Source organism: Paenibacillus sp. FSL L8-0641 (assembly GCF_038006265.1).
In the GTDB taxonomy this organism is placed as follows: domain Bacteria; phylum Bacillota; class Bacilli; order Paenibacillales; family Paenibacillaceae; genus Paenibacillus; species Paenibacillus polymyxa_D.
In genome coordinates this window covers 2,627,472-2,685,142 of the sequence record NZ_JBBOUW010000001.1, presented here as the reverse complement: position 1 = coordinate 2,685,142, position 57,671 = coordinate 2,627,472, and the positions used below count along the sequence as shown (strand labels likewise).

The 57,671-nt window shown below is 41.8% G+C and carries 15 protein-coding genes and 7 pseudogenes (2 of these 22 cut by a window edge); 1 reads left to right on the top strand and 21 read right to left on the bottom strand.

What is annotated here, in order from left to right; translation table 11 throughout:
- The 14 genes and pseudogenes from MKY16_RS11880 to MKY16_RS11815 form a co-directional block, all read right to left on the bottom strand.
- A pseudogene (locus tag MKY16_RS11880) lies at positions 1-601 on the bottom strand (DNA topoisomerase 3) (it extends 1,563 nt beyond the left edge of the window).
- Between the two features lie 378 nt (positions 602-979).
- Positions 980-1,207, bottom strand: a pseudogene (locus MKY16_RS26120) (transposase domain-containing protein); the annotation flags it as partial.
- On the bottom strand, positions 1,117-1,323 hold the full coding sequence (locus MKY16_RS11870; RefSeq protein WP_080771912.1) for a hypothetical protein: 207 nt from the start codon (positions 1,321-1,323) through the stop codon (positions 1,117-1,119). The gene MKY16_RS11870 and the pseudogene MKY16_RS26120, both read right to left, overlap by 91 nt.
- A 222-nt stretch (positions 1,324-1,545) precedes the next feature.
- Positions 1,546-3,014: pseudogene (locus MKY16_RS11865) on the bottom strand (IS5 family transposase).
- A 288-nt stretch (positions 3,015-3,302) separates the two neighbouring features.
- Positions 3,303-3,689 (bottom strand): annotated as a pseudogene (locus MKY16_RS11860) (SDR family NAD(P)-dependent oxidoreductase); the annotation flags it as partial.
- 130 nt (positions 3,690-3,819) lie between these two features.
- Positions 3,820-4,554 (bottom strand): annotated as a pseudogene (locus MKY16_RS11855) (IS5 family transposase); the annotation flags it as partial.
- Between the two features lie 143 nt (positions 4,555-4,697).
- Complete coding sequence (locus MKY16_RS11850; protein ID WP_069011899.1) at positions 4,698-5,450, bottom strand: carbohydrate-binding protein; 753 nt, start codon at positions 5,448-5,450, stop codon at positions 4,698-4,700.
- A gap of 305 nt (positions 5,451-5,755) precedes the next feature.
- On the bottom strand, positions 5,756-6,478 hold the full coding sequence (locus MKY16_RS11845) for a thioesterase II family protein (RefSeq protein ID WP_025721395.1): 723 nt from the start codon (positions 6,476-6,478) through the stop codon (positions 5,756-5,758).
- A gap of 23 nt (positions 6,479-6,501) precedes the next feature.
- Positions 6,502-16,611, bottom strand: coding sequence for a non-ribosomal peptide synthetase (locus tag MKY16_RS11840; protein ID WP_340955422.1), 10,110 nt, complete (start codon positions 16,609-16,611; stop codon positions 6,502-6,504).
- A gap of 29 nt (positions 16,612-16,640) precedes the next feature.
- A complete protein-coding gene (locus tag MKY16_RS11835) occupies positions 16,641-33,959 on the bottom strand; it encodes a non-ribosomal peptide synthase/polyketide synthase (protein ID WP_340955420.1) in 17,319 nt (5,772 codons plus the stop codon).
- A 42-nt stretch (positions 33,960-34,001) separates the two neighbouring features.
- On the bottom strand, positions 34,002-42,641 hold the full coding sequence (locus MKY16_RS11830) for a non-ribosomal peptide synthetase/type I polyketide synthase (RefSeq protein ID WP_340955418.1): 8,640 nt from the start codon (positions 42,639-42,641) through the stop codon (positions 34,002-34,004).
- Positions 42,634-43,542: pseudogene (locus MKY16_RS11825) on the bottom strand (aminotransferase class III-fold pyridoxal phosphate-dependent enzyme); the annotation flags it as partial. The pseudogene MKY16_RS11825 and the gene MKY16_RS11830, both read right to left, overlap by 8 nt.
- A 491-nt stretch (positions 43,543-44,033) precedes the next feature.
- Positions 44,034-44,342 carry a hypothetical protein gene (locus MKY16_RS11820; RefSeq protein ID WP_185156378.1) on the bottom strand — a complete coding sequence of 103 codons (309 nt, stop codon included), beginning with the start codon at positions 44,340-44,342 and terminating at the stop codon, positions 44,034-44,036.
- A gap of 543 nt (positions 44,343-44,885) precedes the next feature.
- Complete coding sequence (locus MKY16_RS11815; protein WP_029515261.1) at positions 44,886-45,356, bottom strand: Wadjet anti-phage system protein JetD domain-containing protein; 471 nt, start codon at positions 45,354-45,356, stop codon at positions 44,886-44,888.
- Positions 45,357-45,495: 139 nt separating this feature from the next.
- On the opposite strand from MKY16_RS11815, the pseudogene MKY16_RS11810 reads away from it, so the two are divergent.
- A pseudogene (locus MKY16_RS11810) lies at positions 45,496-45,829 on the top strand (transposase); the annotation flags it as partial.
- On the opposite strand, the gene MKY16_RS11805 reads toward MKY16_RS11810, so the two are convergent.
- The 7 genes from MKY16_RS11805 to MKY16_RS11775 all read right to left on the bottom strand — a co-directional run.
- On the bottom strand, positions 45,829-46,293 hold the full coding sequence (locus MKY16_RS11805; RefSeq protein WP_029515263.1) for a hypothetical protein: 465 nt from the start codon (positions 46,291-46,293) through the stop codon (positions 45,829-45,831). The pseudogene MKY16_RS11810 and the gene MKY16_RS11805 overlap by 1 nt on opposite strands.
- Before the next feature lies 1 nt (position 46,294).
- Positions 46,295-48,670 carry a site-specific integrase gene (locus tag MKY16_RS11800; RefSeq protein ID WP_340955416.1) on the bottom strand — a complete coding sequence of 792 codons (2,376 nt, stop codon included), beginning with the start codon at positions 48,668-48,670 and terminating at the stop codon, positions 46,295-46,297.
- Positions 48,671-48,695: 25 nt separating this feature from the next.
- On the bottom strand, positions 48,696-50,744 hold the full coding sequence (locus tag MKY16_RS11795; protein WP_340955415.1) for a hypothetical protein: 2,049 nt from the start codon (positions 50,742-50,744) through the stop codon (positions 48,696-48,698).
- Between the two features lie 113 nt (positions 50,745-50,857).
- On the bottom strand, positions 50,858-51,925 hold the full coding sequence (locus MKY16_RS11790) for a tyrosine-type recombinase/integrase (RefSeq protein WP_340955414.1): 1,068 nt from the start codon (positions 51,923-51,925) through the stop codon (positions 50,858-50,860).
- Between the two features lie 100 nt (positions 51,926-52,025).
- Positions 52,026-52,373, bottom strand: coding sequence for a hypothetical protein (locus MKY16_RS11785; protein WP_340955412.1), 348 nt, complete (start codon positions 52,371-52,373; stop codon positions 52,026-52,028).
- A 318-nt stretch (positions 52,374-52,691) separates the two neighbouring features.
- On the bottom strand, positions 52,692-56,693 hold the full coding sequence (locus tag MKY16_RS11780) for a GH32 C-terminal domain-containing protein (RefSeq protein WP_340955410.1): 4,002 nt from the start codon (positions 56,691-56,693) through the stop codon (positions 52,692-52,694).
- A gap of 189 nt (positions 56,694-56,882) precedes the next feature.
- A protein-coding gene (locus MKY16_RS11775) for a GH32 C-terminal domain-containing protein (protein WP_241113510.1) crosses the window boundary here: on the bottom strand, positions 56,883-57,671 show its 3' portion. 1,485 nt of this gene lie beyond the right edge of the window; the window shows 789 of its 2,274 coding nt (coding positions 1,486-2,274); its start codon lies beyond the right edge, outside the window; the stop codon is at positions 56,883-56,885.

Below are 57,671 nucleotides of genomic sequence, written 5' to 3'. Positions count from 1 at the left end.
TACACGCCCAGTTGAGAATACTTCTCTAATTCCTCTACGCTGGAACAGAAGTGAATATACCCGTGAACCATTCATTCCTACGAGCCAATCAGCGCAAGAACGGCTAACGGCTTCATAATATAAGGACCGGGTATCCTCTTCACCTTTCAAATTCATAAAACCTTGTTCGACGGCTTTGGGTGTTAACGATGATATCCATAGCCGTTTCATAGGTTTGTTCACTCCAACAAGCTGAACCGCTATGCGGACTATGTACTCTCCTTCCCTCCCGGCATCCCCGGCATGGACGATTTCTTTGATATCTGGACGCATTAAAAGGGATTTAATCACTTGAAATTGCTTGGCTTTAGAAGGAGAAACGCGATGTCTAAATTATTCGGGTAATATCGGCAAAGTGTCTAGACTCCACTTCTTAAGACTAGGATCGTATTCCTCTGGAGGCACCAATTCGCAAACATGACCAACAGCCCAAGTCACTAGGGCTCCTTTTGGAAATGTATCGTTCGGTGAGATTTCAATATACCCTTGTTGTTTTTTTATGTTTAAAAGGTGAAGCCAACTTCGCCCCTTGATCCGGTTTTTCCGCAATAATAAGTTTCAATATGTCACGGACCTTTCTGAGAGAACTATAAATTGATTATATCAGCAAATCGGTTCAATTTCATGACTTAGAATTATATACAGCAAAATGATAATAAGTGGTATGAAATAGTTGCTGGGCTTCACTCCCTCTTTTTTTATATCCATTCTTAGGTAAATTCAATTTTCTTTTCAGACATCACATTGAATCTTGATAATTAGGGCTTTCTTAGCGGATCATGTTTTACGATGTTACGAGCAAATGAACGGCGAGCCTTGACAAAAACCATTGCAAAAGAGGCAAAAAGAGACCCCGAAGTCTCTTTTCAGGTTCATCACCAGCAGTTGTGTAAGCGCAAAATAGCCCCCACCTTGTTCCCAAGATGAGGGCCTGTTAGTCTTAGTTTGATTGAAATAGGCGGCACGTCAGTGGGAGCGAAGGCGACCATGGCAACAATTCGTCTAGCTCAACCGGATCTTTCGGATTCGCAAGCTGCGGAAGCTGTTCGAGCAGGTCCGTCAAATACTTGAAAGGATTTAGCCCGTTTTTCTTCGCTGTTTCAATGACACTGTAGATCGTTGCACTGGCTTTTGCTCCGTGTGGCGCATTGGAAAAAAACCATTTTTTTCAATGATAACGAGCGAATACCAGCCGCTTCCGTCCGGTGAAGAATAGACGGTCGAGTACGCAAACCACATCGCCCCGGCATCGTGTCCGCTGTCGATATGCAATTTCACCTTCAATTTGTCATTAGTCCTATTGGCGATCCGCCAACATTTTAACTTTATCTTGACTAGCTTAAACCATGCTATTAATAGTAAACAAAGTAACGAATTTCACCGATAATGTTACTTTGTTTACGGGATATCTTAACTCTGTAAACAACGTATTCAGCGTAGTGGTGCCTTTACAATGAGAGGCATCGGATAACCTTGCTAGGTAGGGCTTGCTGAACGGGTCACATTTTACAGTGGAACGAGCAAGCGGACCGCGAGTCTCAACCACAGCCATTGCAAAATAGACAAAAAGAGAACCCGAAGTCTCTTTTCGAGGTTCATCACCAGCAGTTGCAGCCCGATCACGGTCTCGCTCGTCGTCTGAAGGTGTGCTCGAATACGGCCAAACCCATAACTGCGCTTGCCTTCGCCGAACTTGCCTTCCACCGCATTGCGTGCGGCTGCATCCGTCTTGGCGATTTTCTTTTTCTCCTGCTGATCGGCTGACGGACGACCCAACTGCGGTCCGCTTAAGCGAATTCCCTCTTTGCAGAAGCGCAAGTTGTCGCGGGTTCGATAGATCTGGTCGGCCAGCACCGCTTTGGGATAATAACCAAATCTGGCGCGGTAACGCTCTACGGCGTCCTGCAATGTCTGCCCTTCGTTGTAGCTATCCCACGACAGATGCTCGCGGAAAGCGTAGCCGTTCACCACGCTAATCGCCAGCTTCTCTCCGAACTCGACGTTTGCCCTGGCTTTGCCGCGCACGATCGGTCTGACATGTGGCTGTGCGATACTGACAATCCGATCCGATATGCTGTGTGTCCGCTTGTCATACATCGTTTGCTGCTGACGATAAAGCTCTTGAATGGCCAGCAGTTCCTTGTACAAACGCCGCGGCAGGCCGCTCGTCATATCGGCGAGTTCGGCGATCATGCGCAGATCACGGGAAACGAACCTGAGCTGCTTGCCGATCGCTTTTCGCATCGCGCGCGGCTTCACGCGCCGCTGCTTGGCAACCGCCAGATAGGCTTTGCGGGCACGCTCTCGGTATGTTCTGGGCTTGCGGGTCTTTCCACGTTCCGGTTCGTGCAGGATGTCGATGATCTTCTCCAGCTTTTCTCTGGCCTGATTCAGTAACGACAAATCCGTCGGGTAGGCGATATCCGCCGGCGCGCAGGTAGCGTCCGGCAGCAGTTCGCCCTCGTTCGTCAGTTCCATCTGCTGTAGCTGCGTTTCTGAAGGCTTACCGGACGCTGCGTCAGTTCCGCTGCCAGGTTCATCGTCGTCCGATGAATCATCCGACACTTGCGCGCTTCTTCCAGAGCGATCCATTCATTCACTTCATCCAGAATTTCGCCACCCAATCGCTTGCGGAAATGCGTCATGAGAGAATGATGAAACGGACGGCGGTACCGATATTCCGGCAGACCGAGGAAGTACTGCAGATACGGGTTCTCCAGAATCTGACGAAGTGTCTCCCGATCATCGGTGCCAAGCCGCTCCTGGATGATGAGTGCGCCGAGCGCGATACGGATCGAAACGGCTTTTTGGCCCTTGAGGCTTTTCTTGAAGTTTTTCGCATACTTCTCTTCGAGCATCCACCACGGAATCATCTGGGCCAGCAGCACCCAGCGGTTATCTTCTGCGAGCTTTCCGCCGAACGGCAGAAAAAAGTCGACGGGCAGGTTCATCTGGTTCTCGGTTCGCTGATACAATCCTGACGCCTCCAAGTGCACGGTTTTTCACGGGGCTGCCCCGTTTTCCTTCGACATAAGAGGCCCTAAACCCTTGTGCCTGTTGGAGTTTTGATTCGTTCAGCAAGCCCTAGGTAAACCGTGTCCTATGGGCATCGGCGCACGTGTTTAGACTCCGATGCCGCGAGGCTCATTGTCAAGGCGAATACGTTGTTTACATGTCTTCGATGTACACGCCCTTGATAATCAAGGATTTTCTAAAAGCGAGTTGAGATAATTAACGAAAATATACGCTAAGTATTAAACGGATTAATGACCCTTTGGCGGCTCAAACATCATATTGTTTAACTGGTTCACAAAAATACCTTCGTTCGGGCCCGGGTTGTTTCGAAATACTTTCACTTCTTCCACTAGAACCTCGTCCGCATCCGTACCAAGTACCTTCATCGTTTCATCAATGAATGATGCTAGTAGCATAGAGCTCGGATCGTTATTGAAATACGTTTGAACCCCTGGCGGCGCAATTTCCAGGATTTTCACCGATGTGTCTTTAAGCATGTACCGTTGGGATAGCGTATAGGAATGGAGCGCTGCTTTCGTCGCACTATAAACAGCAGCACCCGCCAGTGGCACGAATCCAAGTGACGAAGTCGTGTTGATAATAACCGCTTCTTCTTTGGACTTCAAATGCTCGAGTATCTACATAACTTTTCACAAATAGTATATTGTACATATTTTTTAGAGAGAATGCCTGTTTTAGAACCTTCTCTTTGTTCTTATTCAAAAATTTAATTGTACAATTCTCTAGGGCCTGTACGCAAACCTATTTGAGCCATAAACGAATTGAAAGCAGCGTCAAAAAAGCCATGAACATGTTCGCTGTTTTTTCATAGCGAGTGGCCAAGCGTCGATAGTTTTTTACTTTGTTGAAAAAGCATTCAATTAAGTGTCGCTCTTTATACGTTTCAGAATCTAACGGGCGCTTTACCCGCCGATTGCGTTTGCTTGGGATAACCGGAGTGATCGCTCGGCTTTGCAAAAGCTCCAGAATGGCATTGGTATCGTAGGCGCGATCAGCCAACACTTCGCCCGGGCAGAAGTCCAGTTCATGAAGAAGGCGATAGCCGGTGACAGAATCGTGGTCTTGTCCTGGCGTCAATTCGAAACGCAGCGGATAGCCGAGCGCATCCACCATCGCATGAATTTTGGTAGTTAATCCTCCGCGCGAACGTCCGATTGCTTGCCGGTCCTGCCCCCTTTGCGCCCGCTCCATGTTGATGGACGCGGACGATGGTGGCATCGACCATGACCTGCTCCCAATCCGGCTCGATGGCGACATGCTTCAGTATTTCACCCCAAATATTCGCTTTTTGTAGCCGCCAGAAAAAGCTGTAGGCTGAAAACCAAGGGCCATAGTAACTCGGTAAATCCCGCCATGGCGCGCCCGTTCGAGCAACCCAAAGCACGGCATTGAGCATCTGGCGCCGATCCTTGGGCGGACGTCCTCCCTGTTTTTTTCGGGCTGGGGGCAACAGGGGGTCAACTATATTCCATTCTTCATCCGTTAACTCGTATCTTCGTCTCATGTGCCTTATTTTACTAGATTTCTACGAGTTGTACAGTTTGCGTACAGGCCCTAAAAAAATCGGGCTGAAAAAACGCATTTTTCAGCCCGATTTTGCTTATCTTTTTTTAAAATCCACCTTAGTTCTTACCGCCATAGCCCTTATAAGTAGAGTAAACTGCATCTGCATATTGATTGGCCAGAATAGGACGGCCATAAGAATCTGTAGCTCCCGGATACCAGTAATCTCCTCCGTTATAGTGTAATAAGCCGTTATATATATTGCCGAATTTAATAATCTTTTCATTTAAAATCAGGGCGCCCAAGTATACCTGATCTTGTTCACTGCCGTGATTATAAGCAGGGACAAATTTTGAACTGAATTGAGATAAATAAGCATTACGTGTGTTTGGTTCTACCTGCATCAATCCGTCGCCGGCTGATGGACTGCCTGGTAAGCCTGCTCCAAAGCTGCTTTCCTTTTTGATCACAGCACTCAGCAATAAAGCAAAATCTCCGCCTTTACCGAATTTATCGCCCGCATTCATTGTGTATGTCCATATGTGGCTTGGAACTTCGGAAGGCTTTGTTACTGAAGGACCTGTTGGTGGCGTTGTTGGCGGTGTTGTAGGTGGCGTAGTTCCGCTGCCGCCTTTCTCCCATAAAGCAGGAACAATAGGTGGTTCCCAACCTACGAGGGAAGTATGTGCCTGACGACAGGTATAAGTACTTCCACTATATGTTACTGTCTCATTTACTGCATAGGCAGTATTTGGTGCCCATGCTCCCCTAGCGGCTGCGCTCACCGGCAAGACTGCGCAAAAGGTGGATAAGAATACTGCTAAAACTACCAAAAGTGATGTGGCTTTAAAAGAAAACTTTTTGCTAGTCATTTTCAAACCTCCTTGTATTTTTCTTCTGATATTTTCCTGTGTTGCTCATTTTCAACATTTATCAGCACTATTTCCCCCCCTTTGTTTTCACAAATACTTCAAGTTCATTCCATAATTAAAGCGCTTAAACAAATGATTACAATTCTGGTAATAAAGAAACATGGAAATAATTCCAATAGGACGTAGGTTCTACTTTCTTGAAATTTTTGATTAGACTGGAAAGAGGCTAAGTCTACAGGTCATTAAAGTCAACCTAAAAACTTAGCCTCTTGATTTCATATTAAATTTTAAATAAACTTCAGTCTTCACATACCATTGTCTGCAAAGTCGATGAGACTACTATTTATTATTGCTGCTACATCCTTTTTGTAATCGTGTATAAAAAAATGGTCCCCGTCAAACATATGAATTTTACAACTTTTGGACGTATAATCATGCCATTTTGCAACGTCAAAAATAGTGGCTCCCTTTTCTCTTTTTCCCCACAATACACTTATATCGCAGTCAAGCTTAGCGTTTTTTTCAATGTGCCTGTATGTGTCAGTAATTCTAAAATCCGCTCTGAGTATCGGTAAAAACAACTCCATTAATTCATTGCTTTTCAGAACCTCTTTGGGCGTGCCTCCCAGCTTAAATACCTCATCCACAAACTCCTTATCCGGCAAATCATAGAGTACCTTCTTCTTACTTACAAAACCCGGAGGATATCTGCCGGAAATAAACATATGGACAGGATATGGATGTCCGAGCTCCTTTATTCTATAGGCAAGTTCATATACAAGTACACTGCCCATACTGTGGCCAAACAACGCATAAGGTTGTTCTTCAAGGTTGCTTATGATAATACGGTGTATATCTTCAAGCGCTTCCTCAACACTTCCGTAAAACGGTTCACCAATCCTGCTGCCTCTTCCCGCAAGCTCAATCGGGAAAAGCTCAATCCTATCATGCAAGTATTGTTCCCAATATTTATATACTGCTGCAGAACCTCCTGCATACGGCAGACAAAACAATTTAATCTTATCCATTATATCTACCCCTTATATCTGAACTATTGGTTGATCTCTTCCAATATTTCTTTAATAATAGCCGCATTTTTATCTATATATCCTGTACTTAACATATCAAAATGACTGCCAAATCCGTTATATACTTTGAACTCTCCCGTTGTTGCCTCTCTCCATCCTTCACATAAATCAGCTTCACCTTCATTGTCTTGCTGCTGTGATATAATAAGATGGATATTGGAGTTTATCTGTCCCGAGTTTATAACACTTCTAGTGTATTTATGATAATTTCTCATTCTTTCAATGGCCTTTTCAATAACTGCTTGGTTATCTCCAAACATGCCTTTTATAAGTTTCTCATTTTCTTCTATAAATTCTTTATCCTGTTGCTCAGCAAGTTTCTTAGCATCTTCGCTTTCTTCCTCAATAAGGACAAATGATTTAGCCGAATCCAGAAAGATTATATCGGATACATGATGTCCAGTTTCAATTAATACTTTAGCAACTTCAAATGCCAGATTACCTCCTGCCGAGTAACCAAATAGAATATATGGGCCCTCGGGTTTGACAGAAGTAATTGCCTTCACATACTCCTCCATCCTGCTCTCATTTTCTATAAAGTCAAAGGAATATATGGAATAAGCATTCATTTGTTTTGATAAACTACCATAAGCTATTCCATTTCCTCCTCCTGGAGGGAATGCAAACATAAGACTCTCCATTGCTGAATTAAAATGAATTGCCGGACTTGGTGTAATATAATCATTGGCGTACGTATTGTGTATAAAACGGGCAATTTCCTTTATGGTTGGGGCCATATAAAAGTCTTTTAGTGGTACCTCAACATTTAACTGTTCATAAATTCTGCTTATAAGGGATATTGCCTTCAGTGAGTATCCTCCCAGTTCAAAGAAGTTATCATTCACACCAATTTTTTGTACTCCAAGGGCATCATGCCACAGCAGTGCAAGCTTCTCCTCAACTTCACCGCAAGGCTCTACATACTCTACTGATGTAGCTAAAGTACCGTCATTTTGGGGTAAATTATTCCGATCTATTTTGCCATTGGCTGTCAAAGGCAGCTTTTCCAGCTGAACAAAGTATTGTGGTATCATGTAATCGGGAAGTTCTTTTAAGAGAAGCGCCCTTAAATCTGATATTGTAGATTCACTTTCCCCTGCTATATAAGCACACAAATACTTGTTGCCCTCCTGGTCTGTCTTTGCAATTACCGCAGCTTCTTTTATTGAAGGATGCTTTAATAGCTGCACTTCTATTTCCCCAAGCTCTATCCTAAAGCCCCTAATCTTTACCTGATGGTCTACTCTGCCTATAAATTCGATGTTTCCGTCAGGAAGCCACCTTCCAAGATCACCGGTACGATACATTCTTTCTCCAGAGCTGAAAGGATTAGCTACAAATTTTTCCGTAGTCAATTCAAGTTTGTTCAAATAGCCTTTTGCCAGCCCATCTCCAGATATATATATTTCACCAGTTGTATTAACCGGTAAGATATTCATGTCTTCATTAAGTATATATATCTTATAATTCTGCAATGGCATACCTATAGGTATACTTGTTAGATTTCTCACCTTCTCACGGCTTAAATGGTAATAAGTTGAATCTACGCAGCATTCTGTTGGACCATAAACGTTTGTTATAGTAGGGTTATTATCTTTAAACCGATCATAGAAACCTTGTATACCTTTACATGAAAGTTCTTCCCCTCCGATAATAAACTGCATAACTGAAAGACTTTCGCCAGGCCTGGCAGTATCTGTTAAAAGCTTTATATGTGCTGGTGTTCCGTCTGAAACAGCAATTGAATTCCTGTTATAGTACTTTAGAAGGCCCTCACCATCTAGCCTTGTATCCTCAGGAACTATAAACAGCGTATGGCCAAGGAGAGAAGCCGCAAATATTTGTTTTACAGATGCGTCAAAAAAGTAAGGGGACACAAGGGCAACATTTAAATAATTATCATAATTTTCATAGACAAGCTTTCTTAGTCCATAAACCAAGTTAACTACACTTTGATGCTCTATCATTGAACCCTTCGGAACTCCAGTAGATCCCGATGTATAAATGATATAAGCTAAGTCCTCTGGTTTATTTATTTTATCAAGGTTTTCAGCACTTCCAATGTATATTTCAGGGGAATCAAGCAGTAATATATTACCGTAAAACTCTGCTTTATCCGCTAAATGTGATTGCGTCAACAGCATAGTTGCATTACTATCTTCCAGTAATTTTTTTATTCTTAATTCAGGAAGTTTGGTTGAAATTGGTAAATAGACACCTCCTGCTTTTAAAATTCCCAGTATTCCAACCTGCATATCTACGGATCTTTCTACCATTATTCCAACTATGCTGTTTTGCTTTACACCATTACTTCTTAGTGCTCTGGCAAGCTGATTTGCCTTTTCATTGAGCTGCCTGTAGGTTAATTGCTTGTCCTCAAACACTACAGCTACATTATCAGGTGTCCTTTCCACTTGGTCTTGGAACAGCTCATGTAGAGTCTTATCCCTAGGGTATTCTGCCTTTGTATCATTAAAACTATTTAGTATTTGCTGTTTTTCATCCTGAGATAGTATATTTATTTCGGACAGCATCTTTTCGGGGTAAGCTGTGATCTCTTCCAGTACATTGATGAAATGGACCCCAAGTTTTTCTATTGTCTCTTTCTTAAACAGACGAGTAGCATACTTTAACCCAAATACAATATTATTCTGGGTCTCTTGGGCGTTTAGGGTCAAATCAAATTTGGACGCCCTGAACTCATTATCATAGGGCATGAACCTTAGCCCATTCATCTTAAATTCTGATGCCTCTTTATTTTGCAAGACAAACATAGTATCAAACAGCGGATTTCTGCTCAAATCCCGCTTAATGCTAAGCTTCTCCACAAGTTCCTCAAATGGGTAATCCTGGTTTTCATAAGCCCTTAGAGCGTTTTCTTTTACTACCATCAAAAACTCGCTGAAATTCTTTTTACCTTGAGGGTAATTCCTCATAGCTAGGGTATTGACAAACATGCCTATGATGTCCTGCAAATCTGTATGTGGCCTTCCTGCTATAGGGCTTCCAATTACGACATCTTCCTGTCCGGTGTATTTGAAAAGAAGCACATTGTATGAAGCTAGAAGCACCATATACAGTGTTGCTCCATGATCCACGGCAAGCTTGTTCAGTTTATGTGCAAGTTCCCGGCCTGTTTCAAAACTGACCATATCGCCTTCAAAACTCTGTATAGCCGGCCTTGGGTAGTCTACCGGCATATCAAGTACTGGTATTTCTCCCCTAAATGCCTGGAGCCAGTATTCTTCTTGTTTACTGATTGTGCCGTCAGCAAACAATTTATTCTGCCATACGGAATAGTCCTTGTACTGAATCTGAAGTGCTGGAAGATTCATTCCTTCATACAAGCTTATGAATTCTCTTACCAGTATTTCATCCGACACCCCGTCAGATATGATATGGTGTTTATCAAGCATCATGACATGCCTGTCTTCTCTAATTTTTACGAGTCCTGCTCTTAGTAAAGGAGCCTTGCCAAGGTCAAATGGCCTTATGAATTCATTTGCTGCTTCTGAGGCTTTTTCTTCGCCGGTTTCCATGTACATGATACTAAATTCCACCTCATCATGGACCTTCTGCACCGGTTCACCATCTACCATATGGAAGGAGGTCCGGAAAGCCTCATGCCTTTTTACCAGCTGATCTAAGGCTTTCTCAAAACGTTCTATATCAATACTGCCTTCTAACAACATAAACTCTGGCATATTGTATGCCACCCTTGCTCCTTCAAGCTGATTTAATATATACAGCCTTCTTTGGGAAGACGACATAGGATAGTATTCCATTTCTCCAGTGGGCTGGATAGATTGATAAATACTCTCTTGGGCTTCCTGGATGTACTTGGCAATTTCTGCAATTGTCGGCAGCTTGAATATCTCCTTAAGAGATATATTTACATTGAACTCTTTGTGAATTTTGGCTGCAAAGTTTATTGCTTTTAATGAGTGCCCCCCAAGCACAAAGAAATTATCATTTCTCCCTATTTTCTCAACCCCCAGGATATCCTGCCACAATTGTACAAGCTTCTCTTCCACTTCACCTGAAGGTGCTTCATACTCTACTCCAGTATTTAAATGAGCAGCAGGGTGGGGCAAGTTCTTCCGGTCTATCTTACCATTGGCTGTCAAAGGCATTTCATCCAGCTGCATGAAGTATGCCGGGATCATATACTCGGGCAATTCTTTTGAAAGGCATTCCCTTAGTTCAGTTATTGTCAGTTCATTTTCCCCAACGAAATATGCACACAGATCCTTGTTCTTCTGTTGGTCTTCCTTTACAATAACCACAGCTTCTTTTATTGAAGCATGTCTTAATAGCTGAGCCTCTATTTCTCCAAGTTCTATTCTAAATCCCCTTATCTTTACCTGGTGGTCCATCCTGCCTAAAAATTCTATATTCCCGTCAGGCAGCCATCTTGCCAAGTCCCCAGTACGATACATTCTTTCTCCCTTTATAAACGGGTTAGATACAAATCTTTCTGCAGTAAGCCCCGTCTTGTTTAAATAGCCTTTGGCAAGACCATCCCCAGATATATATAATTCCCCAGCGATACCTATAGGATTTACTTCTAATTTCTTACCAAGTATGAATGCTCTGGTGTTTGGCAAAGGACGGCCTATGGGGATATTATCCAATCTACTAAGCCCCGCCGCAGTAATCAAATATTCCGTAGAATCCACACAGCATTCGGTAGGACCATAAACATTTGTGATGCAAGGTTGCACATCCTCAAATCTGCTTAGGAAGTCTTTTACTGCATCAAATGGAAGAACATCTCCGCCTATAATAAAATGTCTCACTTTTAGGTTATTATCTATAGGAGGAGAATTTAACATCATATTTACGTGTATGGGCGTTCCATCCGAAATATCAATCCTATTTTCACTATAGAAGTCCAGCAGCTTTTTACCGTCTTTCCTTGCTTCCTCCGGTACAATGTACAATGCATGCCCCATTAGCAGTGCTGCGAAAATCTGCTGCACCGAAGCATCAAAAACATAAGGGGCAATGAGGCAAACATTCAACGGTGATTCATATTTGCTATATATTCTCTGGAACAGACCCTCTACCAGGTTTAATACACTCTTATTATCAATGCAAACACCTTTAGGGTTTCCCGTTGAGCCAGAGGTATAGATGATGTACGCTGTATCACCAGGCTTATTTATACATTTTATATTCACATCGTTTATAAAATTATAATCATAATCAGATAAATCAATAATCTCACCATCGAAATCATCACGATCCATAAGATGATTTTGGGTGAGTAAAATTTTGGCCTTGCTGTCCTCCATCATATACCTTTTTCTTTCCAATGGATAATTAGGATCTACAGGAAGGTACGCCCCCCCAGCCTTGATTACTGACATTATACCTATAACCATTTCAGGCGAGCGGTCCACCATTATGCCTACAATATCATCAGGCTTTACTCCCTTTTCTCTTAATGCCCTGGCCAATTGGTTTGCCTTTTGATTCAGTTCTCGGTAGGTTAATTGTTTACCTTCAAAAACCACTGCAATATGATCAGGAGTCTTTTTCACTTGCTCCTCAAACATTTGGTGTATGGTTTTATCCAGGGGATATTCGAGAGCAGTATCGTTAAAGCTGTATAATACTTGCTGTTTTTCTTCCTGTGATAACATTTCGATTTCATAAAGCCTTTTTTCGGGGTATGCTGCAATTTCTTCCAGCAAATTGATGTAATGAGCCCCAAGTCTTTCAACTGTTTCTTTCTTAAACAGTCTTGTACAGTATTCGAGTTCAAAGGCTATACCATCCTCAGTCTCAAATGCATTTAAGGTGATGTCAAATTTTGATATTCTGCCTTCTATCCCTTTGTTGTACGGCTTGAAGCTTAGATCAGACGTTATGAGCTCTGCTTTTCCAACATTGTATATGGCAAACATGGTATCAAAGAGGGGATTCCTGCTCATATCCCTCCTTATGTCCAGCTTATCCACTAATTCTTCAAACTGATAGTCCTGATTGTCGTATGCTTTCAAAGCATTTTCTTTAACTTCTTTCAAGAATTCAATAAAAGTCTTTTCTCCTTGCGGGTGATTTCTCATGGCCAGAGTGTTTACAAACATACCTATGATGTCTTGAAGGTCAGCATGAGGCCTTCCAGCTATAGGACTTCCCACAATAATATCTTCCTGTCCAGTGTATCTAGATAACAGCACATTGTATGCAGCAAGAAGCGTCATATATAATGTAGCTCCATTGTCTGATCCAAGCTTGTTAAGTCTAACCGCAAGCTCGCTATCAGCTTCAAAGCTGATGTAGTCTCCTTCAAAGCTTTGTACTGCGGGTCTTGGGTAGTCGGTGGATAAATCCAGCACAGGGATCTCTCCCTGAAAGGTCTGGAGCCAGAATTCCTCCTGCTTACTTATGGCAGCTCCTGCAAACAATTCCCTCTGCCAAACTGAGTAGTCCTTGTACTGTATACGCAGTGGAGGAAGTATTTTCCCTTCATATAAGCTTATAAACTCTCTTACCAGTATGTCGTTGGACACTCCATCCGATATGATATGATGCATGTCAAACACCATAATATGTCTGGCTTCTCCAATCTTTACAAGTCCAACTCTTAATAGTGGAGCCTTTCCAAGGTCAAAGGGCCTTATGAATTTCTCCACTATTTCGGGAACCTTCTCTTCACTGGTTTCCAGGTACATGATACTTAGGTCCGCCTTGTCATGGACTTTCTGAGACAGCTCTTCCTCGATCATATGGAAGGAGGTTCGAAAGCTCTCATGCCTTTCTATCAGACTATGAAAAGCCTGCTCAAAACGTGCTTTATCAACAGTACCTTCCAGCAATATTATGCCAGGTATATTGTAGGCGATTCCAGCTCCTTCAAGCTGGTTTAATATATATAGTCTTTTCTGGGCGGATGACATGGGATAATATTCCATATCCCCAGCACGTTGAATGGACTGATATAGGCTCTCCTTTGAGTCTTCAATGTAGCTGGCAATTTCTAAGATGGTTGGTGTCTTGAATATTTCCTTAAGAGGTATGTCTACATTGAACTCTTTGTGAATTCTTGCTACAAGGCTTGTTGCCTTTAACGAGTGTCCTCCGAGCATAAAGAAGTTATCATTTCTTCCTACCTTCTCTATTCCAAGGATGTCCTGCCACAGCAGCGCAAGCCTTTCCTCCACTTCACCTGAAGGCGCTGCATACTCTGTTCCTGTATTTATTCTTCCATCAGGCAGCGGCAGCGCCTTTCTGTCCAATTTTCCATTTATGGTTAACGGTACTTTTGCTATCCTCATAAAATAGGATGGAATCATATAATCGGGCAGCTCTTTAGATATAAGCTCCCTTATTTCGGTCACTGTCACTTCTCGGTCAGACACTATATAAGCGCAAAGATACCTGCCTACACTTGAATCCTCCCGGTCAATGACCACCGCCTCATTTATATCAGCATGCTTCAAAAGGGCTGCTTCTATTTCCTCAAGCTCGATTCTATACCCTCTTATTTTAACCTGGTGGTCTTTTCTGCCGGCAAATGCAATATTCCCGTCAGGAAGCCACTTTGCAAGATCTCCTGTTTTATACATCAGTTCTCCAGGCATAAATGGGTTCGGTACAAACTTTTCCCTGGTAAGTTCCGGTTTTTTCAAGTATCCTCTCGCCAATCCTGCCCCGGAAACACAGAGTTCACCCTCAACACCTATGGGCTTAAGATTATTGTTTTCATCAACTATAAACACCCGGGTATTGGTAATAGGTTTACCAATAGGTACCGACTTATCGGCCGTCTCACAATCATCTGCTTTCCATACCGTTGCACATACGGTTGTCTCAGTAGGTCCATAAGCATTTATATATGAAATCCTGTTGCTCCATTTCTTTAAAAGTTCGGGAGTGGAAGCCGAACCTGCTGCAATTACCTTCTTTAAGGAAGTTACTTTTTCCGGGTCCAGATTTGCCAGATACGGAGGTGGTAAAGTAGCAATAGTTATCTCATTTTCATTTAGGTATTCTTCAAATCTTCGATAGTCATTGATAATATCGCTTGAAGATATATATAGTGTTGCTCCTGCCAATAGTCCCATAAATATTTCCCAAACTGCAGCGTCGAATGAAATTGATGCAAATTGAATAATCCTATCGCTTTCACTTACATTTAAGCGGGTCTTGAAAAACGCCTCCAGATTTGCTACCCCTTTATGTTCTACCATAACCCCTTTAGGTTTTCCTGTAGACCCAGATGTATAAATGATATATGCCAAATTTTGCGGTGAACATACCACTTCCAGGTTCATAGGGTTTCCGGCATAAAGGCTTTCATCTTCTATGTCTATATACTTCCCGTAAAACTCCACTTTCTCCAGGAATTGCTTTTGGGAAATCAGCACCCCTATCTCGCTGTCCTCGAGTAAATATTCGATTCTTGCCTTAGGGTAGTCAGGATCTATAGGCATATATGCCCCTCCGGCTTTAAGTATGCCAAATATACCTATGACCATCTCCAGTGAGCGTTCTACCATAATACCCACTATGCTGTCTGGTTTAACTCCCTTATCCCTCAACACTCTTGCAAGCTGATTTGACTTCTCATTGAGTTCCCTATAGGTTAGCTGCTTACCCTCAAACACCACTGCCGCATTGTCAGGTGTCTTCACCGCTTGTTCCTCAAATAGTTGGTGAATGGTCTTTTCCCTGTGGTATTCCTCCGTTGTATTATTGAAGCAGTGTACTATTTCTTTCTTTTCCACTTCGGTGAGTATATCAATATTCCTAATATGCATATCGGGACTATCGGTTACAATTTCTATTACCGACTGAAAATGTCCCTTGATTTTTTCTATGAAATTACCATCATATACCAGTGAGTTGTAACTGAAATTAATAGATAATTCCTTACCGCCATCAACGAGTATCCCAAAATCATAATTCGTCTGCTCGAATATTTCCATTCCAACTACATTTAAAATGCCATTACTGGATGAAGCATTAACCGCTTCATCCATAGGGTAATTTTCAAAAGCCATAACATGATGTATCAAGGCATCTTTCAAGCATGTTTTTGACTGCACATCCGCCAGAGGATAGAAACTGTACCGGTCAGATTCAAGCACCGATTGCTGCATCTCTTTGATCAGTTCGGTAAAAGTTTTATCCTCATCACAACTCACCCTTACTGCAACGGTATTTATAAATAAACCCACCATGCTCTCAATTCCCTGTATTTCATGAGGCCTTCCCGATACCACCTCACCAAACACCACATCATCGGTATTGTTATACCGCTGTAATAATATCCCCCATATGGTCTTTATAATGGTACTCATGGTTGTATTGTTTTTGGCTGCAAACTTCTCAAGATCGCTAGTTATTTGTTCAGATATTTTAAACTCCGTTTCTTCAATCCTGAAATCATCACTTGCAGACCTGCCGTTTTGGGGAAGGACTGTCTGATGCTCGTAACCTTTAAGATAGGTTTCCCAGTAATCTGCGGCCTCGTTCTGATTTCTGCCTTCCAACCATTTGATATAGCGGCTGTAAGGATATACCTTTCCTGACTCCGGCTCCCGGCTATTCATCAGGGCTTCATAGTTTTCCATAAATTCTCTAAATATATTTGCGAGACTCCACCCATCAATAATGATGTGATGAAAGCTCCATACCATGTTATAAGATTGGTAGCCTGTTTTAATTACACTTAATCTTGTTAAAATATCCCTTGATAAGTCAAAGCCCTTTTTTCTGTCTTTAACCCTGTATTCTTCTATATACCTATCCCTTAGTTCTTCGGCAAGGGAGGTAATATCCTCATAGCTGACAGACAGCTTTCTTTCCTTCATGACTACTTGTAAGGGCTTGGCTACATTTTCATACAAAAAAATTGTTCTCAAAGCGTCATACTTTTCAATAATGATATTAACGCTCTTTTCAACACAATCAATGTCCAGGATGCCTTTTATAGAAAGTGATATCTGCTCAAAGTAGGCGTCTGAATTTTTATCCATCATATAGTGGTACAATATCCCTTGCTGCATAGGAGTGAGCCGGTACATATCTTTTATGTTTTGTTTCTTCAAATCACTCATAAGTACTCCTCCTTAAATACAAACTCTTTTTATTCGAAGTTATTCAATACGTCTTCAAACTCATCCATATTCAGATCGTCTACTGTAAAATCACTGAGTGTAGCTTCTGAATAGTCCATTTCTGCACAATGGGTTATTATGTTTACTAAATGCTTTTTAAAACTCACCGCTACCCCTTCAATAGTACTCTTCTCATACTCGCCCTGGTTGTAGCTAAAGTTTAATTCCAGCTTCCCGCCTTCTACAGTTCCGCCGTTAATATCAATACAATACTCACTTTTATAGTTTGGTCCTGTAGACTCTCCGGCAGGAATATCAGACACTCCAAATAAATTGTCTACATTATCCTGGTTGAATTGACCGAGGTAATTGAAGCTTATTTCAGGGTTTAGATTAAAATTTAAATCGGCTTTGTTTTCCGGCAAGGTAAGATATTTTAGTATGCCGTAACCTATCCCTTTGTTAGGTATCTGCCTGATGTTTTCTTTTACCGATTTGATCATGCGGGAAATATCGAGTTGTCCGCTGACATCTAACACCACGGGATACTGGGTGGTGAACCATCCCACGGTCCTGCTTATGTCAATGTCTTTAATGATTTCCTCCCTGCCGTGCCCCTCCAGACTGATCAGAACCTTATCATTTCCGGTCCATTCCCTCACTGCTAATCCCAAGGCGGTAAGCAATATGTCGTTTACTTCTGTGTTATAAGCATGGTTTACCCGCTTTAGCATCTTCTCAGTCTCTTCAATACTCAGCTCGATCTTGACGCTATTGTTATTCATATACCTTCTTTCTTCAATCTCTCGGTCTTTTGGAAGCGGTATTGTTTCAGTTTTTTCCAAATTGGTCCAGTAATTTATTTCTTTTAATAGTTCAGGGCTATTGGCATACTCATCAAGCCTCTGTGCCCAATCTTTGAAAGAGTCGGTCTTGTTGCTGAATTTTATTTCATCATTGTTTAGCGCCTGTCTGTATCCTATGTCCAAATCTTCCAGTATGATTCTCCACGATACCCCATCAACTACAAGGTGGTGAATAGCTATTAGCAGGTGGTCCCCTTCTTTAGTCTTAAACAGACCAACCTTAACTAAAGGACCGTTATACAAGTCCATGCTCCTCTGAATCCTCGACGCTTCCAGCTCTATTTTTTCCCGGTAATTATAGCTGTCCCTAAGGTCTACAATTTCCAATGAAAAATGTTCACCTTCAAGGTTTTTGTTGTATTGGAGTATATTTTGATCCTCTATTTTTACCACTGTTCTAAAAATATCGTGGTGCTCTACAAGCTTTGACAATACTTTTCGAATAATAGCTTCTTCAAATCCGTTACGCCCATATATCATTATTTCCTGATTAAAATGATGGATATCCTTGCTGTCTTGTTTATACAACCATCTTTGTATAGGTGTTATCGGTACTATGCCTTCTACCGGGCCTTGATGAATTCTTCGGCTTGTAGATTGTATATATTCGACGAGTTCCTCAATTACAGGATGTTTGAATAAGTCCCGCATTTCGAGCTTTAGCCCATGGACGTTAAGACGCGACATTACCTGTATGGCTTTTATTGAGTCTCCTCCAAGGCTGAAGAAATTATCTTTTACCCCGATGTTTTCAGTTTTTAGTACGTCTTCCCATACTTTGGCCAGTATTTCTTCTCTTTCGTTTCTAGGAACTACATGCTCTACTCCGGTATTAATATTCCCCTGTGGTTCAGGCAATGCTTTCCGATCAATTTTACCGTTGGCATTAAATGGCAGCTGTTCCAGCTGCATGAAATATGCTGGTACCATGTAGTCAGGTAGTTCGTTTAAGAGATGCTCCCTTAGCTCGGAAATGGTCAATTCATTTTCCCCTACAATATATGCACACAGGTACTTCTTCCCTTGCTGCTCTTCCTTTGCAATAACCACTGCTTCCTTAATAGCAGTGTGCTTCACCAGATGTGCTTCAATTTCTCCAAGCTCTATTCTAAAGCCTCTTATCTTTACCTGGTGGTCGATCCTGCCCATGAATTCGATGTTCCCATCAGGAAGCCGCCTTACTAAGTCCCCTGTGCGGTACACTTTTTCGCCGGGAATAAACGGGTTAGGTACAAATTTTTCTGCTGTCAGTTCAGGTCTATTCAAATAGCCCCTTGCAAGACCGCTTCCACCTATCACAAGTTCACCGGCCACTCCTACAGGAGTTAATTGGTTGTGCTTGTCCAGTATATAAAGGTATACATTCTGTAAAGCTTTCCCTATAGGTACTGTTATAAGTTCTTCTGCTATTTTCTTTGTTATACTGTAACCCGCTGCATATATCGTGGACTCTGTAGGCCCATAGATATTTTCCAGAGATGTGTTCTCTGAGACATCGAAAAGCTCATGGACAAGCTTTTTGGGCAGCGCTTCTCCAGCAGCAAAAATATACCTGAGAGTTGATGGCAGTTTTATACCATTATCTTTTAAAGTTTGTACCATTATATTCAGCATTGATGGTACAAAGTTTACATGGGTTATCTTATGCTTGTTTATTACCTCTACTAACTCCATAGCTTCCTTTTCCACACCTTGGCGTGATATTACAAGCTTTCCTCCGTTGAGGAACCAGCCAAATATCTCAGCTACGGATACGTCAAAGGTATAAGTTGTTTTAAATAGAAAAGCGTCTTCCGCTTTAAGCGGATACATGGCCTGGAGGGCTGTAATTATGTTTACAACGCTAGTATGCTCAATCATTCCACCTTTGGGCTTCCCTGTCGAACCTGATGTATAAATGACGTACGCAAGGTCCGAGGGTTTGTTTACATTTTCAAGCTTTGAGTTCTCTTCATTTAAATATTCTTCCTCCAGATATATAATATCCGCATCAATCTGCTTATTTTCCATAAAGGTCCTGGAGGTCAAAAGGATCTGGGAACCACTATCGTCCAACAAATACTTTATCCTTGTATCAGGATAATTAGGATCTATCGGCAGATACGCCCCTCCAGCTTTCAATATGGCAAATATCCCCACAATCATCTCAAATGAACGTTCGGCCATAATTCCTACAATACGGTCAGGCTTTACCCCTTTGTTCCTCAATACTCTGGCCAAATGATTTGCCTTTCCGTTCAATTCCCTGTAAGTCAAGTGCTTGTCTTCATATACCACAGCTATGTTGTCAGGTGTCCTTTCCACCTGCTCAGCAAACAGCTCATGTATGGTTTTGTCCTGCGGATAGTCTTTCTTAGTATCATTAAAGTCTATCAGCAACTGCTTTCTTTCTTCATGACTTAATATAATAAGCTTGTCAACTGACCCTTTGGGGTTATGGATAAACATATTTAAAATATTAATAAAATAGTCTATACACTCTTCTGCCTGTTTTCTTTCCAATACTTTGTCCGAGTAGATCAAGCTTATATTAAGATCATCGAATGTATTACTTACTGTAAAGTCAAGACTTGTATTGGTTGCTTCATATTCATCAACTGAAATTCTATCTTTAACATCACCGATTTCTTTGTTTATTATCTCGTTATATATATGAAAATCCACATAATTGAATATGGTATCAAATAAAGGATTTTCCTCTTTGTTTTCTTTTCCGCCCAGGATATTTATGATCTCAAATAAAGGCAGTCTTCCATAAAGCTTTAAGTTTATTAATTTCTTTTCTGCAACTTTTACCAATTCCTCCCATATATCGATTTTATCAAAACACATTTTGACGGGAACCGTATTTAAGAAGCACCCCAGCATCTTATCTCCATCTTCGCATACAGGTCTGTTATTTTCTACCAAACCTACGACAAAGTCATCCTCGTATGAAAGCATATTGAGCATATAAGTGTATGCAGCAAAGCAAAGTGTCTTTAAGCTTACATCATATCTTCTGGCAGTACTTCTTAAATCACCTAAAAATTCCTGACTTAAATGGCGTGTTACATGGTCTACTTTATAAGATTTTTTTGTTTTTCCATGAATATTTGCAGGCATATTCAACCTTTTATATTCACTTAATTCCTCTCTCCAATAATTAATTACTTCCTGGTTGTCCTTAATTGTCATTTGGTCTGCTATATAATCTTTATAGCTGCATTTAAGCCGTGTTGGTATATAATCTTTTTCTTGCTTAAGCTTAGAGTATAGGTTTGAAACTTCCGTAATCAATGAAGCAACACTCCAGCCATCCAGGATAGCATGGTGGAATATCAGAACCAGACAAATATGGTTTGCGTCAAGTTTGAATATTCTTATCCTCCAAAGGGGCTTTGATATATCAAACGGATTCGCTCTGTCATTTTCCAAATATTTGTTTATATACTCAACCTGCCCTGTCCTGCTAAAATTCATGATATCTATCTGCTCAATATCAAGACTACTGCCCTTGTAAACAATTTGCACAGGAGTTTCAAAATCCTCTAAATTAAAAACCGTCCTTAAAATATCATGTTTTGACGTCATTAGAAGCATCGCTTCTTTAAATGCTGGGAAATCAAAGTCTTTGTCATTCAGATGAAATGCAAATTGGTCATGATAAACTGCATTTTCATAGTCTTTTTTGGAATGATAAATCATACCCAGCTCTATGTGACTCATCGGATATATATCTTCCATGTCCGAAGGTAACTTTTCTGAGAGAGTTTCATTCATCAATATTCGCTGTTTAAATAACTCCAGTTCTTCCCTTGCTTTACCCATCTTACTGTTAAAAGCTTCCGTATCTTTTACTTTTAAGAATGCAGACAATCTCTCAATATCAGGATTCATGTATATATCCCTGATTTGGATGTTTATATCCAATTTTTTGCATATTGTGCTGACTAATGATATTGCACGTATAGAATCTCCGCCTATTTTAAAGAAGTTGTCCCTTATTCCTACCTGTTTTGCTCCAAGCACTTCCTGCCATATTTCAACCAGTTTCTCTTCCACTTCATTCCGCGGCGCTACATATTCTGTTCCCGTACTCATACTTCCGTCAGGCTCGGGCAATGCTTTCCTGTCTATTTTTCCATTAGGGGTCAATGGCAGCTTTTCCATCTGCATAAAGTAAGAAGGGATCATGTAGTCCGGGAGCTCTTTTGACAAGTGTTCCCTCATCCCCTGTACGGTTATTTCTTGATCCGGTACGACGTACGCACAAAGATACTTATTTCCGTCAGCTCCTTCTTTGTCCAATACCACTGCTTCTTTTATTGTTTCATGCTTTAATAACCGGTTCTCTATTTCACCCAGTTCTATCCTGTAGCCTCTTATCTTTACCTGATGGTCGATCCTGCCCAGGTATTCTAGGTTGCCGTCAGGCAGCCACCTTGCCAGGTCACCTGTCCTGTACATCCTTTCACCCGGTGCGAATGGGTTTGCTGCGAATTTTTCTTCTGTAAGTTCCGGTCTGTTCAAGTACCCTCTTGCCAGTCCATCCCCTGCTATACATAGTTCTCCCGCTACTCCTATCGGCTGCAGGCCCTTTTCCTTACTGACAACATACAACTTAATGTTATCTATGGGCTTTCCTATTGGTACAAGCTCCAATTCTTCTTCCGTGGAGCAGCCAAAGTAGGATACATCTACTGTTGCTTCTGTTGGTCCGTACAGGTTATGCAGGCTTGTTCCTTTTTCTTTGTACAGCAGCTTGTTGAACTTTTCTACTTGCTTCAGGTTCAGTGCTTCTCCACTGGCAAATACCTGCTTTAAGCTTGCTATTTCCTCTATTATCCCCTTTTCCTCTACATACTCTAAAAATACACTCAACATGGATGGTACAAAGTGCATTGTGGTAACTTTATTTTTTTCGATTGCCTTCACGATTTCTTCCGGATTTTTTTCTCCTCCCGGTATCAGCAGGCAGACTTTGGCCCCAGTAAAGCTCCACCACAATAATTCCCATACCGATACGTCAAAGGTATAGGGAGTTTTCTGCAGGATCACATCACCTTCAGCTATCGGGTATTGCTTCTGCATCCAGTTGATCCGGTTGATTACGGAGTAGTTCTCTATCATTACCCCTTTGGGTTTGCCGGTAGAACCGGATGTATATATTACATAAGCCAAGTTTTCAGGTTTACTAATTAACTTTGGATTTGATACATCCCCAGTAAATAGTTCCTGATTTTCTATGCTAATAAATTCAGCATTTCTGTAACTACCTTTAGCATTTATAAATTTATCCTGTATCAGAATAATTTGGCTGCCACTGTCATCAAGCATAAACTGGATCCTGTCTTCAGGGTATTCAGGAGCTATGGGTAAATAAGCCCCCCCAGCTTTTAGGACAGCCATGATCCCTATGATCATTTCCGGGGAACGTTCTACCATAATTCCCACTACACTATCAGGTTTTATTCCCTTTTCTCTTAATTTTCTGGCCAGTTGGTTTGCCTTTTCGTTTAGCTCCCTATAAGTCAGCTGTTTATCTTCAAACACTACAGCAATATTATTGGGTGTCCATTCCACCTGTTCCTCAAAAATCTGATGGATGGTCTTTTCCCGAGGGTATCCTGCTTTTGTATTATTAAATTCATATAATATTTGATGTTTTTCGTCTTGTGACAGCATATCAATTTCTAATAGCCTTTTTTCAGGAAAGGCTGCTGCCTCTTCCAATACATTAAGGTAATGGGCAATAAGCCTTATAACTGACTCTTTCTTAAACAACCTGGTAGCATACTCCAATTCAAATGCAATACCGTCCTCTGTTTCCTCAGCGTTTAAAGTCAAGTCAAACTTGGATATTCTTACTTCACTGTCATAGGGCATAAACCTTAGCCCATCCATCTTCACTTCTGATGCCTCGATATTTTGCAGTACAAACATAGTATCGAAAAGTGGATTTCTGCCCAGATCCCTTTCCAGGTTAAGCTTATCTACCAGTTCTTCAAATTGGTAATCTTGGTTTTCGTAAGCCCTTAAGGAGTTTTCTCTTACTTCATTAAGGAAGTCCACAAAAGTCTTTCCACCTTGAGGGTGATTCCTCATGGCTAGCGTGTTTACAAACATACCAATAACGTCCTGAAGATCAGTATGCGGCCTTCCTGCAACGGGACTTCCAACTATAATATCTTCCTGTCCGGTGTACTTGGATAAAAGGACATTGTATGAAGCTAAAAGTACCATGTAGAGCGTGGCACCATTATTCACTGCAAGTTTGTTCAGTTTAACAGCAAGCTCCTTGCCTGCTTTGAAACTGATCACATCTCCCTCAAAACTCTGTATAGCTGGCCTAGGGTAGTCTAGCGGCATATTAAGCAAAGGAATTTCTCCTTTGAATACTTGGAGCCAGTATTCTTCCTGCTTACTAATTGTCCCATCAGCAAACAGCCTGTTCTGCCATACGGAAAAATCCTTGTACTGAATCTTAAGTTCCGGAAGTTCCTTACCTTCATACAGGCTCATAAATTCTCTTACCAGTATGTCGTCAGACACCCCGTCAGATATAATATGGTGCTTATCAAACATCATAATATATCTGTCTTCTCCAACTTTTATAAGCCCAACCCTAAGTAAAGGAGCCTCATCAAGGTCAAAGGTCCTAATAAATTCACTGGCTATTTTCGCAGCTCTTTCCTCATCGGTTTCCATATACATAACACTAAAATCCACATTGCTATGGACCTTTTGTACCGGTTTACCATCTATCATATGGAATGAGGTACGGAAAGACTCATGTCTGTCAACAAGCTCCCTAAAAGCCTGTTCAAAGCGCAGTTTATCGAGTTTGCCTTCAATTAGCATAATACCAGGCATGTTGTATGCCATCCCAACTGCGTCAAGCTGGTTTAGAATATACAGCCTTTTCTGGGCGGATGAAATTGGATAGTACTCCATCTCCCCAGCCGGCCCAATAGAATGAAATACACTCTCCTTTGCAATCTTGATGCACTCGGCAACTTCAGACATATTTGGGCTCTTAAATATTTCTTTAAGCGGTATGTTTACATTGAACTCTTTGTGAATCCTGGCAATAAGATTTGCTGCCCTTAAGGAATGTCCCCCCAGCTCAAAGAAATTGTCGTTTCTTCCCACTTTCTCTATACTAAGGATATCCTGCCACAACCCCGCAAGTTTCTCCTCCACTTCACCCAAGGGTGCGACATACTCTATTCTAGCATCGATATTGCCGTCAGGTTCGGGCAATGCCTTCCTATCTATTTTGCCATTGGGAGTCAGCGGCAGCTTTTTTAACTGCATAAAATAGGATGGTATCATATAGTCTGGAAGGTCCTTTAAGAGATGTCCCCTTAGTTCTGCTATTGTTAATTCATTTTCCCCTGCCACATAGGCACACAGATACTTGTTTCCCTTCTGATCTTCCCTTGCAATAACCACTGCTTCCTTTATTGAAACGTGCTTTAGCAGTTGTGCTTCTATTTCCCCCAGCTCTATTCTAAATCCCCTTATCTTTACCTGATGATCTACTCTTCCTAAAAATTCCATATTCCCATCAGACAGCCATCTGGCCAGATCCCCTGTACGATACATCCTTTCCCCTGGTATAAACGGGTTAGGTACAAATTTTTCAGCTGTCAGTTCGGGCCGGTTTAGATATCCCCTTGCAAGCCCTTCTCCCCCTATGCACAACTCACCCAAAACCCCTGTAGGCTGAGGTCTCAAGTGTTTGTCAACAACGTAGTATTTTATATTTTGCATTGGCTTTCCGATAGGTACACTCCCGGATTCCAAATAGCTTCCCAGTCTCTTTTCGTAATAACTGGAATCTATGGTGGACTCAGTAACCCCATAGCTATTAACAACCCGCAGTTTCTCTCCATACCAGGATTGTAATCTTTCATAATCTTCCACAGAGAGAGTATCTGATCCAAGTATAAGCAACTTGAGGCTATCAATAATCAAAGCATTATCATGGATATAATCCATAAGAGGAATAATCAGTGCCGGTGTGGATTCAAAGATGGTTATTTTATGGGTTTTAATAAGTGAATATAATCGTGCAGGATCGTATCTCTCCTCGGATGAACAAATAACCATTTGGCCTCCGTTGAGCAGCGTTCTCGAAACATCTCCCACAAATACATCAAAAGAAAAACTTGCGATTTGCAACAGCTTTACATCCATATCCGCAAGCCTATATTCCTTTTTCCATGCGTAAGATATGTTGACAAGACTTCTATGCTCTATCATGATCCCCTTTGGCTTTCCTGTGGTTCCTGATGTATAAATGACATATGCTAAATTACAAGATTTATTAATGACAGGAAGATTTTCTGTTCTCCCGTTGTAATTCACACAGTCATCAAAGCTTATAATATCAAGATCAAATTTAATTTTTTCTTTATGATGTTCTTGCGTAAGAATAATTCCAGCCAAGCTGTCATCGATCATATATCTGATTCGTTCTTCAGGATATTCGGTGTCTATGGGTAAATACGCGCCTCCTGCTTTAAATACAGCAATTACACCTATTATCATTTCTATGGATCGGTCTACCATTATAGCTACTACACTGTCAGGTTTTAATCCCTTGTCCCTTAAGATCCAAGCCAGTTGATTGGCCTTTTCATTAAGTTCTCCGTAAGTCAAGTATTTATCTTCAAATACTACTGCTATGTTATCAGGCGTCTTTTCCACTTGTTCTTCAAATAGCTCTTGTATGGTCTTATCCTTAGGATATTCTACTTTTGTATCATTGAAGCCATAGATTATTTGCTGTTTTTCCTCCTGGGACAACATATTTATTTCCGACAACCTTTTAAACGGATTTGCGGTTATCTCTTCCAACACGTTAAGGTAATGAGCCGCCAACCTTTTTATAGTCTCTTTTTTGAAAAGCCGAGTACAATATTCAAAGCTAAAAGCCATACCATCTTCACGCTCTATTGCATCAATGGATAGGTCAAATTTTGATATTCTATACTCTAGCCCGTTATTAAAAGGTCTGAAGCTTATACCAGGTACTGCAAATTCTACCTTAGAGGCATTTTGCATGGTAAACATAGTATCAAACAGTGGGTTTCTGCTCATGTCCCTCTTCAAGTTAAGCTTCTCAACCAGTTCTTCAAATTGGTAATCCTGATTGTCATAAGCCCTTAGAGCGTTTTCTCTTACTTCATTCAAGAATTCTACAAAGGTACTATCTCCCTTGGGGTAATTTCTCATAGCCAAGGTATTTACAAACATACCAAGGATATCCTGCAGGTCTGAATGTGGCCTTCCGGCTATAGGGCTTCCAACGATTATGTCTTCCTGTCCGGTGTGCTTAGACAGCAATATGTTGTATGCCGCGAGCAGTGTCATGTAAAGCGTAGCCCCATTATCCCTTGCAAGCTTGTTTAATTTATTCGTAAGCTCACTGCCTGCTTCAAAGCTAAAAAAATCCCCTTCAAAGCTTTGTATTACAGGCCTTGGATAGTCTAGCGGCATATTCAGTACAGGTATTTCTCCCTGGAATGCTTGGAGCCAGTATTCCTCCTGGCTGCTAATTCCGCCCTCATCAAACAGTTTATTCTGCCATACAGCGTAGTCCTTGTACTGTATCCGAAGTGCTGGAGGGTTGTTTCCTTCATAAAGATCCATAAACTCACGAATCAGTATGTCCATGGAGACACCATCGGATATAATGTGATGCATATCAAACATCATAAGATGCCTGTCTTCTCCCGTTTTTACAAGCTCTACCCTTAGCAGAGGAGCCTTGCCAAGATCAAAAGGTCTGGCAAATTCCCCAGCATACTCTGCGGCTTTTTCTTCGTTAGTTTCAAAGTACATCACGCTGAATTCCACATGGTCATGAACCTTCTGGACCGGGTTACCATCGATCATGTGGAACGATGTTCTAAGAGTCTCATGCCTTTTTACCAACTGCCTGAAGACTTCCTGGAAACGCGCTGTATCAATGCTTCCTTCCAGCAGCATAATACCAGGCATGTTGTATGCTGTCCCTGCCCCTTCAAGCTGGTTTAGTATATACAGCCTTCTTTGTGCAGATGACATAGGGTAGTATTCCATTTCTCCTGCCGGTTGGATTGACTGATATAGGCTCTCCTTTGAGTCTTTAATATATCTGGCAATTTCTAAGATGGTTGGTGTCTTGAATATTTCCTTAAGAGGTATGTCTATATTGAACTCTTTGTGAATTCTTGCTACAAGGCTTGTTGCCTTTAACGAGTGTCCCCCAAGCATAAAAAAGTTATCATTTCTTCCTACCTTCTCTATTCCAAGGATATCCCGCCACAACAGCGCAAGTTTCTCCTCTATTTCTCCCGAAGGTACTACGTATTCTACGCCGGTATTAACATTGCTATCGAGCACAGGCAATGCTTTCCTGTCTATTTTTCCATTAGGGGTCAATGGCAGCTTTTCCATCCGCACAAAGTAGGAAGGGATCATGTAGTCCGGGAGCTCTTTTGACAAGTGTTCCCTCATCCCCTGTACGGTTATTTCTTGATCCGGTACGACGTATCCACAAAGATACTTATTTCCGTCAGCTCCTTCTTTGTCCAATACCACCGCTTCTTTTATTGCTTCATGCTTTAATAACCGGTTCTCTATTTCACCCAGTTCTATCCTGTAGCCTCTTATCTTTACCTGATGGTCGATCCTGCCCAGATATTCTAGGTTGCCGTCAGGCAGCCACCTTGCCAGGTCACCTGTCCTGTACATCCTTTCACCCGGTGCGAATGGGTTTGCTGCGAATTTTTCTTCTGTAAGTTCCGGTCTGTTCAAGTACCCTCTTGCCAGTCCATCCCCTGCTATGCATAGTTCTCCCGCTACTCCTATCGGCTGCAGGCCCTTTTCCTTACTGACAACATACAACTTAATGTTATCTATGGGCTTTCCTATTGGTACAAGCTCCAATTCTTCTTCCGTGGAGCAGCCAAAGTAGGATACATCTACTGTTGCTTCTGTTGGTCCGTACAGGTTATGCAGGCTTGTTCCTTTTTCTTTGTACAGCAGCTTGTTGAACTTTTCTACTTGCTTCAGGTTCAGTGCTTCTCCACTGGCAAATACCTGCTTTAAGCTTGCTATTTCCTCTATTATCCCCTTTTCCTCTACATACTCTAAAAATACACTCAACATGGATGGTACAAAGTGCATTGTGGTAACTTTATTTTTTTCGATTGCCTTCACGATTTCTTCCGGATTTTTTTCTCCTCCCGGTATCAGCAGGCAGACTTTGGCCCCAGTAAAGCTCCACCACAATAATTCCCATACCGATACGTCAAAGGTATAGGGAGTTTTCTGCAGGATCACATCACCTTCAGCTATCGGGTATTGCTTCTGCATCCAGTTGATCCGGTTGATTACGGAGTAGTTCTCTATCATTACCCCTTTGGGTTTGCCGGTAGAACCGGATGTATATATTACATAAGCCAAGTTTTCAGGTTTACTAATTAACTTTGGATTTGATACATCCCCAGTAAATAGTTCCTGATTTTCTATGCTAATAAATTCAGCATTTCTGTAACTACCTTTAGCATTTATAAATTTATCCTGTATCAGAATAATTTGGCTGCCACTGTCATCAAGCATAAACTGGATCCTGTCTTCAGGGTATTCAGGAGCTATGGGTAAATAAGCCCCCCCAGCTTTTAGGACAGCCATGATCCCTATGATCATTTCCGGGGAACGTTCTACCATAATTCCCACTACACTATCAGGTTTTATTCCCTTTTCTCTTAATTTTCTGGCCAGTTGGTTTGCCTTTTCGTTTACTTCCTTATAAGTCAGCTGTTTATCTTCAAACACTACAGCAATATTATTGGGTGTCTTTTCTACCTGCTCTTCAAACAGTTGATGTATAGTCTTATCCTTAGGATACCGGACCTTTGTATCGTTAAAGTCATATAGTATTTTCTGCTTTTCTTCCTGTGAAAGCATATCAATTTCTGACAATCTTTTCCCAGGATAAACCGTTATCTCTTCCAGAACATTAAGGTAATGGGCTGCAAACCTTTCTACAGTCTCTTTCTTGAACAGCCTTGTGGCATATTCCAAATCAAATGCAATACCTTCCTGGGTTTCCCGAGCATTTAATGTCAAGTCAAATTTGGATATTCTAAATTCATTTGTATAGGGTATAAACTTAAGCCTATCTATCTTCAATTCTGATGAGCCGGTATTTTGCAATACAAACATAGTATCAAAAAGAGGATTCCTGCTCATATCCCTCTTTACATTAAGCTTTTCCACCAGTTCTTCAAACTGGTAGTCCTGATTTTCATAAGCCCTTATAGAGTTTTCCCTTACTTCCTTTAGAAACTCAGCAAAGGTCTTTTCTCCCTGGGGATAGTTCCTCATGGCTAAAGTATTTACAAACATACCTATTATGTCTTGTAAATCTGTATGAGGTCTTCCAGCTATAGGGCTTCCCACTATAATATCTTCCTGCCCCGTATACTTAGACAGCAGTATGTTGTATGAAGCAAGCAATGTCATGTAAAGAGTAGCCCCATTATCCCTTGCAAGCTTAATAAGTTTTCCCGTAAGCTCACTGCCTGCTTCAAAACGGATAAAACCTCCGTCAAAGCTTTGAACCGCAGGCCTTTGGTAATCTACTGGCATATTCAGCACAGGAATTTCTCCATTAAATTCCTGGAGCCAGTATTCCTCCTGCTTCTTTATTTTGTCCCCAGCAAATAGTTCCTTCTGCCAAACAGAATAGTCCTTGTACTGTATACGGAGGGAAGAAGGGTTATTTCCTCCATACATATCCATGAACTCATGTACCAGTATATCCATGGACGTACCGTCAGATATGATATGGTGCATGTCAAACATCATGACATGCTTGTCTTTTCCCGTTTTCACAAGGCCTACTCTTAGCAGCGGAGCAATTCCAAGATCGAACGGCTTTATAAATTCTTTTACGATTTCCCCCACTTTTTCTTCGTCAGATTCTAGATACACTACACTAAAACCCACAGGATCATTGATCTTCTGGACGGGTTCACCCTCTATGAAATGGAAAGATGTTCGAAGGGTCTCATGCCTATTTATAAGCTGTTGGAAGGTCTTCTGAAAAAGCTCCAGATCAATACTGCCTTCAACCAGCAAGCTGCCTGGCATATTGTATGCTGTCCCTGCTCCTTCAAACTGATTTAATATATACAGCCTTCTTTGGGCTGATGACATAGGGTAGTATTCCATCTCTTTAGCAGTTTGGATGGATTGATATATACTCTCCTTTGCTTCCTTCATATACCTTGCTATTTCCGCTATAATTGGAGCCTTAAATATTTCCTTAAGAGGCATGTCTATATTGAACTCTTTGTGAATTCTCGCTACAAGGCTTGTAGCCTTTAAAGAGTGTCCACCTAACATAAAGAAGTTGTCATTTCTTCCTATCTTCTTAATTCCAAGGATGTCTTGCCAAATCAGTGCAAGCTTCTCTTCAAATTCGCCTATAGGCGCTTCATACTCTATTCCCGTATTTATATTACCTTCGGGTTCAGGCAATGCCTTCCTGTCTATCTTGCCATTAGCTGTCAATGGCATTTTTTCAAGCTGCACAAAGTATGATGGTACCATGTATTCGGGCAGTTCTTTTAAGAGATGCTCCCTTAGTTCTGATATTGTCAGCTCATTTTCTCCCGCTATATATGCACACAGGTATTTACTGCCCTGATGGTCTTCCTTTGCAATCACCAAAGATTCCTCAATTGAAGGATGCTTTAGCAGTTGTGCTTCTATTTCACCAAGCTCTATCCTAAAGCCTCTTATCTTTACCTGGTGGTCTATTCTACCCAGGTATTCCATTTCTCCATCAGATAATAACCGGACCAGGTCTCCAGATCTATATAACCTCTCTTCCGGCTTGTACGGATTTTGAACGAACTTTTCCTTTGTAAGCTCCGGTCTTCCAAGATATCCTCTGCAAACTCCGTCTCCTCCTACACAAAGCTCTCCGGCTACTCCAATGGGAACAACTTTCATGTTCTTATCCATTACATATGTTGTAAGGGTTGGTATAGGCCTTCCTATGCTGCTCACATTAGATCTAATTTCTTCCTCTTCTATCTCTTTATATGTGACATGCACTGTTGTCTCGGTTATTCCATACATATTGATGAGTCTAGTCTGCGGGTACTTCTTTCTCCATTCCTTCAACAATGCAGGCTTTAATGCTTCCCCTCCGAATATGACATATCTTATCTTAAGTTCTTTTTCTTCATATGATACTTCTTCATTGGCTATATTATAGAAGGCTGAAGGTGTCTGATTTAATACGGTCACCTTCTCATTCCTTAGAAGTCTCAGATACTCTACATTGCTGCGTGCTGTCATTTTAGGAACTACCACCAATCTGCCCCCATATAACAACGCCCCGTACATCTCCCATACGGAAAAATCGAAACTCATAGAATGAAACATAGTCCATACATCATTTTCGTTAAAATCAAACTGCATTTTACTGTTAAATAACAGCCTTACTATGTTTCTATGCTCTATCATTGCCCCTTTGGGTTTACCTGTAGAGCCTGAGGTATATATTAAGTAAGCTAGATCGGAAGGTTTATTTACCTCCGATAAGTTATATTGTTCATCTGAATATTCCTGCTCATCTTCTAAATTTATTACTGTACCTATTGATGTATATTTGTCTATAAAATGTGATTGGGTCAACAGGATCACTGCCCGGCTGTCTTCCAGCATATGACTTATTTTTTCCTCAGGATAATCTGGATCTATGGGAAGATATGCCCCTCCTGCTTTTAATACCCCTAGGATTGCTACTATCATCTCAAGTGAGCGTTCTGCCAGAATACCTACGATACTGTCCGGTTTGACTCCTTTAGCCCTTAATACATGGGCCAACCCATTTGATTTTTTATTGAGTTCACTATATGTAAGCTTTTTACCCTCAAATACCACAGCTACATGATCAGGGTTCTTCTCTGCCTGCTCTTCAAAAAGCTGATGGATAGTCTTGTTTTTAGGATACTGTGCCTCTGTAGCGTTAAAGGTATATAGGATTTGCTGTTTTTCTTCCTGTAACAGTACATCAATTTCCCACAACCTTTTTTCAGGGCATGCCGTTATCTCTTCAAGAACGGTTAAGTAATGGGTTCCAAACCTTTTTATTGTCTCCTTCTTAAACAGCCTGGTACAATATTCAAGGTTAAATGTTATACCTTCTTGACCCTCTACCACTTCAAGCATAAGGTCAAATTTTGCCTTTCTGCCTTCCAGCCAGTTGTTGTATTGTTTGAAGTTTATACCCGATGCTGCAAATTCTGTCTTGTTTGAAGTGCGCAGTGCAAACATAGTGTCAAAAAGAGGATTCCTGCTCATGTCCCTCATGAGATTAAGTTTTTCTACAAGTTCTTCAAACTGGTAGTTCTGATTTTCAAAAGCCAAAAACGCATTTTCCCTTACTTCCTGCAAGAATTGGACGAAGGTCTTTTCTCCCTCAGGATAGTTCCTTATGGCCAAGGTATTTATAAACATACCAATGATACCCTGCAGGTCAGCATGGGGCCTTCCGGCTACAGGACTTCCAACTATGATGTCTTCCTGTCCAGTGTATCTGGACAGGAGTACGTTATATGCAGCCATCAGTACCATGTATAAGGTAGCTCCATTATCTGTTGCAAGCTTATTTAGTTTGACTGAAAGTTCAGGGTTTATTTCAAAGCTTACAGCATCTCCTTCAAAACTTTGTACCGCCGGTCTTGGATAGTCAGTAGGCATATCCAGTACCGGTATATCACCCTTAAATGTCTGGAGCCAGTATTCTTCCTGCTTCTTTATTGAGTCTCCGGCAAACATCTCCTTCTGCCATACAGAAAAATCCTTGTACTGTATCCGTAGTGGCAAAAGGGTCTTCCCTTGGTACAAATCCAAAAACTCACTCATAAGTATATTGACTGATATACCATCTGATACTATGTGGTGCATGTCAAACATCATAACACGCCTGTCTTCGTTCGTTTTTACAAGTCCTACTCTCAGTAATGGAACTTGGCTAAGATCAAAGGGCGTTATGAATTCTTTGACTATTTCTGCTGCTTTTTCTTCATCCAGTTCCAGGTACGTAATACTGAAATCCACGTAATCATGAACCTTTTGTACTGGTTCACCCTCAACCATATGAAATGATGTGCGCAGAGCCTCATGTCTTTTTACTAGCTCCTTGAATGCCTGTTCGAAGCGTACTGCATCAATGTTTCCTTCCAGCAGTACGACGCCTGGCATGTTATATGCAGTACCTGCTCCTTCAAGCTCGTTTAGTATATACAGCCTTTTCTGGGCAGATGACATAGGGTAAAATTCCTGCTCTCTGGCAGAAGGTATTCCAGAAAAGGCATTTGGCGTATATTTTGAAACATCTTTTCCTTTTTCTTTTAGCATCGTCTCAAATAGCTTTCTTTTTTCTGGAGAAAGAGATTCTATTCTTTTCATCAAATTATCCATAACTTCGTCCCTCTTCTCTATTTCATCTCTTTTAATTCCTATTTATAGATTTTCAATCATGCTTAAAATTTCTTCGATTTCCACTGTATCGTTAAGTCTATTTTTAATACTTTTTGCTATTGCCGAAATTGTAGGACCCATAAACACTTCTTTTAATGCAAATTCTATGTCAAATTCTTTATGAACCCTTGATACAAGATTGGTTGCCTTTAATGAGTCTCCTCCTAATTCAAAGAAGTTATCATTTACTCCAATCTTCTGGACTCCAAGGATTTGGCTCCATATCAGTACAAGCTTCTCCTCAATTTCACCGAATGGTGCAGCATAGTCTACCCCTGTATTAATATTTCCATCAGGGGCAGGCAGGGCATTTCTATCTACCTTGCCATTCGCTGATAAAGGCAGTTTTTCCAACTGTACAAAATATGAAGGGATCATGTAGTCTGGCAGATCTTTGGAGAGATACTCCCTTAATTCCGGTATTGTCAATTCACTTTCTCCAACTATATATGCACAGATGTACTTGTTCCCTTGGGGGTCTTCCCTTGTTGCTGCCACAACTTCTTTTATTGAAGAATGTTTTAGAAGCTGAGCTTCTATTTCTCCAAGCTCTATTCGGTATCCGCGGATCTTAACCTGATGGTCTATTCTGCCCAGGAATTCGATATTCCCGTCAGGCAGCCATCTTCCCAGGTCTCCTGTTTTGTACAGCCTTATCCCCTTTTCTTCTCTGAAAGGATCTTCAAGGAATACATGGGCTGTTTTTTCAGGGTCATTTAAATAACCCCTTCCTACACCTGTTCCAGAGACGCAGATCTCTCCTTTTACTCCGATAGGGCACAGGTTCATGTTTTTATCTGTTATATATAGATTCATATTTTGTATAGGCTTGCCTACAGGAATGTTCTCTCCTTCATGAGCAGCTTCCATAGTATATAGAGTAATATCGTCCGCTGCCTCTGCAGGTCCGTAGGCATTAACTACTTTAGTATTTGGACATAGGTCAAACCATTTCCTTACTATGCCGGATTTTACGGTTTCTCCCGTTATCAGCAAGTAATGAAGTTTTTCCAGTTTATTCCCTGTGTTTTCCACATACTCAAGCATTAAAGCAAGGTATGAAGGTACCACCTCAAGGACCGTTATGCCATCTTCTATGATCCGATTCGTAAACCTTGCAACATCCTTTACTATTTCATCTGGATAGATGATAATTTGAGCTCCTATGGTTAGGGCTGCAAAGAACTGCCATACAGATACATCAAAGTATTGAGGCGAGTTCTGGGATATTATGCTGTTGTTAGTTATACAAAGTTCCTTTATTTCCGCATGGATGTGGTTTATCATGCCAAGATGCTCTATCATAGCTCCCTTTGGTACACCAGTTGAACCAGATGTATATATAACATAGGCCAAACTATTTATGTCTATATCTAGATCTAGGTTTTCGCCACTTTCAGCCTCAATCTCTTTTTCACACTGGTCAAGGTATATAATTCGGCCTTTATAGTTCTCACTAAGCTGCTGGGTCACATAATCTGATAAGGTCAACACATAGGCAGCTTTAGATTCCTTAAATATATCAAGCACCCTTTGTGTAGGGTATTTTGGATTTACAGGTATGTAAGCCCCCCCTGCTTTCCATATACCAAGTACCGATTCTACAAATAAGGGTCCCCTCTCCAGCATGACAACTACGGCTTCTTCTCTACCAGTGCCAGCCTTTAGCATGTACCTTGCTATCCTGTTTGCCCTTTGGTTGATCTGGCCATATGTAAATCTACGGCCTTCATACGCTACTGCTATATTGTCTGGACGTACTTTCGTCTGCTGCTCAAACAGGTGGTGTACCGTCAGGTGATGTTCAAATTCAACCTTCGTATCGTTAAAGCCGTATATTATTCGCTCCTTTTCTTCTTGGGATAACATATTGATTTCTGATAGTTTTTTTTCAGGGTTTGAGGTTATCTCTTCAAGGATATTAAAGTAATGCTGAACAAGCCTTTCTACCGTCTCCTTCTTAAACAGACGTGTAGCATATTCCATCCATAATATTATATTATGACCATCTGGTATCAACTGGAATGTTAGGTCAAATTTTGATGTTTTACTTTCAACCGGATATTTGGAATACTTTAATTCACCACGATGTTCCATAATATGCTCATCAGAAGGAACAATATTAAACATAACAGTAAATAAAGGATTTCTGCTTGAATCTCTCTTTACGTTAAGTTTTGTCACAAACTGATCAAACCTGTATTCCTGATTTTCATATGCTTCTAAGGAGCTTTCTTTTACTTCTTCCAAGAACTCAGTAAAGGCCTTATTTCCCTCTGGGAAATTCCTTAATGCCAGGGTATTTATAAACATCCCCAGTATTCTTTCAGTATCAAAATGAGTTCTTGCCGCTATAGGAGTACCAATAATTATGTCTTCCTGTCCTGAGTATTTATACATTAGTGTATTTAATGCCGCAAGAAGTATCATATACACGGTGGCTCCTGTTTGGGAGGAAAGTACATTTAATTTATCCATCAAATGACTGTCTAAATCAAATAGCAACCTATTTCCTTCAAAGCTTTGAAGGACAGGCCTAGGATAATCTGTAGGCATATCAAGGATAGGAATTTCACCCTTGAACCTATTAAGCCAGTATTCTTCCTGCTTTTTGTAAACCTCAGTGCTAAACAAGCCATTCTGCCACTGGGCAAAATCCTTATATTGCACCTCCATTGCCGGAAGGCTTTCACCACTTAATATAGAAACTATTTCATCAAAAGTCCTGATTATTGAAGTTCCATCCGAGACTATATGATGTACATCAAGCAAAAGTATTTGCCTGCTAGCATGGATTTCTATAAGACCTACTCTTATTAAGGGTGCTTTGCTTAAATCGAACGGTCTTACAAATTCATCGATTATTTTCTCTACTCCGTCTTCCTCAGACTCAAAATATTCTATAGTAAAATCAACTTCATCTTGTATCCTTTGCACAAGCTCCCCATCAATCATCTCAAAGGATGTCCTAAATGCTTCATGCCTTTGTATCAATGTTTTTAATGCTTCCCCAAGGGCAACCCTTTCAATCCCACCTTCAAATAAAATTCCCACAGGTATGTTATACCCAATGTTGTTACCCTCAAGATTATTAATGATATACATCATCTTTTGTGCAGATGAGGTTTCATAGTACTCTTTTTCAGAAACTTTAGGTATTCTTTCAAGCTCAGCCTTACCCATATTTAGGGAACCCTGTTCTGAAATCTTTCCCGATTCGTATAGCTTTGATATCATTTGCTCGGAAAGATCGTATATGCTGGAACCCTTAAGAAGTTCTACTATGGAAACAGGTGTTTTAAAGGCAACCTCCATCCTGTTTTTTATTTCGGTGGCCATTAATGAATCCATCCCAAAAACAGTTAGTGGTTGTTTGGTACTTAGATCCTCAGGATTATAACGCAAAACCTTCGCTACTATTGTTTTAATATGCATTTCAACGATATTCTGCCTGCTCTGTATTGGAGATGAAATAATATCCTCCAGGATATCAACATCCACCTTTGATTTATTTATATTCTCTTGTTGTCCTGACTCATCTTGCAAAAGAGTTTTAAGCACATGTGGAGAACTCATGGGTGAGAACCATTTTTCCCCAAACGTTTGCCACGAGAGTATAGGTAGAACCACAGACTGTGCAACAGCTTCTCCAACAAGGTGCTCCATAGCCCTAATTCCCTTTTCTACCGTTACAGATTCTATGGATTTTTGTATATAATACTCCGGATCACGTTCCATAAACCTTGCAGCCATTCCAACCTCTGACCATGGTCCCCAATTGATACTCAGTGCAGGAAGTCCTCTCGATAAACGATAATGTGCAAGTGAGTCCAAAAAGGCATTCCCAGTTGCATATGCTCCCTGGCCTGGTGAACCAAATACAGAAGCAACTGAAGAAAATAAAATAAAGAAGTCAATAGGCCGTCCCTCTGTCATACGGTGAAGGTTCCATGCACCATTTACCTTAGGCGAAAGGACCCTATAAAAAGTCTCATCTTTACTAACCTCAAGAAATTGATCATCCGTAATACCAGCAGAATGTACAACACCTCGAATAGGAGGCCTTTCTTCCTTATCAAAATCTTTAAAAAATCCAGCAAGCTTTTCCTCATCAGTTACATCCACTGATCCAATATATACTGTTGCCCCCTGGGACTCCAGCTTACGAACAAACTCAATCCTCTCTGCAAGGCTGCTGCCTGGCTCTACATTGTTCCATTCAGAACGTTTTGGAAATTCTCCGCGTCCAAGCAGTACCAGATGTCTTGCTCCCTTGGCAACCATCCACTGGGCTGTAATCATACCTATGCCACCAAAAGCACCTGTAATAACATAACTTCCATCGGGGCGAAGATGTACGGGTACTTGATGCTGCATATCAATCCGCAGTTTATCGATTCTTGCTGCAAGTCTATTCCCATTACGGAAAGCAATTTGGTTCTCTCCATTACCTAAGACTTCTTTTAACAGCATTTCCATTTCACCCGCATTGGCCTCTATGTCAAGGTCTACAAGGCCTCCCCAATTTGAAGGCAACTCATGGTAACCTATGACGGTGCCAAGGCCCCATACCAACGACTGTAAGAATGCAGAATTTGGAGTAGCCCTGTTGATCATTTGGGCTCCTCTTGTAATAACCCACAGCTTAAAATTTAATCCCAGATTTGTGGTTGCTTGTACCAGGTGTTTTAATACAAACAGGTTTTCAAAACAAGCTTTTTCTATAGCTGTATTGCTAACTTCCTGGATCTCAAGGATATTGAGGCTCCACATATATACAATACCTGTTAGCTTCGTTTTAATTTTTGAGAATTCATCAAACAACGCTCTAAGATCCTCAATGCTTCGAGGGTTTATATATATCTCACGCTCTTCATACTGCCAACCAAAATCCTCACCAGGATATACCATAAAGCATTCTTCTCCCCTTTTTTCAAGGAGATTTGCCAGTTCTTTTCCTGCTGCTTTATGATCCACAAAAATAAGCCATGCTCCAGAGTTAGCAGCAGCTGTGCGGGTATCAACTTCTTCACTTTTTAGAAGCTCCCAGTTTATCTCATAAAGATAATCCTTAACTCTTCCAGCATCAGACCCTCCACTATTTCCAAGTTCCTTAGTTCTTATGCCCAGTATTTCGGCGATTAGATTTCCGTCCTCACTATATAGACGGATGTTGGCGTTCAAATTATTATCTTTCCTATCTACCAACTGCGTATGACAAAGCATGACAGGCTCCGGCCTTCCATAAAGCTGCACCCTGTCTATTCCTACAGGTAGGAATGATTGGCCTTCGTTATTTTCATCTTCATTAAGTGGTGCAACTGCCGCAATGGTAACCTGGAAACAGGCGTCCAATACCGCCGGGTGAAGACCGTAGATAGAGCTATCAATCTCCAGTATTTTAGGGATCTCGATCCTGCCAAGAGCTTCGTTATCACCTTTCCATATCTTGTCTATACCTTGGAAATAAGGACCATAATGGAAACCCATTTGATAGAAGGTTTTATAACATACTTCTTTTCCGTATTCTTTGGTACAATTGCCAAGTATTTGAATCAACTCATCTTTAGCAGTGATCTTTATGTTTTGCCGTTTTCTTATTGTGCCGGATGCATTGCATGTCCAAGTCTTATCTTGTCCCGGTATCCTGCTTGAAATCTCGAATTTTGCGGTTTTTGGATCCAAAACCACCTGCACCACAGGTGATACTCCTTGATTTAAAAATAAAGCATTTTCAAACTTTATATCTTCAACTGTATAAAAACCCTCTCCAAAATAGCTTCTGGCACAAGCCATTCCCAGCTCTACATACCCTGCTCCGGGGAAAACTTCTATACCTTGTATTTTATGATCAGAAAGATACGTCATATAGGTAGTATTAAGTTCAATCTCCCATATAGGGCTGGAAGTTTTCAAACGGCGTCCTAAAAACTTGTGCTTATTTTTTCCCTGCCTAAATTCACTTGATTCCTGCGTTTCCATCCAGTATTTATCCCATTGCCATGGATAAAGAGGGAGACTTACAAACTCACCTTGGTACCGGTAAATCTTGTTCCAATCTATAGGGTATCCCAGTGCATATAGATTCCCTAAGTTCTCCAGTATTGAAACCTGTTCGTTTTCATTTCTTTTTATAGAGAACAACTTCTTACCTTCAACGTTTTTAGCTGACAGACAATCAGAAATAGAAGCTGCTAAAACAGGGTGAGGGCCCACCTCAATAAATAAGTTATAATTCAACGAAATCATTTCATACATTGCTGCTTCAAAACGTACCGGCTCTCTTACATTTTTATACCAGTAATGTCCATCACACTCTGTACCCGTCAGCATTTTCCCTGTAACCGTGGAATATATCGGTATCCCGGCAGGCTGGGACTTTATTCCTTTTAATGCCTCCAATAGCTCCTGCTCATATGGTTCCATTTGGTAACTGTGATACGCTACATTGACCTTTAAAAGCCGCGCAAAAACCCCCTTATCCTGCAACTGTTTTTGGATCTGCTCAAGGGCATCAGGATCACCTGACAAAGTTACCGAATTTGGGCTATTGATTGCTGCCATTGAAACACCTTTTATGTTCTCATCCAGCAGGGCCACAACTTCTTTTTCTGGTAAACCTACCGCCAGCATTGTGCCCTTGTTTACTGCTTTTTGCTGTGCACGGCTTCTGTGAATACTTACCAACATGGCATCTTCAAGGCTGTAAATTCCTGCAACATATGTAGAAGCCACTTCTCCAACACTGTGTCCTACCACCGCATGGGGTATAATACCCAAGGATTTCCATACTTCAGTCAAACCCACCTGAACAGCAAAATTGGCAGGTTGAGCAAACTGGGGCTGGTCCAGACGTGAATTCTCCTCATCGGCGAGAAGTTCCTCCAGTAGAGACCATCCAGCATACTGACGTGTAAGTTTATCGCATTTTTCTATCATATTTCTAAACACAGGGTCTTTTTCAAGGAGCTGTCTGCCCATAGCCCACCATATGGGCCCCATACCTGTATATACAAAAACAGCTTTATTGTACTTTCCTGCCTCAACATTTCCCGCAGACATCCCCTGGCGTGCTTGTCCTTTAATATACGCTTCCAGGTTTCCTGCAAGTTCTTCCTTTGAAGATGCCGAAACTGCTAGTCTATAGTCATGATGGGTGCGCTTTTTGCTCATCATGCTTCCAATATCATATAAAGAAATACTTTCTCCACTTCCATTAATAAAATCAACATACTTTTGCGCATAGTTTTTTAGCGCCTTTTCTGAGCGCGCAGATATGGGAATCATATATGGCCATCCGGTATTTACATTAACTTCAGGAGTACCCTGTTTTTGGAGATCTGTAGCTTCCTCCAAGAGGATATGGGCATTTGTTCCTCCAAAACCGAATGAATTTATGCCAACCAATGCGGGTTGCGGCAAAGGCTCCAGGGTCTGAGGAATTCGTATACATAAATCGTCAAAGGGAATTTTAGGGTTTGGATTCTTAAAGTGCAGATGTGGAGGTATTTGCTTATGCTTTATGATTAGTGAAGCTTTTATCAGTGCGGCAACTCCTGCAGCGGCCTCAAGGTGGGCAATGTTTGTCTTAACAGATCCGACAATACACTTTTTATCTTTTGGCCTGTCTGTTGAAACCACTCGTGCTATTGCATTAGCCTCAATAGGGTCTCCAACCGGAGTGCCGGTGCCGTGAGCTTCAATATATGTTATATCTGAAGGTGATATTCCTGCCTTTTTGTATACCTCCTTCATTAAGTTTTCCTGAGCCTGCCCGTTTGGAACAGTAATCCCGTCTGTGTGGCCGTCCTGGTTTACACCCGATCCACTTATTACGGCATAAATCCTATCTCCGTCTTCGATAGCATCTGACAGGCGTTTTAAAACCACAACGCCGGCTCCTTCTCCTCTTGCATAACCGTTTGCACTGGAATCGAAAGTTTTGCACCGTCCATCGGGAGATAAAAAACCACCCTTACTTTCCGCTATGGTATACTCAGGTGTAGCTATAACACTTACTCCGCCTGCTATTGCGAGATTACATTCATTATTCAATAAACTCCCGCATGCAAGGTGTGTTGCAACCAAAGAGCCCGAACACGCTGTATCTACAGACAAACTTGGACCTCTGAAATCATATATATATGAAATCCTGTTGGACAACATTGTCATCATCATACCCGTTGCCGAATGTGTATCTAAACTTTCAACCGATTCGTTTTTAAATTGTATTGCTTGATAGTCAAGGGTGAAGCCCGCTACAAAGACACCGGTATTGGTTCCTGCTAGCTTGGCCGGATCCAAGCCTCCATCTTCCATTGCTTCCCATGATGTCTCCAGCATCAGTCTTTGCTGTGGATCAAGAAAGGCCGCTTCCCTTGGAGAAATACCAAAAAACAAAGGGTCAAACTCATCTATTTTATCTAAAAATCCACCATGACAGGTGTAATGCTTGCCTGGCTTTGATTTGTCAGGATCATAAAACTTTTCTAAATCCCAGCGGCCTTCGGGTAAATCGGAAGTCATATCTTTTCCCGCAGTCAATGCTTCCCAGAACTCCTCAGGCCCCCTTATTCCTCCTGGCAAACGGCATCCTATTCCTATAATGGCGATTTTATCCATAACTTTCGACCTCCAATACTTTATTTATATTCTCTTGAATAGCTTGTCTGATAATTGAACAACCCTGCTGCAAAAGTTCAAGCTCGATGGTTAACGGAGGCATAAGTTTTATAACACTGTCTTTTCTTCCTGCGCTTTCGATGATTAAACCGTTTTGGTAACATTCCTCTACTACTTTTTGCGTGATTCGCTCATCCTCCACATTGGAAAAATCAATACCCCAAATCAAACCTGCACCCCGAATGGTCAGGCCCTTATGTAATGACAAAATCTGCTTGGTTAAATATTCTCTTACAAATGCTTCCTTATATTTCACAGACTGTTCCAAATTATTCATTTCCCAATATTCCAACGCAGCTGTAGCTCCAATGAAAGCAAGCTGGTTTCCCCGGAACGTACCGTTATGCTCACCAGGCTTCCAGACATCAAGTTCCGGTTTCATCAGCAGAATAGACATGGGAAGGCCATACCCGCTGATTGACTTGGAAAGCAGTACAATATCAGGGATCATCCCGGCACGTTCAAATGAAAAGAACGGTCCGGTGCGTCCGCAGCCAACCTGAATGTCATCGCAAATCAGTAGAATACCGTGTCTGTCGCTAAGTTCCCTCAGCCTGAGCATCCATTCGGGTGAAGCTATATTTACGCCGCCTTCCGCCTGAATGGTTTCAAATATAATAGCCGCCGGTTTTTCGATTCCCGAGTGACCGTCGTTTAGAACGGCTTCCATGTATTCAATAGTATCGAATGAGTCAATTGGACTCTCGGAGTATGGGAAAAAGGTAACATCGGATAATGCTATGCCGGAGGAAGATCTTTTCTGAATGTTGCTGGTAACAGCCAGACTCCCCAGCGACATTCCGTGAAATCCTCCCATAAACGCAAATATACCAGTCCGTTTAGTGAATGGCAGTACCAAGATACGGAAAAATTTCTTCCCCAATTACTTCATGTCTTGAGAAATAAGTGATGAGTCTTTCGTATCCGTATTTATCCTTTATGTGTTCTTTTAAAAAGTCCTGATCGATCATGTTTACACTCAATGATAATACAGTAATATGAAAATAATTCCAATAGGTCATAAGTTCTACTTTACTTGAAATTTTTATCAGGCTGGAAATCTTAAAATGAGAGCAACGTATTATAGCAAGGAAGCCACCTACATTTTTTGAGCGTGTATCGGGTTTGTAGAAGTAAAAAGGTATCCTTCTAATAAAAACTTCTTTAGTTACAGGTTGGTAAGCAATATTATCGTCAACGCTCCACTACCCGCCGGATATATATCGCTAGCTCCAGAAGTTTGGGCTTACCGGACGCGCTGGGGTTATGGCGGCAGCCGCAGGACCGATCGATGAGGATCGGACGGATTGACGCGGCATCAATGCGTCAAAGTCAAGAGGCCGCTGAAGAGCTTTCGTAAGCTTTTTTCTGTTGCGGACGGAACCACGAGGCAGCAAGAGCGAGTAGAGAAGTCCCTATTAGTGCGATGATGACCCAGCGGTAACCGTGAATGACGAAAGCAAAATCAACGGCAGAAATCACATTGTTCTTTCCGGAATACAGCACGTTCTTCAGGTGGGCTGGCAGCGCTGCGCCGACGATGGTTAAAGAAAGAGCCGTACTCAGCACTTGACCCAAGTTATATAGCATGGACCGCAGTCCATTCGCCACCCCGCGGCTTTGCTCCGGAACGCTTGACATGATCTCCGTCGTATTGGGGGTAAGGAATAAACCGGTCCCGACCCCGATTAACAACATGCCGCAAGCGGTGACCCCGTAAGAGAAATTTCCACCGACCACGAATAGGAGTAACCGCCGGTGTCAGCACACGATCACGCTTTGATCGCTTGCTGTAGCCGGGAACTGAGAATGTAGTCTGCAACTGGCTCTTCATCCCCCATTTAAATAAGCCGCCAAGATACCCAGACGTTACCTTGCTCTACACCAACCTGGTAACAACCTTGTTTCCTTGATCGGCCAGTTACGGATTTACTTGCATTTTTATGGTAAAAATAGAAGGCTCAATTTTGATTTTTGTCCCAGTCCAAGAAAACAACTAATAACAATAAATGAAAAAAGCCGCAAAAGTCGCGGCTATTGTGAAATACACTGTCAATACAAAGTATTACCACGAATCTTATAGAATTCGGCAACAACCAGTGGCTGAAATACAGTTTATAATAGTATAGCTTCTTGCTCTAAACGCTTGCCCGTACACAACATCTCTCGAATTAATCCGTGAAACTAGGAATTATCCGTGTTTTCCAGTAGCTGCTCCAATTTGACTTGATAATCTGCAGTGAAGGTTTCTGCCCAATCCAAATGCTGATGGAAAGTAGTCTTATCCATACGATAGGGTCGTAGTTGTGGAAACACTGATTTTTGCAAATGCCGGAATATTTGGAACCCTCCCCAATCGATGTCGCCCCAAAACTGAACTTCAATCTGAAGACCATTTTTATCAAATTTATCTTGGATTTGCCGAAGAAAAAATCGTTTATCCGGTCCTGGAAAACTTCCAAGATAAACAACAATGATCTTCTTCTCTAACAAATTACCAATTCTCGATAACGATTGGATATATTCATGAAATACAGTTTTATTTCCAATGATAAGAATGCGTTCAGCCCTCAAATCTATCACGCGGCCTGCTTTCATTAATTGCGAGTGAACCGTCACACCAAAGAATAGTCGCTCCGGGAGAGATTCACCCATTTGTAATTCAATTCCGTACAAGGCTTGAAGTAACAATTTAGTTTGGACATAATCTTTACTTCAACTGAGATAAATTTGTCAATACTGACTACTAGATCAAAGTTGGAGGAATAAGCACATGGTGACCTGAAGCGGATTATTGTCAAAACAAGAATTACGTCAATTCGTAAAAGAGCATAATTTTCAATCGGCAGAAGATATTCAATGGACATTAAAGGAATTATTTGCAGATGTACTTCAAGAAGCATTAGAAGCCGAACTGGATACGCATCCCGGTTATGAGAAACATGATGTAAAAACAAACAAACGAGAAACAGCCGCGACGGCTACAACAGTAAGAAAACCGTAACCTCCGAATACGGTGATGTAGAATTTGAACCTGTAGTCGTGAAGAAAAATCAAACGAATGTGACCGGCATTGAGGAGCACATATGTATGCGAAGGGTATCAGTACACGGGACATTCAGGATCATTAGAATAAGTCAATATCTCCGAAACGCTGGCTGATTAATTCTCGGTACTGTCCGTTCTCTATGCGTAATTCGTCCAAAGCATCTTTATACGTACTTATAAGCTGTGTTAAATGAGTAACCTTGGCTTGCAATTCCCGGTGCTCCTGGGCTACAATCTCAGGACTTGTAATCGTTGGTTCTCCTTCAGAGGCCGAGTCTAGGATTAATTGTATTTCCTCATTCAATTTGGTGAACCATTTTTCCAAATATTCCTTATAGGAACCCGTCCACAACATTCGCGAGCTTTTCAATCTGATTCGCGAGCTTTTCAATCTGATTCGCGGGCGTTTTGCAATCATATCGTACACATCTGATTTTGAAAGACGCGATAATCGCCCCTTTTTGACATCATTTAAAAGCTTTCTTTTTACTTGTGCACATTCCCATGCCAAGTCGCTGCTACTGAAAGAAACCGGACGAGCCAATTTACTTTACCTCCCCACTTAAAATATAACAAAGCACTTCTGCATTAGTTGGATTAGGCTTCTCTTTAGACTGTTCACGAAAGTATGCCTTTGCTTTCTCAAAGAGCAATGAATGCAGTTTTTTCGCCTCATTTGGCGGCATTTTAAATTTATTTACCCAGAGACTTCTTTCTGTTTTGTTCAACCGTTCCTTTATATCCTCAGCCTTCTGAAAAACCATTTTTCGTTGTCCTGTGGACTTGAAATTTTTCTCTGCATCGAGACAATAGTAATAATGCAACATTTCACGAAATATGTCGGCCTTGTGCGCATCTTCTGTACCCTCATCAGGACTATAATCATCACATGCTCTACAATGCCCGGGTGTATGACCACAGTTTAGCAAGACATGTGCATTACAATTATGCGTATAACCACCTACGTTAACCTCGTGTAACTCATCTTCCAAATCAATAACTTTACCTTGGAAACGTGGTGATTCCTCTATAATTTTCTGGGTTAATTTATATGCTTCATCTAGCTTTTGAGGCGTGACCTCAAACTTAGATGAAATTTCGGTTATCTCATCAATGGCTACATATTCAGTAGACGAAATTCCAGCCCCTTCTGTCTTATCAGCATCCTCCCCTTCCGGTTTCTTTCTCCAAACGCCTTTTTGAAGTAGATGACCAAACTTTGCAACTTCTTCTGCAGGCATTGTTTCCGTATAAGGCTTTTTTGAGGAAGGATGACTATGTCCTGCCTGCCTCTCTAGTAGCTCATCATTGTCTCCTAAGATACGCCGATAAGTAAGATGGAGCGCTCTTAGATTATGGGGTGTGAAATATGGCTTCCTAAGTTCAGACCATAACTTCGATTGATTGCGAGTTAAAAAATTATACAGTCCGCTAGTTCGTATAGGGCCATCATTATGTTTTGAAGCCAGTAAACGAAGTTCCGTAAGGCCATCCCCACCCCACTCTCTTGGAAAAAATATAGGTTCTGATGGGGCAAAATGAATCAATTCGTTAAACCATCTTGCAGCATCGCTCTTCACTAGAGCGTGATGAACCCATTCATAGCCGTTTCGATCGGGTTGATTGCGAATGGTCTTGGTTTTGTGAAAACGAATCCAGGAATTATCCTGCGAATCTATAAATAAAGCATTCTGAAGCAAATTAACTATTTCATGAGGCCTTGCTGCAGTTGATAACATCAACAGGCAAGCCCGCCTATGACGAAAGTCCATCAGAATGTTCTCGTTAATTAAAGGAGTTTGATCGTTCATTAAGGTCTGCACAAGAATATAAGCTTTGGACATACTAAATACTCGTCCATGATCTTTTGACATAACACGTCTAGGTCTTGGCATAATCCGTTCTATGTTGTATGAAGCATTTGTAGTTCTTATAAGCCACCTAAGCCAATGTCGAAGCGCCACTCGGAAAAACGTCTTATCTTCTTGTCCCTTCATCTGGCCAAAAATCTCTGTGTATACTTCTGATATTGAATTCTCGCTTATGTCAGTAAGACCTTTTGATCGACATTTGATTGCAAAATACCGGATGTACTTGACTATCGCTTTCCAATAATTTATGCTGATAGTTTTTTTACCGTATCTGAAAAGTAAATTTCCTTCATCGTCGTAATAATCATCAGTTATTGAATTATTCACACGTTGCCTCAAGTAAGAAAATGCAAAGGTATAGAGACTCTCCTCAAACGGCGTTTGGGTTGGATATATTCCCGCGGCTATCCAGACACTTCTTTCCGCTTCATCGCAAGGTATGACCGGTTTATTTTCAATCAAGGAATCTGTTTCTTTAGCTAACATCTTACCTAGGAGGGTTAAACTACTTCTATGATATTTAGCGATCTTACTTGCTTTTGCTAATACAGAGGAAGTAATAATATGATTACCCTCTAACCCTTCCTTAAGGGCGTAACCTGCGAACCATAAGCAAACTACAGTTCGAAGCAAAGGAATCCTTTTCTTTGCCTTTTGTAGTTGTTTTTCGCTATCCATCGGATACAATACCGGATAGTATTTATCGTAAAGCGCATCAAAGTACTCAAAATTCGGTAACTCGGGAAAAGGAAATTTATTGAATCCGGTCTTGGTTGGAAATACGATCTCTAAAGGCAAACTGATCCGTTGTAAAAAGGCAAGCAGTAATACGTAATCTCTTTGGGTGCCGGGTAACTTGAAAAATATTGTGGGTTGTACCAAATCCGTTAAGGAGCTTGATAAAATAGGTTCAACCCGTCCCCAAGTCTCTGCCGATCTGTATTGTTCATACTCCGATCTTGTCAGATGCTCTCTACTCTCGAATTGTCCCTTTCGCCTTACAGTAATGGGTCCAAATCTCAGGGATTGCCAAGCTAATATTTGCGACACGATTTCACCTCTTTCCAATCTAAGCTCAGACTAGTCGACTGATAACCTCTATTTGAATCTGTTCGTCACTATAGCCGAAATGCCGAATCATGTCCCCAAGCAACGCTATTTGCGTAGCTAATCCGGCCGCCTTGGCGTTTTTGGTTGTAAAATCCCGACTGCCTCGCATCATGTTCCACATGTCCTTGGTTAATCTGGCCAAAGTATGAAATGCCTGTGCTGCTTCACTTTTTCGTATGGCGAAATGATGACAGGAAAAACACTTTGCCTCAAAAAGGCAAGCCCTCTGTATTAAACATCTTCCTACACCTGTAGGAGCTGGAAGCCCGAATTTTGCAAAGAATTCATCTAAAGATAGCTCTTCAGATCCCAAAGCTTTTATCAATTCGTCAGGCTCAGTTTGTTCGCTGGCAAGTGCTTCGAAGATTCGCCAAATAAACCGTCCCGCAATCTCACCATCCTGATATTTCTTAATAGTAGCAAATAACAATGCTTGACGGGAGAGATTACTTCGTAAGTATCGATTCAGCATGGTTTGATTTTCATGACCTGCAGCAAGTCGTGCTAACTCACTGTTCCCGGTTTCGATTGCAATGTGAGTTATGAGATAGTGTCTGTAACCATGAGCCTTCCCTTTTTTATCTCCATGTCCAATAAATTCTGCTATCTTGTAAAAAAACCTATATATTTGTCTTTCATTCAAAATCCAGGGATATTTCTCCAGTTGAAAAAGATGCACATACGATGCATCCGCTCTTTCGTTCCGTATCGGTCGGAAGGCTTTATCGCTCGATCTTTTCTGTAAAAATTCGACCGCTCTAAGACCTGCAGAATCAATTATAGGAAATTGGCCGTTACGATGTTTAGCTTTCTCAATACCTGAATATGGGCTGTATAATCCTATCGCTGATGGAGCATTAGGCAATGGCAGCATACATTCTTCAGCCTGAAGATTGAGCAGATACGTTTTACGCACCGGTGATGAGGCAATAATTAACCAAAAAGCGCGACATAAAACTTCAACATCATCTTCGGGATGATAATTTTCAATTGCTTCCTTCATGAGCATCGGGAAGTTTGGGTCATCAAAAGCGAGGCCATCACCGGAATATGTTTCTTCTTGGGCCTCACGATGAATTCCAGAATATAAATCACTGGGCCAGTCAACGTATGTTGGAAAAAATGTATGAGAACCTTTCCCCCAATCAAAGAATAACTTTATGTGTAGAAGATTGTTCCCGGTATACTTAGCTGAAAACTCCTCTCCATCGTTATTCTTTGAAATGTAATCAAACAAATCGAGAAAATCTTCATACTCGAGAGATGAAGCATCCGACTCCCCGTGCTGGTCAAGCCATTTGAAAAATTTATGCAAAGCACTGCCCGCTTTACGAATATAATAGTCTAGCGAATTACTTCGTTTTAAATGCTCGCGAAACTCACGTGCGATATCCCCCCACTTTGGATGCTCACAGCAATCGTCAAACAGTATTCTTTGCCTACGTCTTCCTGGTTCATCCGAATATCCAAGCTCAAAAAGAATGTCCTTTAAACACTTGGCGTTATAACGTTTGTCGTTCGGACGCATTACATCCGCTAACGCTATATCTTCTTCCGTGAAATCGCCCAGCGGTTTCATAACACCTAGAAGGTGTATAGATAGTTTGTTGAACAAACCTATACGGTTTGAGTCTTTTTTGCGGATGTTTTCTGCTTCTGAATTTTTGAGGAGGCCCATTTTGACGGGGAAATCCGACAGATTAACACGACCTCTGGTTGACAGGTAACAAACCAAGTCGTTTCGACGATATTGTGCTACTACATCATTTCCCTTGCAAAAACCTGTATGCCAAGCCCAGAAAATGACATACCATAGGTCTCGACTGTCGCGATGCCGAAAGGTTGGTCTCTCTTCAGGCGGTACAGCTAACCAGTTATCCGGGGCCGGAAATGTAGTAAATAATTGAAGGACGGGATTTTTTATAGAAGAAAATACTTGATTCACATGATTCAAACGCAGCGTGTTTTTTAAAAATTTGCGAAATTCCGATAATGGAGTCCATTCTAGTGTCATTCCGAGTCCTCCTCATGCGCGTGGATTCCCTCTGAGATCTCCGCCTGTCGCATAAATACCCTCCCTAAATGATCTACTTTACCTTTTTCTGTGTCATTATTTGACTCAGGTATCTAATGAATATATGTATCGCGCGTAATCACGACAGAAGAATGCCCCAACCACTTGCTGATCTCTTCGAATGGTCTGCGATATCTTAGGAGAAGTGATGTCGCGAATAAGTGTCGGAAGGTGTGTGGATAGTAGGAACGTAGGTCTACGCTTCCCCCAGTTCGTTGAAATAAGTCATCAGCCAAATTATTATACTTACTGTAAACGCCTTTCTTACTTAATGGCTTCCCTTTTGAATTGTTTGACTCTGATACAAATAGATAGCCATGATCTTCACTTGTGTAATAAGACAAAAGTTCCCGCCGCTGAAGAAGTGCCCAATACAGAAGATCAGTGAACTCCTCTTGTGTTGGAAATCGGATATTTTTCCTGCTAAATGGATCAATTGTTTTGTGAGTTATCAACGCCACGTCCCTGCAGGAAGCCTTCGTTTTCCATCCCGTATCAATGACCCAATTCCCCCGCAACCCGCGTTCTTTTACAAACTGCAAGTTCCCGGAAAGAGACTCGGTTAATTCCTCTCTTGCTGTATGATACACGTTTAAGTTGGAAGGAATTGTTGACGGCTCAATTCGAATCTCAGCTGCTTCACCAGGGCGTAATCCAAAGTAACGCAATATCGCAAAGAGAAGAAGATCCAAAGCATTTTCATACGGATCGATCAATTCAAAGAACATGTCTGCTTCGGTCTCACTAAAGACCTTGTCGTGGTTAATGGGAGAGGCTTGCCTGCTCTTCCCTCCTCCAGGTCCTGCAGTACCGGAATCTCGAGCAATATTTTCCACATCAAACACTATCCGCACCCTACTACCCGCAGTACCCGCTATTAATGAATGATTATCTCTTATTTCTTTTCTCGGAACCTGCTCTAATGGCAGGTATTTAAATCTTGTTGTTCTATCACGCAAGAACTTCAGATATGCACATGCAGTATAGATGATCGGAGCAAGTGCACCAGACGGGTACTCACACCAGTTGGTTTTCTTTAAATCGTTATGACTGCTTCGAATTACGGTTGATAGCTTCCCTTCTGCCATTGCATGTTTGTTAAGGGGGATATTCTTTAACATAGACCAATGAATCCCGTGAGTCGCCACCTTTAAATCTTCAAATGGCTTGTAACCTTTTGGAATACATCGAAGGTAATCCGCAAATCCCAGTAATATTACTTCAATAGGATACGGTCTTACCTGCTTTTACTTCGATATTATGGATATGTTCAAAATCTTCCTCTAGCCTCCAGAACATCATGTAATCCAAGAACTTTTTCAGATTCTGGGCATGCCCTGTAACCGTATTCATTTTTAGATTTTCCGTTAATAATAGATTCATTAAAAATGTTGTAGCTTCATGATGAGTACTATGATTTGGTTTAACAATAGCGATCACTTGGGTACCTTCTACTTGATGTATGTAATGTAAACCATCAATGTTAAGGGATTTGTAGTATCGGGCATACCCAACCAATCGCATTGTTTCCCCCATTAGCTGTGCTATGCTCAGAAGCTCTTTATACACACACTCCCCCCCTCTCCCAAGCATTTTTATTCATTCCTCTGTATAAGTTGAGTATAGAGGGACCACCACCACCTCAATTATGTTTCCATAATTTTCTTTAATTCTACACAATACGTTGCATTCTGACAACAATAATTCACCCCCTATCCATAGATAAGATAAGGGGTTTCGAGATTTACATTATTTACTTCCCATTTATCAAAAGCTCAATTCCAGAATCAGATACAATACCGATGCCATTTCGAATGATAAGCTATTTGACTATTCGATTTGCTTGGAGTGACTACAGGACTCACGGGTATTCTGTATTAACAAGAGTCAGTTGTTAGTTTTCTTCTTTACCTGAACAGGTACATTAAAATCATCGACGTTAATATGTCCAAACCCGCCTTTGGAGTGGTCAACCACCTTTATATAAAGCTCCTCCCCGATATAATCCGTCGCATCCCAAATCTTACGTTGATATTCCTCATAATTGGTCGCTGTCTCTTTAAATAACTCTTTGTCGTCCGACGCCCGAACCAGCGCAACATACAGACGATCTATATCCCGGCCTCCGCTGATAAGGAAGTTGATCTTACCGTTCCCACCAAGGACGAAATTTTGAGATCTTAGCGCTCCGGTTAAGCTGTCGCCGCCGGCTTGCTCGTTGAAGCCCCACAAATGGTAGCTGCCCGGAATTTTATGCGACGGGTTGAAGAAAATGTTGTCCCAGAAGAACTGGGTATTGGTCACATGGACATTCTGGAAGGCGTCTCCTTCCGTCATCCATCCTGTTAAGTCGCCCGTAGCAAAATCATGGTTAGGCAGCTCTGTAATATCCTTATACACAGAATTATCCCACTTATCGGGTACATAGACCGGAGCAGCCGGTTTACCCGTTAAGGCATTCATATCCCATACTTGCATGGATTTGATATTGATATCGCCATCGGCCCAGATCTGTAAGCCTAAGGAGTCGTATCTGCCTACATAGACACGAGTTGTCAGCTTCTTCTTGTAATTTGCAAAGGCTTCAATGACCGAGCGATCAAGAAAGATATGGAGTTTCAAGTTCTCTCCTTCAAGATCTACATATCCTCCTTGAATGCCGTCTACACGCACATCCGGATCAATGCTGCTCTTGGTTCGATCCACATTAAACGTCCCGTTCTTCTTGTCGTAGTAAATGAGCGTCTCTTCTTGGCCTTTTTCCGAGCGTCGCACCTTGAGACCAAATTTCTGGGCTTCACGCGGATCAATCTCCATCACAATCTCTAGCATGTCGCCTTTGACATTCTTAATCAATTGATTGGCACTCTCCAAATTTTTGTCCGAAAAATCAACCCATTTTTCCCCTCGAAGGCTCTGCAGTTCTTTAATCGGTTCGATATGCAATTTATCATACTTATCGAGGCTTAGGGAAACCGGCAAAGATAAATTATGAGCCCATCCAGATTGATATTCGGCTTGCGGTGTTCTTACATTTTGCACCATAGAGAATACGACCGTTCTTCCGTCGGGTGTGACCAGACCGCTCTCTGCGGTTAAATAGCCGTCACCTACATCCATTTTGGAGGGTGCCTCCTGATCAGGAATAAATTTAAAGTTATCCCGGTCCCAGGTCCCGATCCAGTAAAAGACCTCAACATCTCTTTGCACATCGTTCGCTGGAGGAACATGCTCCGGCTTTTCATGGGGATTAATCATGAAAATATATTTTTGCTTGCCCGTACTATCCGTGCCTAACGGCAATAACACTGGTAGCTCCCATACCGTACCCAACTCCGGATAACGGCTTCTGTCACTAACGTATAACGGCCCCTTATATTTCCAATTGTACATATCATCGGATACATACACCAAAGCTGTGCCGCTGCTGAAGTCTGGAAGACCAGATGTCACTAACTGATACCACTTGTCCACCTCTTTGTCGTACCATACAAACGGATCACGGAACTCGTTGTGGATGCCTTTTCCGTTCTGCTCCGTTACCGGTTTAGGATATTTCTCCCATTTTTCCAAATAGGGATCGGACAAATCCGCCGGAGTTGCCAACCCTGTTCTTTGGTTCGGCGACAAGGAGTCGTTGCCAGCGGTATAGAACAGAACAGGATTGCCGTTTCGATCATACGCTGCACTGCCTGACCACGTGCCGTCCGGATCTAGGGTGCCCGCTTCGGGCGCAAGAGCAGGTCTTACATTTTCCCAGTTCACCATATCGTCACTCACCCAATGCCCCCAGTGGATTTGATGCCAGAATGGACCTTGCGGGTTATGTTGATAAAATAAATGGTATTTGCCGTTATAGTAAATCGGTGCATGTGCTTCATTCATCCAGTTTTGCGGAGGCATCGCGTGGTACTGGGGTCGGTGCTGATCTCCGTCAAACACACTTGGATCCTCATCAATGTCCGCATTCGGAATTTTCGGAATTGAACCTCCATGAAGCGCCTTCACGCTCTCATATCCAGCAAGTATCTCCTGGTTCGTAAGGGCTTTATTATGCAGCTTCACTTCATCTAGGAGTCCGCTGAACATATTGAAGGAGAACACCCCTGCTAACTCTACAGGTTTATTATTTTTCCCGATGATCAGGCTTTCGGTAGATGGTGTGATCGGAACGTTGACGGGGGTTGCTTGGGAAGCCACTTCCTCACCGTTTAGATATAACTTAATTTTTCCATCTTCTTTACTGAAAGTAGCGGCCACATAATTCCACTTGTATTTTTCCAACGGGTGATCCTTTACCCATACCTGAATCCACTGACCGCCGATGCCTACTTGCATCGACCATGTACCGTGCCGATACATACCAAGAGAAAAGCCTTCCGCTTTATCCTGGTCGGATTGGTTTACGATCGCAGACAGCTTGTTTCCGTCTCCCCACTCATAGCTACGCGGTGCAACCCAAGCTTCGATGGTTAACGCGTCGCTTACAGGCACAGTAACGTTTGCATTGACCTCAATATAATTCGAGTATCCATCGAACAATAAGGCGCCGCCTTTTATTCCACGCGGAGTCCATCTCGGATCCTTCGATGCCATATACCTGGCGTTGTTAAATACATAGTTCACATCGTGCCTAAGATTGTGTACTTTCTCCAACGCTTTCTTTCCTGCGCCTTCATCAAGGTTTAAGTAGAAAATAGTCCCCCTACCACTTGCTTGGAAACTATCAACGGCAATGCTGGCTTCATTGGAATGATCGACAACCTTTACATAGAGCTTCTTGTTGTAGTGTTCTTGCACTTTCCATGAGATTTTCTCGTTCGCGCTGACATTCCCGGTTTTCATAAGCAATGTGTTGCTGTTCGCATCGAAAAGTGCAACATATGCATTTTCCGGTTTGAGGATATCCAAAACAGTAAAATTAATTGTTCCTGTTCCCTGAAGCGTGAAAGTATTAGAAGTGATGGAGCCCTTTCCTTGCAGGGAGGATTTGGCATAAAAGTTCCCTTCTTTGCTCGCATGAGCTTCATCAGTCACTTCAAAAGCATCTTCCTCAACCGTCCAGCCATCGAGATTTCCGGTTTCAAAGCTTGGATTATCGATTTCATAGCGCTTGAAATCCGGCTTGATATCCGTCGCAACAATTCCTTCAGCTGGCTCCGACTCATGGTACATGGAGAATGCGTCCGCAAAAATGACTCCCCAATCCGAGGTTGCATTATCGACGACCTCCACATACAGTTTCTTGCCCAATTGTGTGGAAAGATCCGCCTTGTATTGCACCATATTGGCAAGCCGCATGCCCTGCGCAGGATCCGGGAAGCCAACGTCGGCGAATGCGCTATTTCCGTATCGGGCAATAACTTGTCCCGTATCGACTTCCACAATATTTATAAATACCTTGTCTGGGTTCTTCGCACCGCCAAGCTTGAAGCTGATCCAGCCGCTTCCGCCCAGCTCGAAAGTGCTGGAACGAAGTACACCTGTCGCAGATTCGTCATACTTCCAGCCGTTTAAATGATAAGCTCCTTCCTGGTTATACGGTATTTTTTCTGCCCACCAAGTCGTTTCGTCGGTTACGCTATTCGGACCGAACGCATCGCCTTTGATAACGGTCCATCCCGTCAAATCTCCTGTTTCAAATCCAGGATTCCGGATTTGATAGACTGAATCTGTAACTGACAATCCCATGTCATTCTTAGGAATATTCTTGATTTGATAAATCGCATCCGTAACCGATGATTTCACATCATTCTTAGGAATGAGCGTTTCTCCAGCAACAGTTCTATTTTCGGACGCGACAGAGATTCCCGGAACAACAAGCTGGAGCACCATAGCCCATATAACCATTCCCGATATCCAACATTTTCCTCTTTTGACTTTCCTCATTCTCGAGCCTCCTTCGAAACTTGTTATACTTGCGAACATCGATACCTCATTTCGAAATGCTCTCCTTGTACAAAGATGAATAGTCATGAAGAAGGGAGAATATGAATGAAACGTTTCCAAACGGAGGAATGCAAAGTTTCTTGATCATTTGTGCATACCCCATTCGTAAGGAGCGCCTAAACAACCGTCTTACCAAACGGACTGCATATCCCATATATCCAAGGATTTAACAAACGGTTCTCCATCTCCCCAAATCTCGAGTCCCAAAGCATCCATACGGCTCGGATATACCCGGGTTGTCAGGCTTTTCAATCCGCTTGCATAAGCTTCGACCATGGAGCGGTCCAAATAAATGTGAAGCTTCAGATTCTCCCCAAGCAGCTCCAACTTACCGCCTTGAATCCCTCCGCACTTTTCTCCAGGATGCAGGGTCGTTTTCGAGCGGTCGACCATGAGCAACGCTTGATTCCAATCATAATACAGCAGAGTTTCTTCCTCTCCGTCCGGCGTACAACGGACCTTGATTCCGAATTTTTTGGCGCTGCCGGGCTCCAATTCCAATTGAATCTCAAGCATGTCACCATGAACATTCCTAAGCTGCACATTAGTTTCAGCCAATGACTGGTCCCGAAGCGATAGCCGCTTAGGGCCACGCAGCGATTGAAGCTCCTGAATCGGCTCTATTCCCAGACGTCCGTCATCCCTCAAATACACGCTTAACGGCAAGCCTCCGTTATGAGCCCAACCCGACTTATATTCCATCTCGGAGGTCCGGTCGCCTTGGGCTATCGTAAAGACGATATTTCTGCCGGTCTTCGGATCAACCATTCCGCTCGGTCCGGTAAAATGGAAATCCCCGACATCAATCAATTGAGGCTCTTCTTGATCGGGGATGAACGAAAGATTTTGCTTGTCAAGTTGTCCGATCCAATAGAACACCTCGACATCCGCTCCCTTCCCCACAGGGCTGACAAGCAG

What these genes read in the sequence shown, in the direction of transcription:
- MKY16_RS11780 (WP_340955410.1), bottom strand. Translation starts at nt 56,693, where the DNA reads ATGAGGAAAGTCAAAAGAGGAAAATGTTGGATATCGGGAATGGTTATA.
- MKY16_RS11820 (WP_185156378.1), bottom strand. Translation starts at nt 44,342, where the DNA reads ATGTCAAGCGTTCCGGAGCAAAGCCGCGGGGTGGCGAATGGACTGCGG.
- MKY16_RS11845 (WP_025721395.1), bottom strand. Translation starts at nt 6,478, where the DNA reads ATGGATAAGATTAAATTGTTTTGTCTGCCGTATGCAGGAGGTTCTGCA.
- MKY16_RS11835 (WP_340955420.1), bottom strand. Translation starts at nt 33,959, where the DNA reads ATGGATAATTTGATGAAAAGAATAGAATCTCTTTCTCCAGAAAAAAGA.
- MKY16_RS11840 (WP_340955422.1), bottom strand. Translation starts at nt 16,611, where the DNA reads ATGAGTGATTTGAAGAAACAAAACATAAAAGATATGTACCGGCTCACT.
- MKY16_RS11790 (WP_340955414.1), bottom strand. Translation starts at nt 51,925, where the DNA reads ATGTTAAAGAATATCCCCCTTAACAAACATGCAATGGCAGAAGGGAAG.
- MKY16_RS11830 (WP_340955418.1), bottom strand. Translation starts at nt 42,641, where the DNA reads ATGGATAAAATCGCCATTATAGGAATAGGATGCCGTTTGCCAGGAGGA.
- MKY16_RS11815 (WP_029515261.1), bottom strand. Translation starts at nt 45,356, where the DNA reads ATGGGTGAATCTCTCCCGGAGCGACTATTCTTTGGTGTGACGGTTCAC.
- MKY16_RS11850 (WP_069011899.1), bottom strand. Translation starts at nt 5,450, where the DNA reads ATGACTAGCAAAAAGTTTTCTTTTAAAGCCACATCACTTTTGGTAGTT.
- MKY16_RS11795 (WP_340955415.1), bottom strand. Translation starts at nt 50,744, where the DNA reads ATGACACTAGAATGGACTCCATTATCGGAATTTCGCAAATTTTTAAAA.